This window comes from Streptomyces sp. NPDC107517 (assembly GCF_055582645.1).
Window position 1 is genome coordinate 115344 of the sequence record NZ_JBVJPM010000009.1, and the last position, 57671, is coordinate 173014.

Consider the following 57671-nt stretch of genomic DNA (forward strand, 5'->3'; position numbering starts at 1 on the left):
GGGTCTCACGCCCCTACGAACACACCCTCCCCGAGGCGCGGTACGTCACCACGTCCTCCGGCTACATCAGCCACCGCATGACCGGCGTCTTCCGGGACACCGCCGCCAACTACGCCGGCGACTCCTGGCCGTTGAACTCCGACACGTGGCAGTGGACGACCGACGACACGGCTCTCGCCAAGTCCGGCATCCCGCGCGAGATGCTCTTCGATCTGGTGATGCCGGGCGACGTCCTCGGCACGGTGACCGCCGCCGCGGCCCGCCACACCGGCATTCCCGAGGGCCTCCCGGTCGTGGCGACCGCCAACGACAAGGCAGTTGAGGCCCTGGGCTGCGGACTGCGCTCCAGCGACACACTCCTGGTCTCCCTCGGCACATACGTGGCCGGCATGACCGTGGGCGACAGGAACATGCCCGAAGCCTCCGACTTCTGGACCAACTACGCCTGCATGCCGCACTCCTACCTTTACGAGAGCTTCGGTGTGCGCCGCGGCATGTGGACGGTCAGCTGGCTGCGCGACCTGCTCGGCGAGGAGGCGGTCGCAGGCGCCCGGGCGGCAGGGCTGTCCGTCGAGGACTACCTCAACGCCGAGGCCGCGAAGGTCCCGCCCGGCTGCGACGGCCTGATGACGGTGCTCGACTGGCTCGCGCCCACCGACGCCCCCTACCGCAAGGGCACGATCCTCGGCTTCGACGGCCGCCAGGGCCGCTTCCACATGTACCGCTCGATCCTCGAAGCGCTCGCCCTGTCCATCCACGCCACCGGCACCCACATGGCCACCGAGGTCGGCACCACCTACCGGCACACGGTCATCTCCGGCGGCGGATCCGGCTCCGACCTGATGATGCAGATCTACGCCGACGTCTTCGGCGTCCCGGCCCACCGTGCCGAGGTCAACAACGCGGCGGGGCTCGGCTCCGCCATCTGCGCGGCGGTCGGACTCGGCGCGTACAAGTCGTTCGACGAGGCGATCGACACGATGGTCCGCCCGGGCGCGGAGTTCACACCCGACCGGGCCAACCACGACCTGTACCGGCGCCTCGGCGAGGTGTATCGCGACATTCGCGAGCACACCGACGGGATCTACCGGCGCTCGTACGACGTCTTCGGCTGACGGCCCGGCCCGGCAGGCCGGCTCAGCGGACGGCCAACCCCCGCGCGGCAGGCCCGGCTGCTGCGGGCAGCCGGGCCACGACCGCGCGGGACTCGTATCCACGGCGACCGAGCCGCCGCGCGTCGTGTCACACCGAGCCGAGGTCGGCCGACAGCCAGTGCTCGGGCCGGACGTGGAAGGTGACCTGCGCGCCATTCTCGGCGGTGGCGGTCTTCACGTATCCCTCGACCTTGTCGGCGGGCAGATAGCGGGCCGTGAGATCGGTCAACTCCTGCACTGTGGAGGTGACTTCGGATGTCACCGGGCCCTCCACGGTCACGTAGCGGACCGTGGGCCCGACACGTTCGACCATGAGCGAGATGTGACCGGCGGCCCTGATGGCCTTCGCCTTGGCGGAATCCCGGCCGGTCATGAACCAGAAGGCACCACCCGGCTCGTACCAGTACCAGATCGGGACGGTGAGTGGCGCACGGCCGGTTTCGGCGCGGGCGACGGCCAGGGCGCCGATGTGGGGTTCGGCCAGGAACGCCTCGCGCTCGTCGAGCGGAAGGGGCATAGCGTCTCCTCGTGCAGGTCGATCACGTGGGGCATGTCGAGATGCAGTCTGCAACGCCGGTCGGGGGAGCCGGCGGTGAACGCACCGGCGTGTCTTCCGGCGCGGAGGATGAGACGGGCCGACTGTCAGTGGCGGGTGTCACGATCGCGCGTATGGAGATCTTCGAGTGGGGGCCGCTGCTCAAGCGGTGGAGCGAGGAATGGCTGGAAGGGCTGGCCGCGGAGGCGCCGGAGGAGTTCGAGGAACTGGACGAGGAGATCGTCCAGGCACGCTGGCTGGGGTTCGGCCCGGCCGGCCCGGCGGCGATGGCCGCTCTGGAGGAGCGGGTCCGAGGGCTGGGGGCAGAGGTACCGCTGCCACCGTCCCTCCGGTCCTTCCTCCAGACGACGGACGGTTGGCGCCATGCCGGGGGCTTCGTCCATCTGCTGGCCGGGGCCGACCGCATTGCCCCGTACGGAGATCCGTACGGCCTGCAGGCGATGTACGAGGAGTACCTCGACCAGGAGCCGACCGAGGAAGAAGTGCTCAGGGCCGGAATGTGGGGCCGGGCGCTGCAGCTCTCGCTCGACTCGGACATGACGGATGTGCTCCTCGACCCGGGCGATGTGGGTGGCGACGGGGAGTGGGCGGTGTACGTGTACCGCGGGTGGAGTGGCGAACTGCCGGACCGGTACGACTCGTTCCGCGCGTTCATGGAGGGCATGTACAAGGAGTTCTACCGCCTGAGTGGCGGCCACGAAGGTTTCGAGAACGTGGTGACGCTGGAGCTCGACACCAAGGTGGAACAGGCCCGCCTCGCTTGCCTGAGAGGCGAGTTGCAGGAGGCGCTCACCGTCTTCGGCGAGGCGGGGGAACTCGGCAGGCCGCGGGCCGGCCTGCTGGCGTCACAGCTTCGGGCGCTGCTCGACGGACACAGTTGGGTGCCCGTCGACCCACGCATGGACGATCCGCTGTACGCGGGCGAGGTGCTGCCCCTGAAGGTGCGCGATCACCTGCGCCAGTACCGGAGGGACGACTCCTTCGTGCTCGGCCCGATGACCGAGGACTACGCGACAGACCGAGAGCGGGCCGGTGCCGTCCTGGAGCAGATCAGGCGACGCACGTACGAGTACACGTCGCCCGGACCGTTCGGGCACGCGGTTCAGGAGGCCAGAGAACTGGCGCGCTGGGGCGACACGGACGGCGCCTGGCGGGTACTCGCGGCGGCGGTCCCGCACTGGGAGCCGTACCGGGAGGACCACCTGGCGCCGTTCGGCCTCCTCGGGGACCCCCTGCTCGGGCCGCTGATCACACCGGAGCGCGGACGGCAGCTGCTGATGACACCCCGGGCGGGTCAGGCAGGGGAGATGCCCGTGCCGGCCGCCGTCGAGGGGGAGACGGTGCGCGACGGGCTCGCGTGGCTGACCCATCGGCAACCCACGGTCGAACTGCGCAGGGACGCATACCGGTTCGTACTGGTGGAGGGCATACGCCCCGAAGAGCTGGCGGAGCGGTTCGGTACGGGCCCGCTGGAGCCGATGGCGAGCGAGCGGGACTTCTGGGATCTCCCCTTCTCGCGGGAGCAGGCGCGCCGCGGCCCCGTCGCCCGGATCGGCACCCTCGACGGCTGGAGCTTCGCCTTCGAATCGGCCCTCCGGCCAGGCTTCGACCCTACCCGTCTGACCCACCCCGCCACCGACCTGTCGCGCGGCACCCGGGCCCTCACGGTCTGGTGGGAGCCTGGCCTGTTCCACTTCGCCTCCGCCGAGGACGGGGAAGAGCGGTACGCTTTCACGGTCCACGAGGCGGAGCGCCACCGGACGGGCGACATCCCCGACGAGCTCTCGCCCGACCACCTGTTCCCGGACCCGGCCGGCCCGGCCACCGACCTCTCGGACGAAAGCCGGGCCCTGGACGCGATAGCGACGACGTTCGGCGTCTCCCTGCCCCGATTCGCCCTCAACCACGGCAGACTGCCGACGCTCCCCACGCACCCGTGGCTCAGACCACAGGCACCAGGCGGGACGGAGGCCAGACTCACGTTCACACGCCACAGGTAGGCCCTGCCGGGCCGGTGTGGCGGGGACCCCGGCCCGACATCAGAATCGCGTTTGTGCAGGGGTGACGAGGTCTCGTACGGTCACGACCATGAACGTCATGGTGGGTGACCCGCGCAGGCTCGGAGTTCCCGCGCCGGAGGCGAGGCTGCGGTTCGAGGCGGAGCCACCGAAGACGGGGTCCGGACCAGGGCGCAGGGTGCTCGCGGTCGACGGAAAGCCCGCCTTCGAGCTCAGCTTCTGGTGCGGGTCGTGCCACTTCTTGTTCCGCCGACTCGAGGGCGCCAACGAAAAGCTGTCGATGGAGAGCGTGCAGGAGCGCTTGGCGGGGCAGCTCCCCGACCTGGACGATGGTGTGCTCGACGCGTTCGGCACCCTGCTGCCGGAAGGCGACTACCTCCCCCTGCTGCTCAGCGTCGAGCCACACCTGGTCGTCCCGGGCCAGGAGGGCGACTACTTCAGCCACGAGCAGGTGGCCACGTGGGGTCTCGACGCGTTCTGGGGGCTCCCGGAGTACCCGCACACGCCGTACTACCGCACGTTCGAGACCGCGGTCGATGACGAAGCCCATCTCTACGAGTTCGTGGTGCCCATGGTGCCCCCGACATGGAACGACCGGGAACGGGTCGAGGAGTACGCCGCGCAGATGGAGCGAGGGCTGGTCCCGACGGCCGTGGCGGTGTCGACCCTGGACGTGTGCCTGCCCGCGTTGGACCTGTCGACCGACTACTACACGCACTGGGGGCTGACGCACTTCCTGCTCGACGGCCACCACAAGCTGGAGGCAGCGGCTTCCGCAGGGCGTCCCGTACAACTCCTGTCGCTCCTCGCGCTGGGCGACTGCCTGGCCGAGGCAGGTGACAAAGACAGGTTGGCGGCCCTGCGCTCCCAGCTTTCCTTGACCCGTGGAACCCGACCCGCGTAGTGACTGTCGGGCCAGGCGCCGAGCCGGCACCCCTCACCCTTGGTCCGGTGCACAAGGGCGTTCAGGAGTGAACGAGTTCCAGCGCCTTGTTGAGGTTGTGTTCGGCGATGGATGCCATGAATGCCCGGCCGGGGAAGTCCCCGTCGAGCAGCCTCAGTGGTCCCGCTGTCAGAGAGAGCCGCTGGGCCAGCATGTAGAGCGCGAGCCTGTCTTCGTCCAGCCCGTCCACTTGCAGTGGCCGGTACGCGTCGTGCAGGCGGATCCGCAGAAACACGTGCTCCCACTCGACGTCGAAGTACATCAAGCCCTCGATGTCGATCGCCACGGGGTTCCCGCTCGCGTCCACGAGCACGTGATCGGGTCCCAGTTCGCCATGGACGACCGCGTACTCCGCGCGCGGTCGTACCGCCGCCGCGAGACCCAGCAGCCGTGCCTCCAGTCGGTCGCGGGCTCCCGCTATCCGCGGATCACGCGACGCGGCCTCGGTGAGGTCCCGCAGTGCACGGTCCAGGACGACCCCCTCGCACGAGACTCCGCGCGATGTACCTCCCCCGTCGACCACGGCCACCTTGCCGTACGCGGGAGCTCGATGGCGCCGCATCGACTCCAGTGCCTCCCCGAGCCGGGCCATGACCGGTTCGGCCGCGCGTCGGTCGCGTGCGAGCAGTTCCTCCAGGTTTTCGCCCTGGAGGTCCTCGACGATCGCGAGGTCGCCCGGGCAGTGAGTGCCGTCGCGGTCGAGGAGACGGATCGCCGGGACGCGGACGCCGAGCGTGTCCAACCGTGCGTGTGCGGCCTCGAACAGGTCGAGCCCGAGACCGGGGGAGAACGGGTCGGTGAGGTCGTCGTCGCCCTCGGATGCCGGCCAGTAGTTCTCGGCGTCGTCCCACAGGTAGGCGATCGCCGTGGTCGCGTCGTCCATCAGCAGGCGGTACACGCCCTTCTTGCTCCCACCCGCGACCCGCTCAACCGCTGCAAGCCGCCGCCCGCCACCCAGAGCGGCCTCCGCCGCACCCGCCAACTGCTCCCGCGTCACTGCTCGGGGTGCCACGTCCCCAACCGCCTCTCCGCCGCAGCCACAACAACCCGCGCAACCTACGGGATCAGCGACGCGGAGGCGATTGGTTTCTGGGTGTGGGGGGCTCAGAACGTCCAGCGCGTGTGGGAGTAGACCCCGTCGTCCCGGCCGAAGCCGTATGCCGTGGCCGGGGACACCGCGAACACCATCGCGTCGCCCTTCCGGAACGCGTCCCCGATCCCGTGGAAAGTGCCCTTGGGGGAGGTGATGTGAGCCCCGTACTTCGCCTCGTACGCCGCGATCACCTCCTCAAGGGCCGCCGGATCGGCGACCGGCTCCGCCGTGCCCTCGACCACGACGTCGAGCCCTTCGGTGAGCGAGTTCCGGCCGGTGGTCAGCGCGCAGTGCCCGTCATGAGCGAGGTTCCTCGCCTTCTGCTCGCCCGGGCCGGTGGAGAAGTACAGCACCCCGTCGTGCCAGGCGGCGATGACCGGAGTGACGTGCAGGCGACCGTCGGGGCGCACTGTGGACACCCAGAAGATCTCGGCGGCCTCCAGCTGCCGCTGGGCTTCGGCCCATTCGGTGGCGGTGACGTCGGCGTCACCCGGGCGGGGGTTCAGCGCGGAGCTGTAGCGGGCGTCGAGCTCGGTCGTGGGCTGCTTCGTAGGTCCCTGGGTCGGCATGGTGGATCTCCTTTCCTCTCCCCTGTAACGATCCGCCGCCCGCGCGGTCATCGCGGGAGTTCGGCCCCGTCGGTCACGCATGGCGGTCACGTCGCGGCGCGGGATGCGTAGGCGCGGACGTCCGCGTCGGGGTCGGCGGTCGCGTCGGCGAGGGCCGCGCGGGCGTCGGGGGCGGCGCGGTGGGCGAGGAGTGAGAGGACGGCGGCCTTGCGGACGTCCGCGTTGGGGTCGGTTGATGCCTTGGCGAGGGCGGGAACCGCCTTGGTGGGCCGGGCCGTTCGCAGGGCGGTCGCGGCGCCGGCGCGAACCTGCCAGGCGGGGTCGTCGAGCGCGGCCACGGCCCGTTCGGCGTATGCGGGCGGGCAGCCCGTATCGGCGAGTGCGTTGAGAGCGGCTGCCCTCACGAGCGGGTCGGAGTCGTCGAGGAGCGGAGCGAGCGGGATCGGCGACGGGTCGCGCACCGCCGAGAGGCCGCGGGCGACCGCGACCCTGACCTCGCGGGCCGGGTCTGCAGTGGCCGCCGAAAGCTGAGCGGCCGCGTCCACCGAGACCAGGGCCCGGACGGCTTGGATACGTACGTCGATGTCAGTGTCGGTGAGCACGGTGTCGTACACCGAGGCGTCGCCGAGCCGCAGTTCCCGCAGGACGTCGAGCGCGGCGCCCCGCACCGCAGGGTCCGCCACACCGAGGGCTGCCCGCAGCCTGGACCTCAACTCATTGTCCGCGGGCAGGACTTCGACCAGTTCGCGCAGCGCGCCGGCGGCGGCCTGCCGGACCTGGGGCGCGGCATCCTGCAGCCGTGTGGCGAGCGCGGGACCGGCCCCGGCGGGCACTGTCTCGGCGAGGACGGCGACAGCGGCCACCCGCACCGCCGGGTCGGAGCCTTCAAGATAGGCGGTGAGCGCGTCCAGGTCGGGGGAATCTTCGGCCAGGGAGAGGAGAGCGAGGAGGGTGGGGCTCGATGAGGGGGCCCGGGTCGCCGAGGCCGAGGGCGCCGGCGCGGTGGACGTGGCCGGGTGGGCGGCCGGAGCGACGTCCCGCTGCCCCGCCGTCGCCACCGGCACCAACGGGACTTCGCCCAGCACCCGCTCCGCCCCGGCTGCCCATGGCTCGAACTCCGGCACCGGAACGCCATAGGGTTCGACCGGCCTGGCCTTGAACTCCAAGTCACCTGCAGGGGACTTGTACAGGTCGAGATGGTGCAACCACCCGGCGCCGTCCCGCTCAGGATGGTCGAGCCGCTCGTGGTACAGACCCCAGCGCGACTCGGTCCTGGCCGGCGAGGCGCGCGCCGCCTTCTCCGCACAGTCCCGGATGAACGACACTTCCGCGCACCGCATCAGCTCATGCGCGGTCCGCGCCCCCATCCCGCCGATCTCACTCCTCATCCGCTCGAACGCCTCCACGGCCAGGGACAACTTCGCCCCGGCCTTGGGCGGAGCCACGTAGTCGTTCACGAACCGCCGCAGCTTGTACTCGACTTGAGGTTGCGGCGGCCCGTCGGGGTTGCGCAGTGGCCGGTAGACGAGTTCGTGCGCGGCAGCCAGCTGGTCGCCGGGCAGCTCACCCTCGTACGCGCGGAACTGGGCAGCGTCCGCACCCGCCAGGTCCCCGAAGACGAACGCGCCGATCATGTAGTTGTGCGGTACGCAGGCCAGGTCGCCGGCCGCGTACAGGCGGGGGACGGTGGTGCGGGCGTGGGAGTCGACCCGCACACCGGACGCCGAGTGGCCGCCGCACAGACCGATCTCCGAGATGTGCATCTCGATGTCGTGCGTGCGGTAGTCGTGGCCGCGGCCCTCGTGGAAGGTGGCACGCGTGGGCCGTTCCGTGGTGTGCAGGATCGACTCGACGGCGGTGATGGTCTCCTCCAGCAGATGGCTCAGCTTGAGATACACGGGAGCTCGGTCGGAGGCGAGTTCGGCCGCGAACTCGGCCATCATCTGCCCCGACCACTAGTCCGACTCCACGAACCGCTCGCCGTGCCGGTTCACCTGGTAGCCGCCGAACGAGTTCGCGACGTACGCGCAGGCCGGCGCCGCGGCCCTGTCTGCGTACCTGGCTGAGCTGTCGCCACCGACGCGGTCACCACCGCCACTCGCCCGCTCCTGAATGAGTAGCCGTACTCAGGCCACCCGGCTTCCGGGCCGCCACGATGAGGCAACCGAGTAGAAGGAGCGCCCCGATGTCTCTGATCGCAGCAGCCCGTCGCCGGGCGGCGAACACTCCGGCCCCCTCCCTGGCCCCGTCGCCGGTGCTGCCCCGTGTCTGCGTCGCCGTCGTGGTCGCGGGCGTCGCCCTCTCCGCCTGGGCACCGCACGACCGGACGACCTGGCTGCTGGAAGTGGTGTGGGTACTGATCGGACTGCCGTTGGCCGTGCTGACCTGGCGACGCTTTCAGCTGTCGGGGCTGCTGTGCTGTCTGCTCGCGGCGCACGCGCTGGTGCTCGCGCTGGGCGGGCATTACACGTACGCCGAGGTGCCGTTGGGCGAATGGGTGAAGGACGGACTGCAGCTGTCCCGGAATCCGTACGACCGGATCGGACACCTGATGCAGGGCTTCGTACCGGCCATCCTGGTAAGGGAGTTGCTGATCCGCACGTCTTCGCTGCGCGGCAGCCGATGGCTGGCACCGCTGACAGTCTGCGCGTGCCTGGCGTTCAGCGCCCTCTTCGAGATGTTCGAGTGGGTGGCGGCCGTCATCGGCGGGAAGGCGGCGGACGCCTTCCTGGCCACGCAGGGCGATGTCTGGGACACCCAATGGGACATGTTCTGCGCTCTGATCGGTGCCACGGTCTCGCTGCTGCTGCTCGGCAAGTGGCACGACCGCCAGCTGAACCGGATGGCCGTCTGACGTCGGAGCGACTCTTCAGCGCCGTCGAGCGCGCTCGGGATACGTCTGAGCCGGCCCGGATCGAAGGATCCAGGCCCGGCCCGGACGCACCTGCTGGTCAGTTCGCGATGGTGGCGAGGCTGCCGGGCTCGTAGGAGCCGCCCTGGTTGTTCAGGATCACGCCGAGCCGGTTGGTCGCGTTGATCATCGCGATCAGTGAGACCAGCGCGACGGCCTGGTCCTCGTCGTAGTGCTTGCGCACCTGGGCCCACGTCTCGTCGGACACACCACGGCCGTTGTCGGCGATGCGCGTGCCCTCCTCGGTGAGCGCCAGCGCGGCCCGCTCGGCCTCGGTGAACACGGTGGAGTGGCGCCAGGCCGCGACCAGGTTCAGACGGGCCGGTGTCTCGCCGCCGGCCGCGGCGTCCTTGCCGTGGATGTCGACGCAGAAACCGCAGCCGTTGATCTGGCTGGCGCGCAGCTGCACCAGCTCCTGGGTGGTCTTCGGCAGCGGCGAATCCTGGATCACCTGGCTGACGGCGTAGATCCGCTTGCCGATCTTGGTACCGGTCTCGTTGCCGAAGAGGTTCATACGGAGTTCCATGACGGTGTCTCCTCGATCGTGCATCGCATGCCGTGCGGATCGGGATCGTTCGCGCGGCAGCCTGACAGACACGAGATGCCGCCCGACCGGATCCTGTGACAGCGCGGCGATGTGACGTAGACCACCGGTCTCGGGTGTCACAAGACGGTGAGGGGCGGCGTCTTGTGCGTGACACGGTCGTGAGAGAACAGGCAGGAGCCGGCAATGAGCGAGCCCAGCGAGCGAAGCAACGACACGGCCGACGCCCACGCTCACGACAGCCGCACGGACACCGCCACCCAGGCGTTCGTCGCCCATCGCAATCTGCTGTTCACCGTCGCCTACGAGATGCTCGGCTCGGCGGCCGACGCGGAGGACGCCCTGCAGGAGACGTGGCTGCGCTGGGCGGACGTGGACCTCGGCACGGTGCGGGACCCCCGGGCCTACCTGGTCCGCATCACCACGCGCCAGGCTCTGAGCCGACTGCGCACGCTCCGCCGCCGTAAGGAGTCCTACGTCGGACCCTGGCTGCCCGAGCCGCTGCTCACCGCGCCGGACGTGGCGGAGGACGTCGAGCTGGCCGACAGCGTCTCGATGGCGATGCTGCTGGTACTGGAGACACTCGCGCCGACCGAACGCGCGGTGTTCGTGCTGCGCGAGGTGTTCGATGTGGGATACGACGAGATCGCGGAAGCCGTCGACAAGAGCCCGGCCGCGGTGCGCCAGATCGCGCACCGGGCACGGGCCCACGTGGCGGCACGCCGGCCGCGCGAGGTCATCTCCCCGGCCGAGACACGTGGTGCGCTCGCCGCCTTCCAGCAGGCGATCGAGACGGGCGACCTCAAGACCCTGCTCGACATGATCGCGCCGGATGTCGTGCTGCTGACCGACGGCGGCGGAGTCGTGCGGGCCGCGCTGGTGCCCGTCGTGGGCGCCGACGAGGTGGCCCGGGTACTGGGCAGGATCGACGCCGCGGTGTCCCTCAGGCCGGCACAGGTCAATGGATACCCGGCGCTCGTCCTGCGGCGCGGCAGCGACATCGACACCGTCATGGCGGTGCACATCGACGACGGTCTCATCACCGGGCTCTATGCCGTGCGCAACCCCGAGAAGCTGTCGCGCATCGACCGCGAAACCCCGGTGAGCCGCTGACCCCGTGGGGTGACTCCGGCCGCGTCGGACCGGTCGCCCGTAGGTCACGCGGGCTCGGACGCGGGCGGCCGGGCGGGGCCGGGGAGCTGGGCGGGGCGTGTGTGTTCGTACTGGTCGGCCTGGAGGCGGTACATCTGCGCGTAGCGGCTGGCGGGTTCGGCGGCGAACAGCTCGGCGTGACTGCCCTCCTCGATCAGCCGGCCCTCGTCCAGGACGAAGATGCGGTCGACGCGGCGCACCGCGGCCATGCGGTGGGTGACCAGGACGATGATGCGGTCCGGGCCCGCGAGTCCGAGGATCCGGTCGAAGGCGCGCTGCTCCGCGTCCGGGTCCAGGGCGGACGTCGGCTCGTCGACGATGACCACGCAGGCGTCGCGGAAGTGGGCGCGGGCCAGGCCGATCTTCTGCCACTGTCCGCCGCTCAGGTCACTGGCGCCGCGGAAGTTCTTGCCCAGCAGGGTGTTCATGCCGTGGGGGAGTCCGGCGATGTCGCGGTCGGCTCCGGCGTAGGCGGCGGAGGTGCGCAGGTCCTCGTCGGTGACGTCGTGGTCCGGCCGGCCGATGCGGATGTTCGCCGCTGCGGTGAAGGGCCAGCGCTCGAAGGTCTGGGTGAGCAGGCTGACGTGGCCGAAGAGCTGCCGGCGGTCGGCTTCGGCGATGTCCACGTCGTCCCAGTGGATATGGCCCTCTTCGGGTAAGTGCAGGCCGGACAGCAGGCGCACGAGGGTCGACTTGCCGGAGCCGTTGGGGCCCACGAGGGCGATGACGCTGCCGAGTTCGAGGGTGAAGGAGACGCTGTCGACGGCCGGTTCGGCGCGGCCGGGGTAGCGGAAGGAGACGTTGTCGAGGCGGATGGAGCGCGGGCGAGCGGGCAGGGCGAGGCCGCCCTCGGGGATCGCCAGGTCCTCGGCCTTCTTCAGGAAGTCGGTGAGGTCATGCACGTACAGGGACTGCTCGTGCAACTGGCTCATGGTGTTCACGAGTGAACCGATGCCGGCGGAGCCCGCGTTGATGGCCATGATCGCCGTGCCGAGGACGGCGACGCTCATGCGGCCGGTCAGGCACAGGCCGATCATCAGCGTGAAGGTGAGCGCGTATCCGAGACCGGACAGCGCGGAAGCGGCCAGTTCGGTACGCGCCTTGTCCTTGGCCAGGCGTTCCTGTTCGCTCTCGGCCGTGTGCGCCATGATCCGGTAGTGGCGCAGCAGGAACGCGCCCACGTGGTGCACGCGCACCTCCAGGGCCGCGGTGACCGAGGTGAGCAGATTGGACAACACCCGGCTGGCCCGCAGGTGTTCGATCCAGGTCATCGTCGAGAAGTAGCGCTGCTGGGCCACGCGCATCACGCCCCAGCCGCGCGGCGCGACGATCAGGAACAGCATGGGCAGCAGAGCCGGATTGAGCACGGACAAGACACCGCCCGCGGCGACCAGGGCCAGCACGCTGTTGATCGCCGCGACACTGGAGCCGATCATGTGGCGCGCTTCGTTGGCGCCGTACTGGGCGCGGTCGATCAGCTCTCGGAACGTGCCGTCCTCGATCGCCGACATCTCGACCCGCTGGCACGCCGCCAAGTACTGCTCGGACGCGGCGCGTTCGACCTTCGGCTCCAGACTCCCGGCAGCCGCGGTGGACCGGGAGGCGAGCAGCGCGTTGGCGGCCAGGACGACGGCGGTCATCACCACGGCGGGCAAGGCGTCGCGCAGACCTCGTACGTCGGTGCCGGTGGCGACGACGGCGTGCAAAGCGGCGTTCACGGCCAGCAACTTGAGTGCGGCCGCGATGCCTTGGCCCACTTCCGTCACCCCTACGGTGATCAGTGAGCGTCGATCCGTGTGCCAGGCCAGCCGGACGGTCTGCAGCACAAGATGCGGCAGGGACTTCAGCGCACTCCACAGAGTGAGGTCGAGGCGGGCGTACTCGTGCTTGCTCCAGCCCGAGTCGTAGCGCAAGGGCCCTCCGAACAACTCCCTCTCACTGGCCGAGACAACGGGAGCCCCCGGCTCCGGACGGCGCAACAGCCTCATCCACCGGCCCCCGTTCCGCTCGACACCCGATGCTGCTCCATGTGACCTCCTACGCCGGCGATCGGACAGATGCTCGGAGAACGGGGGCGATCTGTGGCTCGTAACGGTGTTGGGGGAGGCAATCTATCGCTCGAAAGTTCGAACGCACGGAACGCGGCAGGTGGCCTGCGGCGTTGGTGGCGTCATCTTCTTTTCGCATCACCCGTGCGGGGTTGGTTACCCATTTGAGGGATGGCGTGTCGCGCAGAGGGCCGTTCCGGCCGGATGTGAGTGCGTCGCCGGATCAGGCTCCCGAAGGCGCCGGCGGGGCGAGCACGATGTCCCGCTTGAGGATCTTGCCGGTCGCCCCCTTGGGCAGCGCGTCGACGAATCTCACGATCCGTGGGTACTTGTAGGCCGCCACCCGCTGCCGTACGTAGTCACGCAGTTCGTCCGTCGTGGTGCCCGCGCAGGGCCGGAGCACCACCACGGCGGCCACCTCCTCGCCGAGCGTCGGATCGGGCACACCGATCACCGCCGCCTCCGCGACGTCCGGGTGCCGGTACAGGACCTCCTCGATCTCGCGCGGATAGACGTTGTACCCGCCGCGAATGACGAGGTCCTTCTTGCGGTCGACGATGAAGTAGTAGCCGTCCTCGTCGACGCGGGCGAGATCGCCGCTGTGGAACCAGCCCTCCTGGAACGCCCCCGCGGTGGCGTCCGGCCGGTTCCAGTAGCCCTTCATCACGTTCTCGCCCCGGATCGCCAGCTCGCCGACCGCGCCGGGGCCGACCACACGGCCGTCATCCCCGACGAGCCGCAACTCGACCCCTCGCACGGGAAGCCCGATGGAACCCGGCTTACGGGGCCGGTCCGGCGGGTTGAAGCAGGCCACCGGTGATGTCTCCGACAGACCGTAGCCCTCCAGCACCGTGACCCCCAGGTCCCGCTCGGCGGCATGCAGCAGCTCGACGGGCAGTGAGGCGCCGCCCGAGACCGCGAGGCGCAGCCGCGGCAGGGCCGGCCCGATGCCGGTCCGGAGCAGCGCGGTGAACATCGTGGGCACGCCCAGGAAGACGGTCACCTCGTCGCCGCGCAGTGTCTCCAGTGCCGCCACCGCGTCGAAGCGAGGCAGGAGGGTCAGACAGGCGCCCGCCGCGACCGCGGTGTTCATGGCGCAGGTCTGCCCGAAGGCGTGGAACAGCGGGAGCCCGCCGAACAGGACGTCGTCCGGCTCCACGCACAGCAGCGTCCGCGCCGCCGTCAGCGCGTTGCTCACCAGATTGCGGTGCGTCAGCTCGGCACCCTTGGGCGTCCCCGTCGTGCCGGAGGTGTAGAGGATCACCGCGGTGTCGTCGTCGGCGTTCTCGGACGCTCCGGTCATCGGCACGGCCAGGCGCAGCTGCGCGTCGAGGGTGACCGGGTCCGCGACCAGGCACTCCGCGCCGGCCGTCGCCGCCGCCGGCACGGCCTCGCCGGAGGCGGCAGGTGCGGTCACCACGAACCGGGCGGCACAGTCCTGCAGCACGAACGCCATCTCGTCCGACCTCAGCAGCGGGTTCATCGGGACCACTACGGCGCCCGCGCGCAGGATGCCGTAGTACACGACGGGAAAGTGCACGACGTTGGGCAGGACGATCGCCACCCGGTCGCCCGCCCGCACGCCCCTGGTCCGCAGCAGGGCCGCGAACCGGGCGGTCAGGTCGTCGAGTTCTCCGTACGTGAGGACGTCGCTGCCCTGACGGAGTGCGGTCCGGTCAGCGTGGGACCGGGCCGAACGCGTCAGGAGTTCGCAGAGGTCGGACATGTGGTTGCTTACCTTTCGTCGGGAGGTGCGGGGTGTGCGGGGCGATCACATCGCGAGGTGTGACACCACAGCGTCCGCCGGAGCCGGAGTGCCCATCGCCCCAGAACTCCACTGGGAGAACACGTGATTGGTGAGGTGTCAGCCACAACTGCAGGAGATGTACCGGCCGTTGGCGCTGCGGTACGTCGTCGTGCGGTGCGAAGGTGTGCAGGACCGCGTGATTGTTGAGCAGCAGCAGGTCGCCGGGGGCGAGGTCGATGTCGAGGCGCAGCTCCGGCGATGAGGCCGCCTCGTCGATCAGGTCGAAAGGCTCCCGGTCGGCCGGCCTCAGGCGCGGCACCCCGGGAAACCGCTGCGCCGACTCCAGGCGGCCGCGGTCGTAACGCAGGCTGAGTCTCTCCCCGTCCCGGTGAGCGAGCGGCACGGCCTGCCAGGGGAGTTGGGCCGGGAGCTGTTCTCCGTGGCGGTCGAGGAAGTGTGTACGGCTCAGGCTGTCCAGGAGCTCGGGCCGGCGAGCCAGCACGGCATTGTGCACCGCCGCCGAGCCGGCGAGTGTCATACGCCCGCTGGAGCCGCCCGTTCGCAGGCACAGCAGCGCGAGCGCGTCGGCCGCTTCGGTGCGCGGTGACAGCGCGGCCCGTGTGTCGGGCCCGTCGCGCAGATGCCTGAGCATGTGACCGGTAGCGTCCTGGGACACCGGGATGCCGAGGTGCTGTCCCACACCCCACAGGAGGACACCGGCCGCCTCCTCGCTGCACCGCTCCACCGGGATGCCTCGTACCAGCACGAAGCCCCGGCCGTTCTCCAGCTCGTCGGCCGCACTCCGCAGCTCGCCCGCCAGGGTCGGCAGCGGGAAACCGCCGGCCGTCACCTTCAACAGAGGCGTGCCCCGGGCGCGCACCGTCCGCAGGGCCGCGTCCAGTTCGTCGAGATGGGCCGGTGACAGGTGCAGGGCCCAGGCGCGGGAGGCTGCGAGGTCCCGGCCCCGCCACACGGCCGGACCGGTACAGGGGCGGCGGGGAAGTTCCGGGGACTGCCCACGCACCACGTTCATCCTTTCTCCTCGGGGAATTCCGTGAGAGGCAGGTGTCGAGACCTGGATTCACCGGCTCTTTCGCGGCCTCTGTCGCCGCGATATCGACCACTTCTCAAGAGGCCGATACTTTGCCAAGGTGTCGTCCATCGGAATTCCCCGCGTCCTTCGCGGTGGTGCCACGCTAGGTCACGCGCCCGGGCATCGCTTGACGTCACGGGACGAATGACTTATCAATCTGGGACACAGCCCTGGAGCGCGCCGATGAAACCGCTGGTCCGCAACGCGGCACTGAGCCGCTACATCGAGGTCAGCCAGTCCCTCGGCATCGACCCCCGTGCCCTCATGAAGCGCGTGGGCCTCGACCCCGTCGGACTCACGATTCAGGACCGCTGGATCCCCGGCGCGGCCGTCGCCGAGCTGCTCGAACTGTCGGCGGCAGCGGCGCGACGCGAGGACTTCGGCCTGCTCCTGGCGGAGCGGCGCCGTTTCTCCAACCTCGGCCCGATCAGCCTCGTCCTGCGCGAGGAACCCGACGCGCGCAGCGCCCTCCGGCTCCTGGTGCGCCACGAGCGTATGTACAACGAGATGCTGCGCAGCAGGCTCACGGAGGCGAACGGGCTCGCCACGGTGAAGCTGAGCCTCGACGGCGAGGCACGTGAGGCCCGGCAGTCCGTCGAGCTGGCCGTCGGCGTCGTCCACGGATTTCTGCGGGTGTTCCTCGGTGCCCGCTGGCAGCCGTTGTCCGTGTGCTTCTCCCACGGCGCGCCCCTCGACCTCTCCGCACACCGGCGATTCTTCGGGCCCGTCGTGGAATTCGACCGGGAATTCAACGGCATCGTTTTCTACGCGACCGAACTCGACACCCCCAATGCGATGTCGGACCCCCTGCTGCGCGGCTACGCCCGCCAGTACTTCGACTCCATCGCGGTCTCCGAGGACACCACCGAGCTCGATCGGGTGCGCGAGCTGATCGAGGTCCTGCTGCCGACGGGGCGCTGCTCCATCGAACAGGTCGCCGGCAGCCTCGGCGTCGACCGCAGGACCGTCCACCGGCATCTCGCCGCGTCGGACGAGACCTTCTCCTCCCTCGTCAACGACACGCGCACGCATCTTGCCGAGCAGCTCGTGGCGAACCCGAGCCGTTCCCTCACCGAGATCGCCGGGCTCCTCGGCTTCTCCGCGCCCAGCGCCTTCTCCCGTTGGTTCCGTGACCGATTCGGCAGCAGCGCACGCGACTGGCGCGCTCAGCGGACCGCCACCGGCCCTGTCCAGGACTGACCACCGGCCCTGTCCTCCCGAGTTGACCACCGGCGGTGTCTCCGCCCAGCCATCAGCTGTGTCTCCGCCCGGCCACCGGCCGTGTCCCCAACTGACAAGTCTCCTGTCACCTGTGGTGAAGCGCCGCGCGTAACCCGCTCTTAACGTGGCCGTACCGCAAGGGCCACCGAGCTCGACAGTGCAACGCCCTTGCGCCAGCCATCAGTTGGGTCGGTGTGCCCACGAAGGCCTGCCGCCCGGCGCGTCCACGTACCAGGAGATGACCATGCACTTCCTCGACGACTCCCTGCTGCCCGAGAACCAGCAGAAGCTGGTGATCCAGGCGGCCCCCTACGGCCCCGAGTGGCTCCCCGGCGACGCCGATGACCTGCCCCTCACCATGGACGAGCACGTCCAGGCCGCAGTGGACTGCTACAACGCCGGTGCCACCGTCCTGCACATCCACGTGCGGGAACTGGACGGGCACGGCTCCAAGCGCATGTCGATGTTCAACGAGCTCATCGGCCGGCTGCGCGAGGCCGTCCCGGACATGGTCCTGCAGATCGGCGGTTCCATCTCGTTCGCACCCGAGGACGAGGGCTCCGAGGCGAAGTGGCTCAGCTACGACACCCGCCACCTGCTGGCCGAACTCGACCCGCGGCCCGACCAGGTGACGATCGCCATCAACACCAGCCAGATGAACATCGTCGAGATCATGACCGACGACGACCTCGCCGGGACCTCCATCGCCAAGCCCGACTACTACACGGCGTACCGGGACATGGTCGTCGAGGCGGGCCCCGACTTCTATCTCGAACACCTCAAGCGTCTGCACGCGAACGGCATCCAGCCGCACTTCCAGCTCGCCACCCTGGCCCAGCTGGAGACCGTCGAGCGTCTCATCCGCAGCGGCGTGTACACCGGGCCCCTGGTCCTCAACTACGTGGCCATCGGTGGCGGGTTCTCCGGGCGCCACCCGGCCGACCTCATCGAGTTCGTCCGCCGTGTTCCCGACGGCGCCGTCCTCACCATCGAGTCCTCGATGCGCGCCGTCGCCCCCATGAACGCCATCGCCATCGCCCTCGGCGTCCACGTCCGCGTGGGCAACGAGGACAACCTGTGGGCCCGCAAGGGCGAGCCCATGAGCTCCGTGCAGCAGGTCGAGCAGATGGTCAGCATCGCCGACACGCTCGGCCGCGACATCGCGAACGGCGCGGAGGCCAAGGAGATCTACCACATCGGCGAGTACTACACCGGCACCGACGAGACCCTGGCCGCGCTCGGCATGGTGCCCAACCGGCGTCCGGGCCAGCGCGGCTTCATGCTCGGCGGATCAGCCCGCTGACGGCAGCCGAACAAGCAGAACCAGCAGCACCAGCAGCACACGCCGAACAAGCAGCACACGGCCCAGACGCCGAACACGGCACACACGCCCGACACACCCAACCAGCCGAACGAAGAGAGCATCCCGTGGCCTACGCCATCCGCTTCCACGAGACCGGCGGCCCCGAGGTCCTGCGCCGCGAACGGGTCACCGTCGGCGCCCCCGGCCCCGGCGAGGTCCGGGTCCGGCACGAGGCCGTCGGCCTCAACTTCGCCGACACGTACTTCCGCACCGGCCTGTACCCGGCGCCCCTGCCCGCGGGAATCGGCGTCGAGGCCGCAGGTGTCGTCGAGGCCGTCGGCCAAGGCGTCACCCACGTCGCCGCGGGCGACCGTGTCACGTACACCGGCAGCCCGCTCGGCGCGTACAGCTCCGAGCGGGTCATGCCCGCCGATTGCCTGATCCGGCTCCCCGACGGCATCGACTTCGAGACGGCGGCCGCCATGACGATGCGCGGCCTCACCGCCTCGTACCTGCTGCGCCGCATCCACCCGCTGAAGCCCGGCGACACGATCCTGCTGCACGCCGCCGCGGGCGGCGTGGGGCTGATCGTCTGCCAGTGGGCGCAACTGCTCGGGCTCACCGTCATCGGCACCGTCTCCACGGAGGAGAAGGCCGAACTCGCCCGCGCACACGGCTGCGACCACACCATCCTGTACCGGCACGAGAACGTCGCGCAGCGCGTGCGGGAGCTGACCGACGGGGCCGGTGTCCCGCTCGTCCTCGACAGCGTCGGCAAGGACACCGTCGCCGGGTCCATGGCCTCACTGCGCCGCCGCGGCCTGCTGGTCTGTTTCGGCACGTCGTCCGGCGTGCCGCCGCTGGACGCGATGCAGCTCGTACGGCACGGCTCGCTGTTCGTGACCCGGCCGGCCCTTGCCGACTACATAGCCGACCCGGCCGAGAGGGACGACCTCGCCGGGGAGCTGTTCGGCCACGTCGCCGCCGGCCGCATCGGGATCCGCGTCGGCCGGCGCTTCGCCCTCGACGACGCCGTGACCGCGCACCGCACGCTGGAAGCCGGCCGCACCACGGGCTCGTCCGTCCTCGTCCCCTGAGTCACCCGTCCCCCCGTACCCCTGGAGAGCACCCATGCCCCGGACCGCTGCCCGCACCCGGATCCAGGTCGAACCGCTGACCTGCACCATCGGAGCCCAACTGCACGGCGTCCAGCTCGGCGACGCCGTCCATGACGACGCGCTCTTCGCCAAGATCAAGGAACTCCTGCTCCGCCACAAGGTGTTGTTCCTGCGCGACCAGGACATGAGCCGCGACGAGCACATCGCGTTCGCCTCCCGGCTCGGCCCGCTGGAGGACCACCCGGTCCTCGGCAGCGACCCCGACCACCCGGGCCTCGTCCGCATCTACAAGGACCTGGACAGCAAGCCCGAGCACTACGAGAACGCCCTGCACTGCGACGCGACCTGGCGCGACTGCCCGCCGATGGGCGCCCTGCTCCGCTGCATCGAGACGCCCGAGGTCGGCGGCGACACGATCTGGGTGAACATGGCCGAGGCGTACCGCAGGCTCCCTGCGCACATCCGCGCCCAGATCGACGGGCTGCGCGCCCGGCACAGCATCGAGGCCAGCTTCGGCGCGGTCATGCCGATGGAACAGCGCCACCAGCTCAAGGCCCGCTACCCGGACCCCGAGCACCCGGTCGTGCGCACCCACCCCGAGACCGGCGAGAAGATCCTCTTCGTCAACTCCTTCACCACCCACTTCGTCAACTACCACACACCCGAGAACGTGCGGTTCGGCCAGGACCACGCGCCCGGCGCGAGCCACCTGCTCAACTACCTCATGAGCCAGGCGGCCGTGCCCGAGTACCAGGTCCGCTGGCGCTGGACCCCGAACAGCGTCGCTCTCTGGGACAACCGCTCCACCCAGCACTACGCGGTCCAGGACTACTGGCCCGCCGTCCGCAAGATGGAGCGTGCCGGCATCGCCGGTGACAGGCCCTGCTGAGCCGATGACCCGTCGCTACGCGTGGCTGGTGTTCGCCCTCAGTTTCGGGCTGTTGCTGTCCGACTACATGTCGCGGCAGGTACTGAACGCGGTGTTTCCGCTCCTGAAGGCCGAATGGCTGCTGTCCGACACCCAGTTGGGGTCGCTGAGCGGCATCGTCGCCCTCATGGTCGGCCTGCTGACCTTTCCGCTGTCGCTGCTCGCGGACCGCTGGGGCCGGGTCAGGAGCCTGGTCCTCGCGGCTGTGGTGTGGAGCCTGGCCACCCTGGGCTGTGCCGTCTCCGCGAGCTACGGCCAGATGTTCCTCGGCCGTTTCATGGTGGGTGTCGGCGAGGCGGCGTACGGGAGCGTGGGCATCGCGGTGGTGCTGAGTGTGTTCCCGGTGGGTCTGCGGGCCACGCTGTCGGGCGCCTTCATCGCGGGCGGCGCCTTCGGCTCCGTACTCGGTGTGTCGATCGGCGGTGTGGTGGCCCAACGCCTGGGCTGGCGCTGGACGTTCGCCGTCATGGGGCTGTTCGGTCTGGTCCTGGCCGCGGTCTACGCCGTCGTCGTGACGGAGCGGAGACTGGCGCCGGCCGGCTTCGGCACCGGCCCCGCGCCGGGTACGGGAGGCCCGGTACGGACCTTGCTGCCCCGGCTGTTCTCGTCGGTGTCCGTGCTGTGCGCCTACGTCGGCAGCGGCCTGCAGATGTTCATCGCGATGGCACTGCTGGCCTGGATGCCCAGCTTCCTCGACCGCTACTACGGGCTGCCGCCCGCCAAGGCCGGACTCGCCGCCGGAGGCTTCGCGCTGATCACCGGGATCGGCATGATCGGCGGCGGCATCGTCAGCGACCGGCTCGCCCGCAGCAACCCGCACCTCAAGTGGACCGTCGCCATCGTGTGCAGCGCCGGCTCGCTGGTCCTGCTCGCCGGCGGGTTCCAACTCCCGTCCGGCGTACCGCAACTCCTCGTCATCGGTGCCGGGACGCTGCTGTGCAACGCAACAGCGGGACCCGCCGCCGCCATGGTGGCGAGCCTTACCCCGGCCGCCGTCGCGGCGACGGCCATGGCCACGCTCACCCTCGCCAACAGTCTGCTGGGCCTCGCGCCGGGCCCCGCGGTGACCGGCATGCTCGCCGACCGCCTGGGCCTGGACGGCGCACTCCGCCTCGTCCCGCTCATCGCCATCGTGGCGACCCTCGCCTTCGCCCTCGGCAGACGCCACTACGACAGGGGCCTCGTCTCGGCATCGGCCCCGGTCCTCGAAAAGTCGGAGATCTCCGCATGAACCCAGCTTCCGCGCCCACGGTCGTGCTCGTGCCCGGCCTGCGCGACCACGTCCCCGACCACTGGCAGACGGCCCTCGCCGCCCGACTCCCCGGTGCCGTGACCGTGCCGCCCCTGACGGACCTCAGGCTGAGCTGTGACGCGCAGGTCACCGCTCTGAACGACGTGGTGTCCGGCATCGAGGGACCGGTGGTGCTCGTCGCGCACAGCGCCGGTGTGCTCACCACCGTCCACTGGGCGGCCCGGCACACCCGCCCGGTGCAGGGCGCCCTCCTCGCGACGCCGCCCGACTTCGACGCACCGCTGCCGGAGGGCTACCCCGGACCGCAGGCCCTGCGTGCGAACGGCTGGCTGCCCACGCCGAGCGCCCCACTGCCGTTCCCCAGCGTCGTCGCGGCGAGCACGAACGACCCCCTGGCCCGCTTCGACCGGGTCGCCGCACTGGCCGACGCGTGGGGCAGTCGCCTGGCCGACCTCGGCCCCGTCGGCCACCTCAACCCCGCCTCCGGGTACGGCGAGTGGCCCGGCGCACTGGAGATCCTCCGGGCCTTCGGCTGCCGTACGTCAAGCGCATCCTCCAGGGCGCCCGCGTCAGCGAGGTCAGCGCGGAGGGAGCCGTGACCCGGCCCGACATGCTGGCCTGGTTCGCGGAATTCGCGGCCGGACTGGCACAGCCCTGAGGGCGTACGGCTCTGCGGCGACTGACGGGCACAACCCGGTCAGGCGCCTTGCCCCGTACGGAGAACTCCCCGCGGGCGTGACGTGCGATCGCGTGATGCCCGGCGCCACGTACTCAACGGAAAGGCGACCGCCGGACGGACAGGATCGCGACGTCGTCCTGCTGACCTCGCTCCCCGGCGAACGCGCTCGCGTCGTCGTAGAGGGCGCGCGGCAGGTCGGTGGGGGAGAGGGACACCCGCTCGGTGAGGCGTTCGGTGACGGGGTAGAACGTGCCGTCCGCGCCACGGGTCTCAGTGAGGCCGTCGGTGGTCAGCAGCAGAGTCGCCCCGGCCGGGAAGGTGAGCCAGTCGACGGTCAGCGGTTCGGCGGCGAGTTCGGCGAGACCGAGGGGAACACCGGAGTCGAGGGCCGGCGTGCTGATGGTGGCGTTGTGCAGCACGTGGGGCGCGATGTGTCCGCAGTTGACGACTTGGACCTCGTCGTGCGCGTCGACGTTGAGGATGAGTGCGGTGACGAAGCGTTCGTCCTCGCCGGTCTGCGCGGCGTAGGAGTTGTGCCGTACGACAGAGGCATCGAGGGCGTCGACGAGCGCGGTCAGGGTCGGCTCCCGGTGGGCCGCCTCCCGGAACGCGCCGATGACCGCGAACGCGGCGCCGACCGCCGGCAGGCCCTTGCCCTGGACATCGCCGATCAGAACCCGGGTTCCCCAGGGAGACTCGACGACGTCGTAGATGTCGCCGCCGACCAGCCGGTCCTCCTGGACGGGCTCGTACGCGCCGTCGACCAGGACGTCGTCGGTGAGCAGGGGCAGCGGGCGCAGGATGTGACGCTGCATCGCCGCAGCGGTGGAGCGCAGCCGCAGCATCTCGTCCTCGCGGCGGATACGACGGTGGCAGGCGTAGACGCAGGCCGCGCCCAGGGCGAGGGTGAGCAGCATCATGAGGCTCCTGTCGAGCCACGACCGCCCGTCGCCGTGCCGGAGCAGCACGACGACGACGACCACGAGCGCGATCCACGCAGCCACGAACGTCGTCTGGCGCACGGTGCACAGAGCGGACGCCGTCGCCGGCAGGAATACGAGGAGCCCGAGAAGCCACACCGGGGACTCGGACAGGGCGCCGAGGATCAGCACCAAGAGGGTCATGAACGCAACGCCGATCGCCACCTCGACGTTGCGCGGTGGTTCGATGCTCTCGACGGGGCGCGCGAAACGCTTCGGATGGTTTTGCGGCGGCACGGAACCTCCCGGGCAGGTGGTGTATCCCCCGTACGTTAGGCAGGCCCGGACGTGGGTGAGCCGCGCCCCGCCGGACGATGCCCCCCGTGCGGTGAACGGCGTGACCAGCGATCCGGGACCCGGGATCGGGGTGTATAGCGGTGGTACGCGCCGCGAAGGGCGCCTGACAGGCAGATGCCTGTCAGGCGCCCTTCTTCGCGCACGGGAGAGGACAGATCTCAGTAGCCGCGCCAGACGTTGTCGAACGCCGCGTCCTCGATCGCCCTGCGCTGTCGTACGGCCTGCAGCTCCTGAACGGCGGTCCCGACGGCGGCCAGAACCGCCGCGACCGCGTCCCCAGCGAGCTCGGGCGCCTCGTCGGCCGGCTCGTCCCGGATTCCGGCGGCGGCCGCCAGGGCGACGAGTACGGGTTCGCCCGCTGCCCAGCGTTCCTCGGCCCGGCGCCGGTCCTGCGAGTCGACCGGCTCCGTCCGCCCGCCCCGCAGCGGATGGCGAAGGCCCCGCGGCCGGGTCGTCAGGCCCTCCCGCTCCAGCTCGTCGACGTACGCCGAGGACAGCCCGCGGCCCCGGCGCCACAGCCAGTCCTCGACCGACTCGTACGGCTCCTGTCGCACGAGAGCCGCGGCGGCCTCGTCCAGCAGGCGGTCCCCGGTGGGCGCCTGGGCGCTGGGCAGGATGTGGTCGCCGTCCACGATCAGGCCCTTGGCCTCGATGAGGTCGAACACCTCGGCCCCCGCGAGCGCCAGCGACAGCTCGCCCTGCTCCACGGGGTGGTCGGGTGCGTCGGTCAGGGCAACGATCGCGAGGTCCCGTGCGGTGGTCATGAGCGGCTCCACGTCAGTCGGCAGAGTGCGGGGCGGGAGCGCCGGCGGCTCCCTGGTCGATTGTCGCCGCGCTCCGGGCGATGGGTGCCCTCTTACGACCATGTCGTCCCGGAATCCGATCCGCAGCATGGAGGGGGCCAGAAGATCGTCATCTGTCCGGGGGAGAGCCCCGTTCCCCCGGACCGGTGGCGTTGCGGACCAGGTCGACGGCGAGCACGGCGACCCGGTGCCCGAGACGGGTGAGCATCGTGCCGAAGGCGTCGATGAACGTCGGCTTGCCGAGCGGGACACCCATGGCATCGGCACGCATGCGCGCTCTCGGTCGTCGCGGTCAACCGGCGCTGTTCGCACGCGAGTTGTTCCGCCGCCCAGTCGTCACCGACCGATGCTCTGTGCCATGCACGTTGACGCGGAGCACCGTTGCCGACCCGCCGGGGCGCGGAGGGTCGGCAACGGTGCTCCGCCGAGTGCCGTTCAGCCCCGCTGTTCGGCCGGGCTCTGTTCGACCGGGCTCTGTTCGACCGCCGGATGTGCGGCCGCCTGCCGCTCGGCGACCCGGCCGCGGACCGCGTACCAGCCGATGACCAGGCCGATGGCGATCAGCGGGACACAGGCCACCGACCAGGCGGCGTCGCCGCCGTCGACGCACATGAGCACCACGACGCCCGCGAGGAAGGCGAGCGTGAGCCAGGAGGTGAAGGGCGCGCCGGGCAGCCGGAAGGCGGGGCGCTCCAGCTCACCGCGCAGCGCCTTGCGACGCAGCACCATCTGGCAGACCATGATCATCACCCAGGTGCCGATCATGGTGATCGCGGAGAAGTTCAGGACGATGGAGAACGCCCGCTCGGGCACGACGTAGTTGAGGACGATGCCGAGGATGTAGCAGCACGCGGTCAGCAGGACGCCGCCGAAGGGCACACCGCGCTTGTTCATCTTCGTGGTGAAGGCGGGCGCCGAACCGGCCAGGCCCATCGAGCGCAGCACGCGGCCGGTCGAGTAGAGGCCGGAGTTGCAGCTGGAGAGGGCCGCCGTGAGGATGACGAAGTTCATGATGCCGCTGATACCGGGAACGCCCAGCTTGCCCATCAGCGTCACGAAGGGCGACTCGCCGGCCTTGTAGGCGCTCCACGGCAGCAGGAGGACGAGCAGCAGCACGCTGCCGACGTAGAAGAGCACGATGCGCCACGACACGGAGTTGATGGCGCGCGGGATCACCTTGCGCGGGTTCTCGGTCTCGCCGGCGGCGATGCCGACCATCTCGATCGCGGCGTACGCGAAGACCACGCCCTGGATGAGCACGACGGCGGCGAGCAGGCCGTTGGGCAGCATCCCGCCGTGGTCGGCGATCAGCTGCGGGCCCGTGCTGTGGCCGTCGACGGGGTGCCGGCTGGCCAGCAGCCAGCAGCCGATGGCGAGGAACGCCAGGATCGCGGCGACCTTGATGATCGAGAACCAGAACTCGAACTCGCCGAACCAGCGCACCGAGATGAGGTTCGCGGCGAGCACCACGAGCAGCGCGAACAGGGCCAGCGTCCACTGGGGGATGTCACGGAACGCCGCCCAGTAGTGCAGATACATCGCCACCGCGGTGATCTCCGCGATGCCGCTGCACACCCAGTGCAGGAAGTAGACCCAGCCCGCCGTGTACGCGGCCTTCTCGCCGAGGAACTCACGTGAGTACGAGACGAACGAACCGGACGTCGGCCGGTGCATCACCAGCTCGCCCATGGCGCGAGAGATGAAGAAGGCGAACAGGCCGGTGAGCGCGAAGATGACGACCAGCGACGGGCCGGCCGCGTGCAGCCGCTCGCCGGCGCCGAGGAAGAGGCCGGTGCCGATGGCGCCGCCGATCGCGATCATCTGGACCTGACGGTTGCGCAGGCCGGCCGTGTAACCGCCTTCGCGGATGGCGCCGGCGGCGCTCGCCCCGGCCGCGGCGGCGGGGGCCTGCGCCGGCCGGGCCTGCGGCTCGGCTTGTGCTGTGTGCTCCATGGTTCTCCGACGTGCATAGCGGTACACCGCACCCGCGCGCACGCGAAAGCGAACGCCGGAAAGCGGCGCGGCATACCTGTTGGACAGGGCCCGTCCCCCCGTACGGCGGGCCGGCATCGCGGGAAGACGGCGGACCTGGCGTGATGCTGTGCGGATCACGCGAGGGACGCAGTGTTCCCGGTGGAGCGCCGCGGGAGTACCACGCGGCGACACGCCACCTTAAACTGTTTCCTGGGGCAACTTTCCCCAGGTGGGGAGGTGCCCTACGAGGAGGGACGGTCGGTCAGCCCGAGAAGCGAGCCGGCCTGCGCCGCACCGGACTCCGCGACCACCTCGGCCACCGTCTGTGCGGGCCTGACCGGAGCGAACGTCACCATCCCCGCGTCGGACACTACATATCCGTACACGGCGGGACGCGGCAGGCTGTTGTAGTGGAAATGGGTCGAGAAGTAGTAGGCCCCGGTGTCGTACAGCGCGACCAGATCACCGGGCGCCAGCTCGGGCAGCTCCCGCTCCCGCGCGACCAGGTCCCCGGCGAAGCAGCACGGCCCGGCGACGTCCTGTACCAGCGGCTCGGTCGCCCTGGGCCGCCCGACGGGGTCGTACGCGCCCACGCGCAGCGGCCACGACTCGGGCACGAACACGGTGCGGGTGGCCACCTGCGCACCGGCGTGTGTCACGGCGATCCGCCGGCCGCCGGAGGTCTTGGTGTACTCGACGTGCGCCACGATCAGCCCCTGCTTGGCCAGCAGCGAACGGCCGAACTCGGTGACGAGCGTGTAGCGACCGTCGAACAGGCCGGGCACGGTCTCCCGCAGCAGCCGCGCGTACTGCGCGAACGTCGGGGTCATCTCGTCCGAGGCGAAGTTCACCGGCAGGCCGCCGCCGATGTCGAGGGTGTCGATCTGCTGCCCGCCGACATGCGCGTTGATCTTCTCCGCCAGCTCGTACGCGGCCCGCACCCCTTCGGCCATCAGTTCCAGGGCGACACCCTGGGAGCCGGTGTGGGTGTGCAGCCGGGTCATCCACGGGCGCAGCCGGTAGGCGTCGAGCACCCACTGTTCCGCGCCCTCGTCGCGCAGCGCGACACCGAACTTGGACGTGGCCGTCGCCGTGCTCATCGCCCCGATCGAACCGCTGCCGACCTGCGGGTTGACCCGCAGGCCCACGGGCGCGCAGCCGACCCCGAGATCGGCGACGACGGCGTCGACACGGTCCAGCTCCTGCGGGTTGTCGGCGTTGACCGCGATGCCGTGGGAGAGAGCGTCGCGCAGCTCGTCCATCGTCTTGGCCGGGGAGTCGAAGACGATCCGTTCGGCGGGGACACCGGCGGCGCGGGCCAGTTCCAGCTCACCGACGCTGGCCACCTCCGCGCCGATGCCCTCCTCGTTCAGCAGCGCGAGGACCGGCACCAGCGAGGCGGCCTTCACCGCGAACGTGTGCTGCACCGAGACCCCGTCGAAGGCGAAGGCCTCGCGCAGCTCCCGGGCGGCGCCACGGATCCCGTCCACATCGAGCAGGCCGAGGACCGGCGCCTGCGCGCCCACCAGGCCCTGCTCGGCGGCGGCACGCACGGCCGCCTCCCTGCGGACGACGGATTCCGGGGCCATGGTCATGGGGTGTTCCTGCCTTCTCACTGCACACTGCCGGCTACGTGCCCGGCGGATCGTCCGACTTGCGGGGCCGCCGACTGCGCCGGCCGCGGGCGGTGATCATGCCACCGGCTTGTCGCCCGTGCGCTCCGCCCGGGTTCACTGTGCAGCCCCGAGCCCCGCACTGTCTGCGTGCGCCGCCACGAAGTCCGCACCGCTCCCGTCGTGGCCGTGCACAAGGGCCGGGCACCGTCCCCCTCTCCATGGTGCGCCCGCACCACGGACAGGGGGGCGACGTGGTGCGCCCGCACCACACCGTGTCACGGCAGCGGGATCAGCCCGGCCCGCCGCAGCCCCAGCTCCACCAGCAGCCGCACATCGGGATCGGTGAGGTCGATGCCGCACAGCTCCCCGGCCCGGCGCAGCCGGTACCGCAACGTGTTGGTGTGGACCCCCACATAGCGGGCGGTGGCCGCCGCGTCGCCGAAGAACACCAGGTGGGCGGCGACGGTGCGCGGCAGATCCGTTCCGTGCAGCTCGTCGTGCTCGAGCAGCGCGGCGACCGCGTCCGCGGCCGACGGCACGTGCTCGGCGACCGCATCCGTCACCCGCAGCGCGTCCATGGCGAACCGGACATCCTCGGCGCAGGCCGTCTCGGGCCCGCCGCGCTCGCGCAGTACCCGCAACACCTGGGCGGCCCCCGCACGGGAGGCGGCGGCGTCGCCGAGCCCCCCTACGGTGGGCCCTGTCGCGACCAGCGGCCGCGCCCCGGCGCCGCGCAGCACGCCGGCCAGGTCGCGTGCCAGCCGGTCCACGCCGTCTCCCGCCCCGGTGCCGGCCACGAGGACGTCGAGCCGGTCGCCGTCGCGGTGCGCGAAGGCCGGGGTGTGATGCGCGGCGACGCGCAGGGAGGCCAGGTGGAAGGCCCGGTCCAGGACGTCCGGTGCGATCGGCACCGCGACGGCCGCCGTGAGGACGGTGCACGGCTGTCCGGCCTCGACCCCGAGTACGACCGCCGCCGCGGACACGTCCGGCGGGCGCTCCTCGAACAGGGCCCGCACCGCGTACCGGCGACGGCTGGCGGCGGACCGGGACCGCAGCCGGTGGTGCAGCAGATGCGGTACGGCGATGGCGGCCGCCTGCCGCAACGCTTCCCTGGCCCCGGGCGGCAGCGGTTCGCCGTCGGCGGCCGCCCACAGCGACCCGAGGATCTCGTCGCCGGCCCGCACGGCGACAGCGAGGCGTTCGGGAAACCGCGCGTCGGCGGGCCGGTGCACCACGTCGCCGCTCGCCCACAGCGTCGTGAGGAACCCGCTCTCGGCGAGTTCGGTCACCCGCCAGCTCGGCACCCGGCGCCCCAGGATGGTCAGCCTGCGCAGCGGGTCGGCGGTGTCGGCGGTCGGCGAGTACGCCAGCACGTTCGACTCGGGGTCCTCGACGGTGATCGCGCCGCCCACCAGCGCGGCCAGCGCCAGGGCGAGCCCCGACAGATCCCCGAGCGCCACATCGGCCGACGCCTCGGCGGGCGCCGCTGTTCCGGTGCGGGCGATGGCCGCCCGCAGCAGCCCGATCAGCTCGCCCCACTCGATCCACGGGGCTCGGGAGAGCAGGGCGGTCGACACCTCGTCGGCCGCCTCGGCGAGCGACGGCGCGATGCCCTGAGCGCCGCGTCGCAGCACCACGGCCGCGGCCCCGGCGCGGTCCGCCGCGCGCAGCACCGCCGCGGCGCCCGGCGCGGACGTGTCGACGCCGGGTGCGATGAGAATCCGCCCCCCTGCCTGCAGCGTCTCGCCCTCGTCGAACACTCCGGCCCCGCTCACCGGCACGTCCGTCCCGCAGGGGGCCCGCAGCACTTCCACCACGTCGGGCCCGACCACACCGACGGCCTGCCCCAGCGTGGGCGCACCACCGCCGTGCGGGGCGGCGGCGTCGGGCGAGGGGGGAGGTCCGGGCGGGGAGGGCTGCATGCCCCAAGTGTCACCGATGCCGGCCGGGCGACGGCTGCGGGGCAGGCGGGACGGGCGGCTGCGGATCTTGCCGCTGATCTTGTCGGCGAACGGGTCGTGACCGGCCGGTGACGCCCGCGCGGCCGAGCCGTAGGAGCCGCCCCGGCCGCGCGTGCGTCGTCCTGACCAGGGTGTGACCTGGTCAGACGACCGGTTCGCCGATGCCCAGCAGGTTTCCCTCGCTGTCACGGAACCAGGCAGCGCGTTCTCCGCGTGCGCCCTTGCTCGGGTAGTTTCCGTCGATCTCGGCGATCCCGTCCTTCGTCCGCAACCCGGGCAGGTCGACCTCCTCGAACATCACGCCGCGTTGCCTGAGTTCCGCCACGATCGTCTCGACGTCGTCGACCTGCCACCCCATCTGGGTGAAGGTGCCAGGCGCGGAACCCGTCGACTCGAACAGAGCGAACTCGGTGTCTCCGCACCGGTACAGCAGTCCACCGGGCCGTTCGTCGACGGGCTCGAGACCGAGCTGCTCGGCGTAGAAACGCCGTGCCCGGTCCAGGTCCTGGGCCGGCAGCCGGGTCGCCACGCGCCCCCGGGCCAGAATGTTCCTGCTGTCCGCGTTCATGCCTCCACTGTGCCCCGCCGCGGCATTCAGCTGCCGGGCGTCAGCCCCAGCGTGTCCAGCACCGCGTACACCCCGAGGAAGAGAATCGCCGCGCTGCTCATGACGAGGGCGGCGGTCAGCCAGGGGTTGGCGCGGAAGCGGGGCGGGACGCCGGTGTAGCGCAGGCGCCAGACCGCGACCACGACGGCGAGCAGGAAGACGCCGCCGCCGATACCGCCGATCTGCACCATCAGTACGGGGGACTGGACCCACAGGAAGAAGCACATCCACACCGGGGGCAGGCAGCAGGTGAGGATGCGGATCGTGCGGGTGCGGGAGCGCAGGTCGTGCCAGTTCACCACGCCGAGCAGGCCGAGGGTGTTGGTCCACAGGCGCGGCACGCTGGCCGACGAGGCGACGGTGACCGAGAAGAGGACGGCGATCGCGCCGGCCAGGAACAGGTACTCGGCCCACGGGCCCAGGGTGTCGGTGTAGATGTGCGACAGCGTGGTGATCATGCCGTTGCCTTCGGGTACCAGTCCCTGCGGGTGGAGCACCGAGGCGCCGATCACGTAGAAGGACAGCGTGCAGAGGGTGCACACGATCCAGGAGACGCCCACGTCGAGCCGCATGACCTTGAGCCAGCCCTCCGCCCGGCGGGCGCGCTGTTCGGTGCCGTCGTCGGGGCCGGTCCAGCGGGCGTAGCCCTTCTCCAGGCACCAGTACGTGTACGTCGTCATCTCGTCGGCGCCGACGCCGGTGATGCCGAACATGGCGAGCGCGATGCCGACCGTGCCCGCGGGGATCTGGAAGCTCAGTCCGTCGGCGAGCTGCTCGGTGCCGTAGCCGAAGGCGGTGAGGGGCAGGGCGAGTGCCAGGCCGACGGTGATGACCGTCTTGAGCGTGATGCCGATGACCTCGACCCGCTCCACGACGTGGTACTTGCCCGTCTGGAGGATGAGAACGGCGGCGGCGGTGACGACGATGGCCCAGATCGTCAGCGACGACGTGCTCAGGGACGCGCCGTGGATGGGCAGGAGGATGGAACAGGCCGCCGCGGTACCGCCGATGATGCCGCCGCGCTGGAACATCTTGGCGAAGTCCATGCCGATCCAGAGCCAGTTGATCCAGCTCAGCGGGCCGATCCGCGGGCCGACGTCACGGAAGCCGTCGAGCGCGGGGCGGCCGTTGAGGATGGTCCAGCGGGCCAGCTCCATCTGGACCCACACCTTGACCATGGTGGAGACGATCACCAGCCACAGCAGGGCGAAGCCGGCCTTTGCGCCGAGCGAGGTCGTGGTGATCAGTTCACCGGAGCCGACGACGGCGGCGGACAGCACGAGTCCGGGGCCGAGCCGGCGCAGTCGGCCGCGGAAGGTCTCGGGGGCCGGGCGGGCGTCTTCGGCGCGCAGTGCGTACGGGTCGGTCTGCGCGGAGGGCGGCGCCGCTGTGGCGCCATCTGTCGAGGTGGCCATGTCAGGTCCTTGGGGGATCCTCCGGCGTCGTCGCCGGAATCCGGAAGGGGACGGGGTAGTGCCGTGGCACCGAGGTGTCGCAGAGCGGGGGTGCAGGTACTGCAGAGGGTGCCTTGTGTCTCAACTCGCGTGGTGGTGCGGCTCCTTGCCCGCCAGTACGCGGACGACGTCCTCGGCCACTGTCGCGCCCATGGCCTGGTTGGCTTCGGGCGTGCAGGCGGCCATGTGCGAGGTGAGCAGCGTGCGCGGGGCCGCGCGCAGCGGGTGGTCGGCGGGCAGCGGCTCGGTGGTGAACGCGTCGAGGGCCGCAGCCCCGAGGTGTCCGGAGCCGAGCAGGTCGGCGAGCGCGCGCTCGTCGACGAGGCCACCACGCGCGGCGTTGACCAGGACCGCGCCCTCCTTCATCGCCGCCAGGCGTGCCCGGTCGAGCAGCGGGGTGCCGGACGGGTCGGGCGGCGTGTGGAGGCTGACGGCGTCGGCGCGCGCCAACAGGGCTTCGAGCGCGACCGGTTCGGCGCCGTCCGCGCGTACGTCGGCGTCCTGGACGTACGGGTCGTGGGCGAGCGGCTCCATTCCGAAAGCGCGGGCGTAACCGGCCAGAAGGCGGCCGATACGGCCGAAGCCGACGATGCCCAGCGTCTTGCCGTGCAGTTCGGGGCCGAACAGCTTCGGCCAGCCGCCGGCCGCCACCGCGGTGTGCGAGGCGGCGAGTGAGCGGGTCGCGGAGAGCAGCAGGCCGAAGGTGTACTCGGCCACCGCACGCGAGTTGCTGCCCGGCGCGCACACGACCGGGATACCTCGCGCGCGGGCGGCGGCCACGTCGATGGTGTCGACGCCGACGCCGTGCTTGGCGATCACCTTGAGTCGGGGCGCGGCGTCCATCACCTCGGCGGTGATCGCGTCCATGCCGACGATCAGCGCGTCCGCGCCGGCCGCGTACTCGAGGAGTTCGGCGGCCGGCAGCGCCGCGTCCTCGGACGGGCGCAGGGGACCGGCTCCGGCCTCCTCCAGGATCCGCCAGGGGCGCGCCGAGTGCCGGGCGAAGGTGGGCGTCGTGATGAGGGTGGTCGGCATCAGCGCGCCTCGCCGCGTGCCGCCTGGAGGTGGGACGTCGCGATCTGCTGAAGGTGTACGACGTCGGCGGCGACCGTCGCGAATGTGAAGCCCTCGGCGAGACGGCGGGCGGCGCTCGCGCCGTCGGCGTTGTGGATGCCGGCCGCGATGCCCGCCGTCTCTGCCGCCTTGCGGACACGGGTGAGGGCCTGCTCGAACTCGCCTTGCACGGACGGGTCGGTGGAAGAGGCGCCGCCGATGGCCAGGCGCAGGTCGGACGGACCGACGTAGATGCCGTCGAGGCCGGGGGTCGCGCAGATCTCCTCGACGTTGGCCAGGCCGTCGGCCGTCTCGATCATGGCGAGGACGGCGGTCTGCTCGTGCGTGTCGGCCGGGTTCGGGCCGATGCGCAGCTGTGCGCGCATCGGGCCGTACGAGCGGCGGCCCAGCGGCGGATAGCGGACGGCGGAGACGGCGTCGGCGGCGTCCTGCGCGGTGTCGATCAGCGGGACGATGACGGCGGTCGCGCCCGCGTCCAGGGCCTTGCCGATGTAGGTGAGGTCGTTGGCCTCGACGCGCACCATGCCGACGGCGGTGCTGCCCTTGGTGTCGGTGGCGAGGAGGTTGTTGAGCATGCCCTGGTAGCCGAAGAGACCGTGCTGGGCGTCGAAGGCCAGGTAGTCGTAGCCGACGCGGGCCAGGCGCTCGGCGGCGATCGGCGAGTCGAGCAACGACCAGTAGCCGATGAGCTGTTCGCGATTGCGCAGGGCGGCGGTGAACTCGGCAGAACTGCGGCCGGTGGCCATGTTGTTGTCTCCGTTACGAGGATGGGGGCGAGGTCAGCGGTTGTAGGCGGGCATCGGGCCGCGAAGGCGGGCACCGACCTCGTCGCAGGCGGCCAGGACATCTGCGGGCAGCGGGCCGGCGGACGCGGCGGCGATGTTGGCCTTCAGGTGCTCGACCTTGGAGCCGCCGAGCAGCAGCGCGTCGGTGGAGGGCCGTGCAAGGAGCCAGCGCAGGGCCAGCTCGGTGAGCGGCAGGCCCGCGTCGGCGGCGATGCGGGTGAGGTCGGTGACGGCGCGGAACAGATCCTCGTTCCAGTACCGCTCGCGGTACATCGCGGCCAGCTTCGAGTCCCCGAAGCGCCCGCCGCCCGGGGCCTGTCCGAAGGTGTGGCGGCCGGTGAGCAGGCCGCCGCCGAGCGGGTTGTAGACCATGGTGCGCAGGCCGGTGACGGCGGCGTACTCGACGTACTCCTCCTCGACGCGGCGCGCGAGAAGGTTGTGCAGCTGCTGGGCGACGACCGGGCGCGGGGCGCCGACCTCGTCGGCCACGCGGCTGAGCTCGGCGATCTGCCAGGCCGCGAAGTTGGAGACGCCGAGGGCGAGGACCTTGCCCGCCTGTACGAACTCGGTGACGGTGGCCAGGGTTTCGGCGAGGGGTGTCCTGCGGTCGGGCTGGTGCAGATAGAAGAGGTCGACGTGGTCGGTGCCCAGGCGCTTGAGGCTTCCGTCGAGCGCGGTGCGCAGGCCCTCGGCGGAGAGCGGCGCGTGGTCGCCCTGGTCGGGGTGCGGGATGCCGGCCTTGGTGGCGAGAACCATCCGGTCGCGTCGGCCGGGCAGCAGCCCGGCGAGGATGCGCTCGCTCTCCCCGCCCGCGTAGCCGTTCGCGGTGTCCACACCGGTGATGCCGGCGTCGAGCGCGGCGTCCAGCATCGCGGCGGCCGTCGCGCGGTCCGCGGTGTCGCCGAAGGTCATCGTGCCGAGGACGAGAGGGGACAACGGGACAGGGACGTGCGGGAGTTCAAGGCCGACGGTCACGGCGGGTTCCTTCCGGTGCGGGCAGCGCAAGTGGTGCGGGTCGTGCGGTCTCGTGTTCGTACGCGATCTCGTGCGTGATGTGCGCATCGGGGGTGTTGCTTGCGGCTGCGCGGCTTCGACCGGTCGCCGCGGTGGTTCCCGGCGGTGTGCCGCACTGCGGCCAAGTGCAGTGCGATGCGCTGCGTTCTGCCGCGATGTGCGGTGCAAGCCGGTGTGCACCGTGCTGTGTGAGCCGGTACGCAGGGCGTCCACGAGGGCGACGCGGTCCGCGGGTGAGGGCCGTCGGCGCCACCGGAACGCTCGCACGACTGCGTGAATCGCGCAAGAGGTCTCGCGCACTTCGCGCAATCTGTGTCATGATCCGGACCGGGCCGCCCAACGCCCGGCGTGCCCAAGGAGGTTCGACCCCGTGGCTTCCCTGCCCCCGCACCCACGCCCGTACGTTCCGCCGTCCGCGCCTGTGCCCGTACTGCGGTACGTCCTCGCGCTCGCGGACGACCTGTCCGGCGCGGCCGAGACCGCCTGTGCCCTCGGCGGTCCCGTCCGTCTGTCGCTCACCGCCGCCGACGTGGCCGAGAGCCCTGCCGCGCACGACCTCGTCGTGGACCTGGACACCCGGCACCTGCCGGCCGCCGAAGCGGCGTACGTCGTGCGGACGACCCTGTGCGCGGCGCAGGACGGCCCGCCCCGGCTGCTGTACAAGAAGGTCGACTCACAGCTGCGCGGCCACCTCGCCGCGGAGGCGGCCGCCTACGCCGAAGGGGCCGGGGCCGTCGTCATCGCCCCCGCGCTGCCCGCGGCCGGGCGCACCGTGACCGGCGGTGTGGTGCACGTGAACGGCGTTCCGCTGCACCGCACCGACGGCTGGCGCGCGGAGCGCGCGGCCGCGCCCCACTCACTCCCCGAGGCGCTGTCCGGCCTCCCGGTCCGTACGGTTCCCCTCGGCGTCGTCCGGTCCGAACCCGCCGTACTGGACGCGGAGTTCCGGCGGATCGCCGGCTCCGGCGCGCACCCCGCTCCGGACGCCGAGACAGACGCCGACCTGGATGCCGTGGCCACGGCGGCGCTGCGGCTCGGCCACGGATTCCGGCTCCTGGGCAGCGCTGGTCTGGCACTCGCGCTCGGGCGCGCGCTGGTGCGTCCCGCTGCCGTCACTCAGCCGCCCGCGCCCGCCCGGGACCGCGGCCCGCTGCTCTTCGTCGTCGGGACCGCCGAGCCCGCCGCGGTTGCGCAGATCGCGCACCTCACGGCACTCGGCGCTCACCATGTGCCGCTGGATCCGGCCGACCTGGCGGTCGGTGCGGTCCGCCTGCCGCGCATCGCCGCCACTGCTGCCCTGACCGTGCTGTCCATCGACGGTTCGGCAGGACTGCGCCCCGGCGCGGGACGGGCCCTCAGTGCCGCCCTGGGCGCAGTCGCCGCTGCGTACCCGGGCCGCCCCGACCTCGTCCTGACCGGCGGCGAGACCGCTCGCACCACTCTGGACGCGCTGGGAATACGGGAGTTGGAACCACTCGGCGAAATCCATCACGGCGCCGTCCAGTCCCGCACTCCTGACGGCCGCCACGTCGTCACCCGCCCCGGCAGCTACGGCGCCGAGGACTCGCTGCTGCGCATCGCTGCCGCGCTACGGCCCCGCCCGGCCGCCGCGGCAGCGACCTGAACCCTTCACCACCCGCCTCCCGCCTAGGAGTTGTCCGCATGAGCACCCGCACCCCCCTCCCTCTCATCGCCGTCACCATGGGCGACGCTGCCGGCGTCGGCCCCGAGGTCGTCGTCGCGGCCCTGCTCGACGATGCCGTCCTCACCCGCTGCCGTCCGGTCGTGATCGGCGACGCGCAGCGGCTGCGCGAGGCCGCCCGCATCCTCGGTCTGGACTGTGAGATCGCCGCCGTCGACCACCCGCGCGACGCCGAGTTCACGCCGGGCCGCGTCAATGTCGTCGACCTCGGCCTGCTCCCCGCCGACCTGCCCTGGGGCGAGCTGTCGCCGGTCGCGGGCGACGCCGCATACGCGTACATCGCGCGCGCCGCCGAACTCGCCGTGGCAGGAGACGTGCACGCCATCTGCACCGCCCCCCTCAACAAGGAGGCCCTGCACGCCGCGGGCCACATCTACCCCGGTCACACCGAACTCCTCGCCCACCTGACCGGGACCGAGGAGGTCTCGATGATGCTCTCCACCGAGAAGGTGAAGGTCATCCACGTCACCACGCACATCGGCCTGATCGACGCCGTCAACCGCATCGAACCGGGCCTCGTCGAGCGCACGGTGCGCCGCGGCCACGAGGCCATGGTGCGCGCCGGCACCCCGAACCCCGTCATCGGCGTCTGCGGCATCAACCCGCACGCGGGCGAGAACGGCCTGTTCGGCTACGGCGAGGAGGGCGAGAAGATCGTCCCGGCACTCGAGAAGCTGCGCGCCGAGGGTGTCGACGCCCGCGGCCCGCTCCCCGCCGACACCGCCTTCTTCCTCGCCGCGCGTGGCGACTACGACCTGATCGTGGCGATGTACCACGACCAGGGCCACGGACCGGTCAAGGTCCTGGGCATCGAGGCGGGTGTCAATCTCACCGTGGGACTGCCCGTCATCCGCACGTCCGTCGACCACGGCACCGCGTTCGACATCGCCGGAACGGGCGCGGCGGAGGCCGGTAGCATGGTCGAGGCGCTGCGCCAGGCGGCTGAGCTGGCGACGGCGCCGGTCGCTCCGGCGGCCTGAACCGCCGTCCCCTGCACCGCCGTTACCACCGCACCGTAGAGGACCCCGCAGATGCAGCCGACCACATCCCAGGCGCGACGCGACCGCATCGTCCACCTCGCCACCACCACCGGCCTCGCCAGCGTCGAGGAACTCTCGCAGCTCTTCGACGTCACCCCCTCGACCATCCGCCGGGACCTCGCCCGCCTCACCACGGAGGGCCGCCTCGCGCGCACCTACGGCGGCGCGATGGCGCTGTCCGCGCACCCCGAGGCGTCGCTTCGGCAGCGCACGGGGGAGGCGTACGAGGAGAAGCGGGCCATCGCGCAGTGGGCCGCCCGGCAGGTCGAGCCGGGCGAGACCCTGCTCCTCGACGCCGGTACGACGGTGGGCGCGCTGGCCCACGAGCTACGAGGCGCCAAGGAGTTGACGGTCGCGACCACGGGCCTGACGGCCCTGCACGCCCTCGCGGACGCGGAAGGCGTGGAAGTCGAGTGCCTGGGCGGCACGCTCCGCCCGCTCAGCCAGGGTTTCGTCGGCCCGCTCACGGAGGCCGCACTCGAGCACATGTCCTTCGACCGGCTCTTCCTCGGCGCCGACGGCGTCACCGTCGAGCGCGGCATCTGCGAGGCGGACCTGCGCCAGACCCGGCTCAAGGAGCTGATGGCCCGCCGCGCCGACCGGGTCTACGTACTCGCCCACGGCGCCAAGCTGGGGCGCGCGCCGTTCCACGCCTGGGCGAAGCTGCGGAACGAGTGGACCCTGGTCACGGACGCATCGGCGCCCGACGCACAGATCCGTGCCTTCGAGGCGAGCGGGGTACGGGTCGAGATCGCCCCGCCCGCGGGGGCGTGACGGAACGACGGTTGCCGATCCTGACGTGCCTGTCCGTTGCGCCTCTCGGGCCTGCCGGGATCTGTGGTGTCCGGGGCCTCGGACGTCCACCATGGCGTCCATGCCCCGGCGACGCCGCAACGCCGGTGGTCGGTCGCCTCGGCGCGGTCAGCCCAGGTCGATCACCACCTTGCCGATCGCCTCGCCTGTGCGCAGCCGCCCCACCGCCTCCTCGAGGCGGTCGATGCCGTAGCGCTCGTAAGGCAGCGTGAGCTTGCCGGAGGAGAGGTCCGGTAGAAGGCGTGCGACCTCCGCGGCGACCTCCTTGCCCCGGCTGATCATGTTGACGGGGAGCAGCGAGACGTCGGCGAGGAAGAAGTCCGCGAGGTCGAGGGTGAGCTCTCGGCCCGCGGTGTAGCCGACGAGCGCGGCCCGGCCGCGCGGGCGGACCAGACGAAGGGCCCCTTGCAGGATCTTGCCGCCGACCGTGTCGATGAGCACGTCGACCTTGCCGCCTACCGCCTCCTCGGAGAGATCGGACGCGAGTACCGCCTTGGCGGGTGCGGGCACATGGGGCCGCTTGGCCGGGCGGCCGACCACACCGACCACCTCGGCACCTGCCCGGGCGGCCAGCTGGACCGCCATCGCGCCGACCGCGCCCGACGCTCCGGTGACCATGACCCGCTCGCCAGGCCGTACCTGGGCGATCGGGTGCACGGAGGCCCAGGCGGTGCCGACGGGGGAGAAGTAGATGCAGGCCAAGGCGGGGTCGGTGCCCTCCGGCATGATCTCGACGGCGGCATCGGGCACGAGCACGTGCTCCGCCCAGGCACCTGCACGGCTGAGCCCGAGCCCTTCGCCGCGCACCCGGACGAGCGCGCCCTCGGGGTGGGTGCCGGAGGCGAGGACGGTGCCGCTGCCCTGCGTGCCGGGCACGGACGGCAGGTCGGGCAGGATGCCGAACTGTCCGTCGAGGACGTTGAGGTCCAGGTGGGCGACCGTCGCCGCCTTCATCCGTACGAGGGTGTGCCCGGGCCGCGGCTCGGGAACGGCCCGCTTCAGGAGACGCGGCAGGGTGCCGAACTCCTCCAGGACCAGGGCTCGGGAGGTGGGTGCGGCGGTGGCTGAGGTGCTGATCATGTGTTTTCGATATCCGATCTTCCCCGTTGTCCGCAAGGTCGCGTCGTTCATACCTCAGCTCCGTACGTGCATGGTGCAAGGATCGCGATCGCGCCGGGCCCGATGATGACGGCCGTGATGGCTGCACGCTCCCAGAGGACAGGGGGCGCAAGAAGCGAGGCGTCCCGTCTGGCGGACCGACCTGGTCGAGGTGGCACCGAGGGGTCCGTACGTTCCGTCGATTCCCGGGCCCTATGGGCAGGGAGTGCGTATCCGGAGGACTGAACAGCCCGCGGACCCGCCGTCAGCCGTCGCCGCTGGGGAACGCGCCGACAACACGTCATGAGGCGGAAAGTCCTGGGGCGATCGGCCATGATCGAACGGGAGAGCATCGAGCAGCGTCGGACCGAGTGCATGGAGAGATGGTCGTGGACACGGACGCAAAGCACAGCGCGGAGGGGCTGCACTGTCTGGTCACCGGAGCGTCCGGATACATCGGAGGGCGCCTGGTACCGGAACTGCTGGATGCCGGACACCGGGTTCGCTGTCTGGCCCGCTCGCCGGACAAGCTGCGGGACCACCCCTGGGCGGCCGCCGTCGAGACCGTACGCGGAGACGTCACTGACGCCGAGTCGGTCGAAGCGGCCATGCGCGGAGTCGATGTCGCGTACTACCTGGTGCACTCCCTCGGATCCGGGTCCGGGTTCGAGGACACCGATCGCCGCGCGGCCCGCATCTTCGCCGAGCGGGCGCACGCAGCCGGCGTGCGGCGCATCGTCTATCTCGGCGGTCTCACTCCGCGGGACGTACCCGAGAAGGCCCTCTCCCCGCATCTGCGCTCCAGGGCTGAGGTCGGTCGCATCTTCCTCGACGCCGCGGTGCCCGCCGCCGTGCTCAGGGCCGCTGTCGTCATCGGCTCGGGATCGGCGTCGTTCGAGATGCTGCGCTATCTGACCGAGCGGCTGCCGGTGATGGTCACCCCGAGCTGGGTGCACACCCGCACGCAGCCCATCGGGGTCCGCGACGTGCTGCGCTATCTCGTCGGCTCGGCCACCGTGCCGACCGAGGTCAACCGGGCTTTCGACATCGGCGGACCGGATGTCCTGACCTATCGGGAGATGATGCGCCGCTACTCCGAGGTCGCCGGACTCCCGCGGCGGATCATCGTGCCGGTGCCCATGCTCACCCCGCGGCTGTCCAGCCACTGGGTCGGCCTCGTGACCCCGGTGCCGGCATCCATCGCCCGGCCCCTCACGGAGTCGCTGCGCCACGAAGTCGTCTGCCACGAGCACGACATCGCCCGCTACGTGCCCGACCCTCCGGGCCGGCCCCTGCCGTTCGACGAGGCCCTGGCTCTCGCGCTGCGGAGGGTGCGGGAGGCACAGGTCGCCACCCGGTGGTCGTCCGCCGCCCTTGCCGGTGCCCCCAGCGACCCGCTGCCCACCGATCCCGACTGGGCCGGCGGCAGTCTCTACGAGGACGAGCGGCAACTGCCTGTCGACGCTTCCCGGGAGGCCCTTTGGAAGGTGATCGAGGGCATCGGCGGCGACAACGGCTGGTACTCCTTCCCGCTGGCCTGGGCGGTCCGCGGCTGGCTGGACCGGTTCGTCGGCGGAGTAGGCCTGCGCCGCGGACGACGCGACGCGGAGCGTCTGCGGGTCGGCGACTCGCTGGACTTCTGGCGCGTCGAGGAGATCGAGCCCGAACAACTGCTGCGGCTGCGCGCGGAGATGAGGCTGCCGGGTCTGGCGTGGCTGGAGATGTACGTCGAGACGGGCGCCGAGGGCCGTACCCGCTACCGCCAGCGCGCCCTGTTCCACCCCCGCGGCCTGCTGGGCCATGCCTACTGGTGGTCCGTGTCCCCCTTCCACGCCGTCGTCTTCGGCGGCATGGCCCGCAACATCACCCAGGCCGCGGCCAAGGGCATGAGCGCGCGGGGCGGCACGCCACCCGCCGGCCGCATCCGGCGCTGATGCCGCGGGCGAAGACTGCGGCATCAGCAGGTGCACCCCCGGCCGCAGGATCAGCTGACAGCCGGGCGGCGACCGGCCCAGGGGAGCGCGAGTTCGAGGGTGCGGGACACCTGGAGCAAGAGGTCCTCCCGCCATGGCGCGGCGACGATCTGGATGCCGACGGGCAGGCCGGTGGCCTCGTCGTGGTGGACGGGGAGGGAGATCGCCGGCTGGCCGGTCACGTTGAACACCGACGTGAACACCCCCATCGGGTAGCTGTTCCGCAGTGCCCTCAGGGGATCGTCCTCGGTGCCCGTCCGCCAGGCACCGACGAGCGGCGGAAGGCAGGCCATCGCCGGCGTCACGAGGAGATCGAAGCCGGCGAGGAAGCCTTCGACGATGCGCCGCGACAACTGCTGGGTCTTCCGCACCCCTTCCGCGTACGCCCACGAGTCGATCGCTCGTGCCGCCTCACGCAGGGCGCGATTGTGCGGCTCGACGCGGTCCGGTTCCGCGAGCGCGATCCCGGCACCGGCGACGTTCCACAGGGTCGTGAACGCGGTGACCAACTCGTCGGTCGGCGGCAGCGGAAGAGGCGTGTCGACGATGTGTTGGCCGGCCGATTCGAGCGTCCGAAGTGCGACGTCGACGGCTGCGACACACGCCGGGTGCACGCGTATCCCGTCGATCGGGGAGTCGGTGAGCACACCGATCCGCAGTCCGGTCGGCACGTCCGTCTTCATCGCGGCGGCGAAGGACGTGATCGGCGTCGGCGGCGACCACCACGCGCCCGGATCGTGACGCGCCAGCACGTCGAGGGCGGCCGCGGTGTCCGCCACCGAGCGGGTGAGCACGCCGCCGGTGCCGAGACCCTCCACCTCCACGACGGCGTTGGTGACCAGGCCGCGGGTGGGTTTGAGGCCGACGAGGCCGTTGCACGATGCGGGGATCCGTATCGACCCGCCGCCGTCCTCGGCGTGGGCGATGGGCGCCATTCCGGCGGCGACGGCGGCGCCCGCTCCGCTCGACGACCCCCCGGGCGTGCGGTCCGGGTCCCACGGGTTGCGCGAGATGCCCAGGGCGTCGCTCTCGGTGAAGGGCAGGCTGCCGAACTCGGAGGTGGTGGTCTTGCCGAGCAGGACGAAGCCCGCGTCCACGAACCGTCGAACGACCGGGTCCGATGCCCCGGCCGGTGTCCGCCCGGCGCCCGCGGACCCATGGGTGGTGGGCCAACCGGCAACGTCAGCAAGGTCCTTGACCGGCAGCGGGACGCCGTGGAACGGCGGGAGGTCCTCGACGGACGCGGCCCGCGCCACCGCATCGGCCGCGGAGGACGCGGCTTTGCGGACGTCGTCGTCGGCCCGGTGGCAGAAGGCGTTCAGCCGGGGGTCGAGCCGGTCCATCCGCTCGAGAAAGCAGTCGGCCAACTCGACCGGGCTCACCTCCTTCCGGCGGATTGCCGCGGCGAGTTCGACGGCGGGTGTGAACGGGTCGATCGGCGAGCGCATCACGGGTGGCCCTTTCCGGTACGGGGCGTGCGGGAGCCGTCAGTGTCGTCGCGCACCGGACGTCGCGTCTTGTACGAATGTCCCGTAGTTTTGGCGCCATGCGATCCGGCGAGCCGGCCCATGACGCCGCGTCGGTGTGGGACATCGCCACACCGACGCGGCGCGGGGGGCTGCCGGGAGTCAGCATGGCCGGATTCCGGGCCCGTACAAGCGACTTCGTTGACCTGGACGTGGTCCCGTACCCTGCTGTCACCGTGGCCGTCGACCTCGGTGACGAGCCCCTCGTCGTCGATGATTACAGCGGCCGGAGGCAGAGCGGCAGCGTTGTCGTGGGGCTCGCGTCCGGCGGCGTTCGAGGGCGCGGCCAGGACATCGAGTGCCTGCAGGTGCGGCTGTCGCCGCCGGTCGCGCACGCGGTGCTGGGCGCCTGCGCGGAGTCGGGCGCCACGGTGCTCTCCCTCGACGACCTCTGGGGCCGCGACGCCGCGCACACCCAGGAGCAACTGCGCGCTGCCGGGTCTTGGGGCGACCGGTTCGCGATAGCCGAGGCCGCGCTCGTTCGACGACACGAGGCAGGCCGGGCGGTGGAGCCTGAAGTCGCCTTCGTGTGGCAGCAGATGGTCACCCATCGGGGAGCGGTCCGGGTCGAGCGACTGGCAGCCGAGGTCGGCTGGAGCCGTAAGCGTCTGTCGTCCCGGTTCCGGGCCCAGATCGGTCTCAACCCCAAACGCGCCGCTCAGCTCGTCCGTTTCGACCACGCGGCGCACCGTCTCGCCGCGGGTCACAGCGCCGCACGGGTGGCGGCGGAGATCGGCTACGTCGACCAGTCCCACCTTCATCGAGATGTCGTGGCCTTCACCGGTGTGACGCCCACGGCCGTTGCGGTGGCGCCTTGGCTCGCGGTCGACGACGTCGCATGGGCCGCCCCCGCATACCTGTCCACCTCTTGACCCACGATCCGCACGAGGCAGGCACGATCCGCACGCGGCAGGCGCGGGCCACCCGGCGGGCACGAGGCCGGTCGTGCGGGTCAGGGGGACATTTCTACAAGACGCCCGGCAATCGAGCCGGTGACACTGCGAGCATGTCCAAGAACGGGAAAGACTCCCCACTGCCGGACGTCCGGTGGCCGCGGTACGGCGTCGACGCTCCCGCGTTCCCTGCGACACTCGGCGCCGCAGGCGTGGCCTGCTGCCTGGCCGCCGGCCGGTGGCGGCGAGGACGGAAAGCGCTGGCGACTGCGGGGACAGCGCTGATCGCCCAGACCGGTATCTACCTTCACACCACTTTGCACGGCAAACTGCGCGTCTGGAGGCGGGAGTTGGACCGTGCCGCCTTGAAGGGCGACGAGCAGCTCCTCGATCTGGGCTGCGGTCGCGGCGCGGTGCTGATCGAGGCGGCCAGGCGGCTGCCGACGGGACGCGCCGTGGGCGTGGACCTGTGGTCCGGAAAGGACCAGAGCGGGAACCGCCGCGAAGTCACGCTCGCCAACGCCGCCGCGGCAGGGGTCGCCGACCGGGTGGACGTACAGACTGCCGACATGACCGAACTGCCGTTCGCGGACGGCTCCTTCGACGTCGTGACGAGCGCGCTGGCGATCCACAACATCCCGTCACGCGAACGGCGTTGCCGCGCGGTGGACGAGGCCATGCGGGTGCTGCGCCCTGGCGGTCGCTTGATCGTCGCCGACTTCTGGCCCATGGCCAGGCAGTACGCCGACCACATCGGGCACGGCACAGTGCGCGGACTCGGCCCCGAGTACTGGTACGGCGGCCCCTGGCTCGGCATCACCCTGCTGCATGCCGTCAAGGAGGGCTGAGCAGGCTGCACGGCGAGAGAGGCACCTGACAGGCAAGTGCGCGGCGCAGGCGCCTCGTTGTGGGCATCCGGAGACCGCTGAGCCTGAGGCGACGGGTGTGGATCACGCTCGGCGCAGTGGTGTTGGGGGGCGGGGGTGTGGTGACCTACGCCATGGCCAGCCCTTCCGAGGATCCAGGAGCGGCGGGCCGGGACAAGCGGCCGGTGAAGGTCTACGACCTCGCGCTGAAGGGCGCCACGAGCGGCAAGCGTGAGCTGCCGCGCACGCAGACCGAGCAGTTCTCGATGCTCGGTGTCTCCTGGACCGGGGCGACCGAGCGACTGCACGGTGGTGCCCAGGTGCGCACCCGCAGCATCGAGACCGGAGAGTGGACCGCCTGGATGGACCTCGAGGCGAACGTCGACCCGTTGGAGGATCCCGAGTCGGGGTCCGGGATGCGCGGAGCGTCCGAGCCGCTGTGGGTCGGGCCCTCCGACGGCGTCCAGGTCCAAGTCGTCCACAAGAACGGCTCCACCAGCTCGGGCCTGCCCAAGGGCCTCCAGGTCAACCTGGTCGGCCATTTGGACCAAGTCGTGGTCCAGCAGCGCCAAGCACGCAGTGAAGGTCGTGGTGGTCGGCACGAGCGGCCGCCCGACGATCACGACGGACGGACTCGTCTACGTCAAGTAGCTCCCAGCCCCGCACCACGGCAGCGGCCTTCACGATCAGGTCAACCTGATCGGATCGTGAAGGCCACTGCCGTTTGCGCCCGGGGCTCGGCACGACGCAGATCGTGCCGACCAGGTTTGGGGGTGGCAGCTGGTCGGCCGGAGACCGGGCCGGCAACCGCGCTTCGCACAGTCGCAGTTACTCAGCGCGGCCGCCCCCGGGTGCCCAGGACGGGCGGGGGAGAGGATGCGACGCTGGAGTGAGGGGCCCGCGAGTGGAGGTCCGAGTGCGTCTCATCCGGTCCGGGACCCTCTCCTTCGGCCTGGTGACCACGTCCCGGTGCGGCTCGAGGGCTGCGGCGCAGAACGGTGCGGTCAGTCTGTGAGCCCGCCGGCCAGGGGCACCACTCACCGAGCGTCGCCAGGCGGCGTCACCGCGTGGATCCGGCCCGCCGGGACCAGGACCGCGCGACCAACCCGGAAGGCAGGTGCGTCCCATGCGCACGTCGACCCGTATCGCCGGTTCCCTCGCCGGCCTGACCCTCAGCCTCGGCGGTGTGGTCCTCGCCGCCCCCACGGTGCAGGCGGACATCCCCGCCTGCACGCAGATGGCCGGACAGGACGGCGCCACCGATTCCGGCGCCGTCACAGCGGCCTGCAGCCGTGGCGTGGTCGGAGACCTGCAGAGTTGCGTGACCGGACTGACGGGGGCCGGAGTGGCGGGCGGCGCCGCGACAGGTGCCTGCCGGGCGGCTGCCCACGAACCGCGTTAGAGGACCCTGCGCGGCAGCCGCCGCCGGTACCGCTCGGAGGCCGGGGTACGGCCGTCTCCACCGCCAGGGCACGGGCCGCCCGGCCTCGCCTCGCGGGCCTCATGCGGAGCGCCCATGCTGAAGAGGAGGGCGCCGTCGTCTTGAGACTTGTCCTTCCCGCAGGCCGAACGAAGGCGCCTGAGAGGAGGAGGAAGTCATGCGCATGCGAAGAATCCTGGGCCTCGCCCTGGCCGCGGCGACCTTTGTCGGCGTGAGCGCCGTCGGCGCTGTCAGCGCCGGGGCCGCCTCGTCTCCGAACATCAGCAGCGACGACTGCACGGCCGCCGGCGGACAGGTCACGGCACGCCCCTACGCCGGCTACGTCTGCACGATGCCTGACGGGACCTCGCAGCCGATCACTTGACCAGTCGGCGCACGGCTGGGCAAACGGTCCGACCGGTGCACCAGGCGCGGTGCGTACGGCGTGAGAGCACGGTCCACCGTTGGGTGGCTCGCCCACGCCCGACTCGACACCGCGGCACTCGCCATGGTGGACGCCGACCGCCTCGAAGCCGAGGCCGTCACCGCTTCGAGGCGGTTCGTGACGCCTTGAACACCGCGCGCAAGAACACCGCGGTCGCCGCCGTCCTGAACAGCCTCGGCCACGTCCCCCGACAGTGACCGGCGAGGTCGTCCGGGATTCGTAACAGCAGGACCAATGAGCCGACCGGCACGGTGCACCGCCGGTCGGCTCCTTCATGCGCTTGACGCCCCAGGGAGGACTCTGTCGTTTGACGCCCCGGAGGGGACTCCGTCGTTCGGCCCATCAAGGGCACCGGCCACGACGCCGAAAAGGATCAAGCGGAGTCGCCCCGCCCCACCGCGTTCCGGTACGCCTCCGCGCCCCAGGCCGCCCCGATGACGGCGGTCCCGTACCCCGGCCGACAGGCCCGGAGGAGATCCCGCATGCGCGTCTTCCTGCCCCTGACCGCTGTCACCACCGCCGCGCTCCTGCTCGTCACGGTCACCGGCGCGACTCCCGCCGCAGCAGAGCGGAACCCCGACGGCACACGACTGGTCAAGGTGTCCCACGGCGACCCGTACGCCGACTGCACCATCGGCGCGAGGTGTCCCCCGACAGCATCGTCTACCCGGCCACCGAGGTCGAGCCGTACCTGTCCGTGGATCAGCGCGACCCCAAGCGCGTCGTCACCGTGTTCCAGCAGGACCGCTGGAACGACGGCGGCGCCCGTGGCCTGGTGGCCGGCTGGACCACGGACGGCCACACCTTCCACCGGAGCACGCTGCCGTTCAGCCTGTGCGCCCCGGGCGGCGCGGACTTCGAACGGGCGACCGACCCCTGGGTGAGCACCGGACCGGACGGCACGGTCTACGCGAGCGGGGAGGGCGTCGACTTCACCAAGAGCACGCGCACCGGCCTCCTGGCCGCCACGTCCCGCGACGGCGGCCGCACTTGGCGCAACCTCACGACCACGCACGTCGACGAGCAGCCGTTCTTCAACGACAAGCCCTCACTCACCGCCGACCCGATCCGCAAGGGCACCGCCTACCAGGTCTGGAACCGCCTCGACAACCACCCGCCCGGCCTCAGCTCCCTCGACGGTCCCGGCTACATCTCCCTCACTCGCGACGGCGGCCGCACCTGGAGCAAGGCCCGGCCGTTCGTCGACACCAGCGCCGTGCCCAACACGCAGACCATCGGCCACCAGATCGTCGTCGACCGGCGTACCGGCGCCCTTTACGACTTCTTCGACCGGATCACCTACTCCGAAGACCTGAGCACCGTCGTCGAAGCCCGCTACGAGGTGGTCAACTCGACCGACGCCGGAAGGACCTGGAGCGACCCGGTCACCGTGGCCAGGGACACCTCCGTACCGGAGGTCGACCCGAACGACCCGACCAAGCTGCTGCGCGCCGGGTCCACCCTCCCCAGCCCGGCCATCGACCCGAAGACCGGCACGCTGTACATGGCCTACGAGGGCGCGGACTTCTCCGGTGGAAAGTTCGACTCCATCCAGCTCGTGCGGTCCACCGACCGCGGACGCACCTGGGGGACCCCGGAGCTGATCAGCCCCAAGGGCGTGCCGGCCTTCTCCCCGTCGATCGCGGTCGACAAGCGGGGCACGGTCGCGCTCACCTACTACGACCTGCGCTTCCTCAAGCCCGGCAACACCACCACCCTGCCCACCGCCTACCAACTGGCCACGTTGCCGCACGGAAACCCGAAGCTCCGGACCGAACGACGGATCTCGCGGATCTTCGACTGGCTCCAGGCGCCGTTCGCCGGGGGCTACTTCCTCGGCGACTACCAAGGCCTGGTGGCAACCGGCAAGGGGGTACGGGCGGTGCTCACCGAGACCCACACCGGCGCACCACAGAACCGTACGGACGTGTACACCGGCAGTTTCCGCACCCGCTGACCGACGCGGACGCCGTCGAACGACCCGACCGCCGAAAGCCGATGGGGCAGACAGGCCTCGGCCCACTCTGTCGAGCCAAAGGCGCCTGCCGGGCAAAGGCCCAGGGCAGGCGCCTTTCCTGGTGCCTCTAGAAGAAGCCCAGACGCTTCGGCGAGTACGAGACGAGGAGGTTCTTCGTCTGCTGGTAGTGCTCCAGCATCATCTTGTGGTTCTCGCGGCCGATGCCCGACTGCTTGTAGCCGCCGAAGGCGGCGTGGGCCGGGTACGCGTGGTAGCAGTTCGTCCATACTCGGCCCGCCTGGATCGAACGGCCCGCGCGGTAGGCCGTGTTGATGTCGCGGGTCCACACGCCCGCGCCGAGGCCGTACAGCGTGTCGTTGGCGATCTTGATGGCGTCGTCGTAGTCGGCGAACGAGGCGACCGAGACGACCGGGCCGAAGATCTCCTCCTGGAAGATCCGCATGCGGTTGTTGCCCTCGAAGATGGTGGGCTGGACGTAGTAGCCGCCCGCCAGCTCGCCGTCGTATTCGATGCGCTGACCGCCCGTCAGGACCTTCGCGCCCTCCTGCTGGCCGATGTCCAGGTAGGAGAGGATCTTCTGGAGCTGGTCGTTGGACGCCTGGGCGCCGATCATCGTGTCGGTGTCGAGCGGGTTGCCCGGCCTGATGGCCTCCGTGCGCGCGATCGCCGCGTCGAGGAACTCGCTGTAGTGGCCCTGCTGGATCAGCGCCCGCGAGGGACACGTGCAGACCTCGCCCTGGTTGAGGGCGAACATGGTGAAGCCCTCGAGGGCCTTGTCGCGGAAGTCGTCGTCCTTGGCCCACACGTCGTCGAAGAAGATGTTCGGCGACTTGCCGCCGAGTTCGAGGGTGACCGGCTTGATGTTCTCGGACGCGTACTGCATGATCAGCCGGCCCGTCGTCGTCTCGCCGGTGAACGCGACCTTCGCCACGCGCGCGCTGGACGCGAGCGGCTTGCCCGCCTCCACGCCGAAGCCGTTGACGACGTTCACGACGCCCGGCGGCAGGAGGTCCGCGACCAGGCTCAGCCAGTAGTGGATGGACGCCGGGGTCTGCTCCGCGGGCTTTAGGACTACCGCGTTGCCCGCCGCGAGGGCCGGGGCCAGCTTCCAAGTGGCCATCAGGATCGGGAAGTTCCACGGAATGATCTGCGCCACCACTCCGAGCGGCTCGTGGAAGTGGTACGCGATCGTGTCGTCGTCGATCTCGCTGAGCGAGCCCTCCTGGGCGCGCAGGGCGCCGGCGAAGTAGCGGAAGTGGTCGATGGCGAGCGGGATGTCGGCGGCGAGCGTCTCACGGACCGGCTTGCCGTTCTCCCAGCTCTCGGCGACCGCCAGCTTCTCGAGGTTCGCCTCCATCCGGTCGGCGATCTTGAGGAGGATGTCGGCGCGCGCGGTGGGCGACGTACGGCCCCAGGCGGGCGCGGCGGCGTGCGCCGCGTCGAGGGCGCGCTCGACGTCCGCCTCGGTGCCCCTGGCGATCTCCGTGAACGGCTTCCCGTTGACCGGGCTCGGGTTCTCGAAGTACTGGCCGAGGGCCGGCGGCACGTACTCGCCGCCGATGAAGTGGTCGTAGCGGGCCTGGTAGGAGACGACTGAGCCGTTGGTACCGGGCGCTGCGTAAAGGGTCATCTTGGCTGGCCTCCCGTGCGAGCCGCCCGCCGTTGGGCAGCTTTCGCACGGAGGCTAGGCGCGCGGACGTTGCAGATACGTTGCGTACGACGTCGGAGGGCCGGGCGCGGCCTGTTCCGCGTCGAGTTCCCTGAGCCGGGCCAGCACGGGCGGCGCGGGGCGCACCGTGGCCAGCGCCCGCCACACGTCGAGGTCCTCCTCGCCCCACGGCGCGTGCGCCCAGTCCGCCAGCAGGTCGGGGTCGCCCCGCGCGATGAGCGCGGCACGTATCTCGGCGGTGAGCCTGCGCCGTACACGAACGACGGCAGGGGCCTGCGAGCCGGGGAGCAGGGGTCCGCCGAACGCGGCGGCGGCCGCCGTCACCGCTCCCGTCCCCAGTCGCCGCTCGACCGTCCCGAAGTCGGACTCGACGGGCGCCGCCAGGCGGTAGGGGCGTGAGCCGAGGATGTCGGGGCCGAGTACCCGGCGCAGGCGCGCCAGTTCGGCCCGCAGTGTCACCGGTGTGACCGACTCGTCCTCGTACAGGGCGCACAGCAGTTCGTCGCCGGTCAGGCCCTCCGGGTGGCGGGCCAGCAGGACGAGGATCTCGCTGTGCCGGCGGCTGAGGCGGATCTTGCGTCCGCCGGTCGTGACGAGGAGCGCCTCGTCCCGGCCGAGCGCGGTGAGCCGGAGGGTGTCCGCGTCCGATGGCGGCGGCGCGAGCAGCGCCAGCTGGGACTCCGCCGCACGGGCCACCGCCTGCACGAACGCCAGGCTGTGCGGATGGGCGAGCCCGTCCCCGCCCGTGATGTCGACGGCGCCGAGCAGCCGCCCCGAACGCGGATCGTGCACGGGGGCCGCCGCGCACGTCCACGGCTGGACGCGCCGGATGAAGTGCTCGGCGGCGAAGACCTGGACGGGCCGGTCGACCGCCACGGCCGTGCCCGGCGCGTTCGTCCCCATCGCCGTCTCCGACCAGCGCGCGCCCGGCACGAAGTTCATCTTCCCGGCCCGCTGCCGCGTCGTCCGGTCGCCCTCGACCCACAGGAGTCTGCCGTGGGCGTCGCACACGGCGAGCAGATGCTCGCCGTCCTGGGCGAACGTGCCCATGAGTTCACGGAACAGCGGCATGACCCGGGCCAGTGGATGCTCGGCGCGGTACGCTCCGAGGTCGCCGTCGCTCAGCTCCACCGATGCCGAAGCGTCCGGGCTGACGTGCGCTCCGGCGGAGCGCCGCCAGGAATCGGCCACCACGGGGCGCACCGGGCGGGACACGGTCCCCACGGCGGTGAACGTCTCGTGCGCGCGGCGCAGGACCCGTACCCGCTCGGACGGATCGGTGCCCGGCTCAAGGGCCACCCATGGATCGGTCAAGTCGGCCTCCCCGGCGGGCGATGCGGCGGTGCATCGCTGTGGGGACATCGTCGCGCCGGGGACGCAAACGGACAAGCGTCCCGACACTGATCCGCACGGATGCGTCACCGTGCGTGTGCGCCCCGGGCCGGCCGACCCGCTCCGGACCTGCTCGCGCCTCAGGCGAAGTTGACCATGCGGATGTAGCGGGTCCAGTCCCAGTAGGGGCCCGGGTCGGTGTGGTCCGTGCCGGGGACCTCTGAGTGCCCGAGGATGTGCGCGCGGTCCATCGGAATGCCGTACTTGGCGCAGATCGCGGCCGTCAGGCTGGCGGACGACTGGTAGAGGGCGTCGGTGAAGTACTCTGGCTGGTCGACCCAGCCCTCGTGCTCGATGCCGATGCTTCGCGTGTTGTAGTCCCAGTTCCCCGCGTGCCAGGCGATGTTGCGCTCGCGGACGCACTGGGCGATGTGGCCGTCGGACGAGCGGACCACGTAGTGCGCGGAGACCTGTTTGGCCGGGTTCTGGAAGATGGCCAGGGCGTCGGAGTACGTCTCCTGGGTGACGTGGATGATCACGTAGTTGAGGGGATAGCTGGTGGGGCGGCTGGACACCGTGTAGTTGGAGGTGCTGGCAGGGACGGACTCGGCGCCCGGATAGTCGACGGCCTGCGCCCCGGCCATGGCGCGGGCGGCGGGGAGCAGTGCTGCGGGCACGGCGGCGAGCGCGCCGGCCTGGAGTAACCGGCGCCGGCTCGGAAGTGGCCTTCGGTCCATGACTGGTCTGCCTCTCTGGTGGGGACGGTGGGGCAGGGCTTCGTCTGCGAACAGCGAACAGCGAACGGTGGGTCGTCAGAAGGTGCGGTGGTCCGGGCGGGGGAGCGTCGCGGCGACGTCCCTCAAGTGCGCGTGCAGCCCGCGATGCGTCTCCCGCGCCGGCAGCCACTCCTTACGGAGTTTCGCCACGCACGTGTAGTTGGTGTCGCAGACGTTGGCGAGCGGCGACTCGACGGTCTGCGAGGCGAACTGGTAGGCGTCCAGCTCACTGAAGCCGTAGTCGCGCTCCAGCCAGCGCACCAGGTCGAGCTGGGATATCCGGAACGCGTCCTCGAGGGGCCGCGCCGACCCTGTCGAGATGATGTGGGTGTCGGACTCGATGCGCGGCCACGGTGTGGCGACGCCCTTGAGGAGCTCGACGATCACGACGGTCCGCATGGCGCATTCGACGGCGACGCCGCACGTCTCGCCCTCGCCCTGCCGCGCGTGCCCGTCGCCGAGGCTGAGCAGCGCGCCCTCGACGTTCACCCCGAGAAAGCAGGTGACGCCCGCCCGCATCTCCGGCGAGTCCATGTTGCCGCCGTGCGCGTCCGGGACGAGGGCCGAGCGGACCTCGAGGTTCGCCGGTGCCACGCCGACCGTTCCGTGCATCGGATCCATCGGCAGCTCGACCTGGAGGTCGCTGTCGCGCGCGGTGAACCGGGCGGTGCGGCGCTCCCGGTCGAGCTGCCACATCCATACGGCCTCGGGCAGCGGCGGCTGGAGCGTGGCCGTGGTGTGGGTGGACGTGAGCGCGCCGAAGAGCGGCACCGTCGTGGACGCCGCCCAGTCGCGGGCCGGTTCGACGGACACGAAGTGCACCGCGACCGTGTCACCGGGTTCGGCACCCTCGATGTGGAAGGGCCCGGTCTGCGGATTGAGGAACGGGAACTCGCACACCTGCGACACCAGGTCCTTCTCGGACCGCACCCGCCCGTCGAAACAGTCCTCCGTGTACAGGTCCAGGACCGTGCCCGGCGCGATCCGGGCGACGGGCGGCGCGCCGCCGAACGTGTAGGCGTACTCGCCCGGTTCGGGCCGCACGGTCAGGATCCTGGGGTCGTTCATCGGTGGGCTGCTCCGCTCTGTGAGGTGGGTGCGTCGGGGTCCGGTCCTGGGTCCGGTTCTCCGTCCGGCGCGTCGTCGTCGAGATGGACGCGTCCGGTCTCCGCGATACGTTCCGGATGACGCCGCAGGAGCACTGCGAGCACCACGACCCCCGCGAGCATCCACACGGCGACGACCGGGCCCGCGTAAGAGACCGGAGCCGTCAGCTCCGAGACGAAGTCGAAGACCGGCAGGCCCGCGGCCGTCAGCAGCGCGGGCACGAAGGCGACGATGCCGAGCAGCGGCAGGACGAGATGGCGCACCGGGCGCAGCGCGGAGCGACCGCGGCGCAGGAAGTACCCGGCACAGGCGAGGTTCGCCACGATGTACACACCGATGATGACCGTGACGATCACCGTCGCCAGGAGCAGGAACGCCGTCACCGGGTCGTAGGCGAAACCGAGCCCGAGCATCGCCGCGACCGCGACGACGAACTGGACGGCGACGCCGGTGACAGGGGAGCGGCGCACCGGGTGCAGGCGCGCGAAGCCGCTCGGGAAGACGCCGATCCGGCCGAGGGCGAACGCCGTGCGTGTCGAGACGTTGGCGCACGCGTTGGCGTTCGCGATCGTCGAGTTCACCACCGCCAGGAACACCAGGACCCAGAAGAGGCCGAACGAGGCGCGGGCCACGCCCTCCCACGACGCGGCGCCCTCCGCACCGAACGTCGCGAACCTGCCGGGCCCGAAGTACACCGACATGGCGTACGTCGTCAGTACGTAGAAGAGCCCGATCGCCAGGGCCGCTCCGAGGACGGCCCGGTGCATGGTGCGCCGTGGGTCGCGGGTCTCCTCGGCGAGGGGCGCCGCCGCCTCGAACCCGGCGAACGCCAGCACCGTGTACACCGAACCGGCGAAGACGCCGCTCCAGCCCTCGTACCCCTGTGCCGAGTGCGAAGTGCCGAACACCGAAAGGGTGTTGTCGCTGCCCGCCTTCGAGATCAGCAGGATCGCGAAGGCCAGGAAGACGATGACTTCGAAGGCGCCGAGCACCGTCCCGAAGCGGGCCGACGCGCGCACTCCGAAGTAACCTGCCACGGCGATGATCACAGCTCCGGCGAGCGACCACGGCCACCACAGGTCCGCCGGGTACGACGACCACTCGTTGTGCAGCGTCCCGGCCGTGGTGAAGCCCAGTTGCAGCAGAAGCAGAGGCGGCACCAGGGCCTCGACGAACACATAGCCCCAGCCGACGAGGAAACCCACGCTCGGATGGAGGCCGCGCGCGGCGTATGTCGAGACGGATCCCGCCGCGGGCAGTTCGCGTGCCAGCTCCGCCACGCACGACGCCGTGAACAGGCAGGCCACCAGTGCGATCAGTACCGACAGCGGCAGACTGCCGCCCGCGAACGCCGTACCCGCCGGGATCGACGCGGCGACCGCGGCCGCCGGCGCCATCGCCGTGATGCTCTGGAACAGGACCTCGCGCAGCCCGATCGCCCCGCGCCGCAGTCCCGTTCCGTTCTGAACGTCCGCCCCCGACACCTGAATCCCCCGATCCACGTGACCGCGCCACCACGCCGAGGCGGTGGCGTCCCGCGTGAATTACGTTAAGGGCCTTGGCGGTTGGGGCGGAAGAGGGCGCGGCGCGCCTGTGGATAACTCGCCGATTGTGAACAACCGCACGTCAGAGGTCCGAACCTCTGGCACTTCGCGCGCCACGGCGCAGGGGTCCACACGACCCGCGCGCCCGACCCGCGCGCCACGGACCAGGGGTCCGGACCCCCACCGGCGCGTCCTACACGCTCGCCGCCACCGGATCGTCGAGCACCGCCCGCACCACCGAGTGCGCCGCACCCAGCAAAGGGCCGTCGGACCCCAGGCGCGACACCGTCACACCGTCGGCCGGCGTCGCCGTCCGGCGCGTCAACTCCCGCTCCAGCGCGGGCAGCAGCCACGGAGCGAGCCGCGACAGCGCCCCGCCGAGCACGACCGCCCGAGGGTCGAGGAGGTTCACCGCCCCGGTCAGCGCGATGCCCATGGCGGCCCCGGCCCCGCGCAGTGCCCGCCGCGCAGCCGTGTCCCCCGCCGCGGCGCGCTCGGCGAGCAGGCCCACCCGGTCCTCGCCGGGACCGAGGCCCGCCGCGCGCAGCACGGCCTCCTCGCCCGCGTACTGCTCCAGACAGCCGCGCCCTCCGCACGGGCACGCCGGGCCCTCCGGGCGGACCGGAACGTGCCCCAACTCGCCCGCGAAGCCACGGGTTCCGCGCAGCAGCTTGCCGTCGACGACCAGCGCCGCGCCGATGCCGATCTCGGCCGAGACGTGCAGGAAGTCGGCGGGTGTCGCCTCGCCGAGCCAGAGCTCGGCGAGGGCCCCGAAATTCGCCTCGTTGTCGACGCTCAGCGGCAGAACGGACCGTGGCCCGGCCGGTGTCGGCAGCAGCGCGGAGACGTCCGTGTCGTGCCAGTCCAGGTTGGGTGCCCGGACCACCGTGTGCGTGCCGCGCGCGACCAGGCCCGGCACCGCGACCGCGAGGCCCGCCGGGCGCAGCCCTTCCCGTTCGGCACGGGCCGTCACCTCCCGGATCAGCACCGACAGTTCCTTGAGGACCGGGCCGGGCGCGCGCCCGCGGTTGGCGACGCGGCGCACGGCACGCGCGCGTACCTCGCCGCTCAGATCGACCGCGCACACCGCGAGATGGTCGACACCGACCTCGGCCCCGATCCCGGCGGGACCGCTGCGGCTGACGACGAGCGCCGAACCGGGACGCCCGACTCTGCCGGGCCGCTGTGGGCCGAGCTCCTCGATCAGACCCGACCGGATCAGTTCGTCGACGAGCGTCGAAACCGCGGCCCTGGTCAGCCCGATGTGCTGGGCGACCGTGGCCCGCGACAGCGGTCCGTCCGTGGCGACGGCGTGCATGACCCGTGAGAGGTTGCGCCGGCGCATGCCCTGCTGGGTGTCGGGGGTCCCGGGCCGGGGCTCGTGCAGTGGTGCGGTCATGCCTCCGGACGCTCCCATGGGGTCGGGCCGACGGCGCACGCGGCCGTCGGCCTTCCTGGATCCTCGGTCGACGGGGTGGTCAGCGCGGACCCCTGTCCAGGAGCGGGGCCGCGTCGGAGAGTACCCCGGAGATCCGTGCCAGCGCCGCCGCGTCCTGTTCCACGGGGTCGAGAACGGGCCCTTGCGCCGTGCCCCAGCGCCGCGCCACCGCCGCCGGATCCTCCCCGGTCAGCAGCCCGGCGGCCTGTGCCGCGGCGCCGAGCGCGACCAGCTCGCGGGCCTCGGGTACCTGCACGGCACGGCCCGAGAGCCGTCGCACGGTCTGCTGCCAGGCCGTTCCCCGGGCGCCGCCCCCGATGAGCAGCAGCGGCACCGACAGGTCGGCGTCAGCGTCGAGGACGAGGTCGAGCGCGCCCAGGAGCGCGTGGACGGCGCCGTCGTAGGCGGCCTGCAGGAGTTGGCCTCCCGTGGTGTCGTGCCGCAGCCCGTGCAACAGCCCTGAGGCGTTCGGCAGATCGGGGGTGCGCTCGCCGTCCAGGTACGGCAGCAGCGTGATGTCGCCGCCGGGTTCCACGGCCTCGCGGTCCAGGCCGAGCAGCGCGGCGACCCGGTCGACGGCCAGTGTGCAGTTCAGGGTGCACGCGAGTGGCAGCCAGTCGCCGCGCGCGTCGGCGAAGCCGGCCACGGTGCCGCTCGGGTCCGCGGGGCGGTGCCGCGACACCGCGTACACCGTGCCGGACGTGCCGAGGCTGAGGACGGGGGTGCCGGGCCGGAGTCCGAGTCCCAGAGCGGCTGCCGCGTTGTCCCCGGTTCCCGCGGCGACCAGCGTTCCCTTGGAGAAGGGAAGTTCACCCGTGCTGTGTACCGTGCCGGCCACCTCGCCGGGGCGCACGACCCGGGGGAGCAGCGCCGGATCGAGCCCCACGCGCGCGAGGATGTCGTCGTCGTACGACTCCGTGGCCGAGGCCCACCAGCCTGTGCCCGAGGCGTCGCCCCGGTCCGTCGTACCGTCGCCGGTCAGCCGCTGTGTGAGGTAGTCGTGCGGCAGCCGCACGGCGGCCGTGGCGCGTACGGCGTCCGGCTCGTGCTCGGCCAGCCATGCCCACTTGGTGACGGTGAACGAGGCTCCCGGCACGCTGCCCACCCGCTCGGCCCAGGCCTTGGGGCCTCCCATCTCGTCGATGAGGCGGCGGGCC

46 protein-coding genes and 2 pseudogenes (2 of these 48 cut by a window edge) are annotated in these 57671 nt (G+C 71.4%); 20 read left to right on the plus strand and 28 right to left on the minus strand.

The window, feature by feature from the left end; all coding sequences use genetic code 11:
- Window positions 1-1115, plus strand: the 3' portion of a protein-coding gene (locus tag ACZ67T_RS21710) for an FGGY-family carbohydrate kinase (RefSeq protein ID WP_469986098.1). The gene continues 316 nt to the left of window position 1, outside the view; only the last 1115 of its 1431 coding nucleotides appear in the window; its start codon lies off the left edge, out of view; the stop codon is at window positions 1113-1115.
- A 127-nt stretch (window positions 1116-1242) separates the two neighbouring features.
- Here ACZ67T_RS21710 and ACZ67T_RS21715 read toward each other — a convergent pair whose 3' ends face one another.
- Entirely contained in the window at window positions 1243-1671 is a 429-nt protein-coding gene (locus ACZ67T_RS21715; RefSeq protein WP_469986100.1) for a pyridoxamine 5'-phosphate oxidase family protein, read from the minus strand.
- A gap of 152 nt (window positions 1672-1823) precedes the next feature.
- On the opposite strand from ACZ67T_RS21715, the gene ACZ67T_RS21720 reads away from it, so the two are divergent.
- Both ACZ67T_RS21720 and ACZ67T_RS21725 read left to right on the plus strand, forming a co-directional pair.
- Window positions 1824-3710 (plus strand): SMI1/KNR4 family protein, encoded by a 1887-nt coding sequence (locus ACZ67T_RS21720; protein WP_469986101.1) that lies wholly within the window; start codon window positions 1824-1826, stop codon window positions 3708-3710.
- An 88-nt stretch (window positions 3711-3798) separates the two neighbouring features.
- Window positions 3799-4632 carry a hypothetical protein gene (locus ACZ67T_RS21725; protein ID WP_469986103.1) on the plus strand — a complete coding sequence of 278 codons (834 nt, stop codon included), beginning with the start codon at window positions 3799-3801 and terminating at the stop codon, window positions 4630-4632.
- A gap of 61 nt (window positions 4633-4693) precedes the next feature.
- On the opposite strand, the gene ACZ67T_RS21730 is transcribed toward ACZ67T_RS21725, so the two are convergent.
- The 3 genes and pseudogenes from ACZ67T_RS21730 to ACZ67T_RS21740 form a co-directional block, all read right to left on the minus strand.
- Complete coding sequence (locus ACZ67T_RS21730; protein WP_469986402.1) at window positions 4694-5668, minus strand: phosphotransferase family protein; 975 nt, start codon at window positions 5666-5668, stop codon at window positions 4694-4696.
- 107 nt (window positions 5669-5775) lie between these two features.
- On the minus strand, window positions 5776-6333 hold the full coding sequence (locus ACZ67T_RS21735) for a pyridoxamine 5'-phosphate oxidase family protein (RefSeq protein ID WP_469986104.1): 558 nt from the start codon (window positions 6331-6333) through the stop codon (window positions 5776-5778).
- Window positions 6334-6419: 86 nt separating this feature from the next.
- A pseudogene (locus tag ACZ67T_RS21740) lies at window positions 6420-8369 on the minus strand (HEAT repeat domain-containing protein); the annotation flags it as partial.
- 149 nt (window positions 8370-8518) lie between these two features.
- Here ACZ67T_RS21740 and ACZ67T_RS21745 point away from each other — a divergent pair.
- Complete coding sequence (locus tag ACZ67T_RS21745) at window positions 8519-9187, plus strand: DUF2238 domain-containing protein (protein ID WP_469986106.1); 669 nt, start codon at window positions 8519-8521, stop codon at window positions 9185-9187.
- A gap of 97 nt (window positions 9188-9284) precedes the next feature.
- Here the strand turns inward: ACZ67T_RS21745 and ACZ67T_RS21750 are convergent, their stop codons facing one another.
- A complete protein-coding gene (locus ACZ67T_RS21750) occupies window positions 9285-9770 on the minus strand; it encodes a carboxymuconolactone decarboxylase family protein (RefSeq protein WP_469986108.1) in 486 nt (161 codons plus the stop codon).
- 204 nt (window positions 9771-9974) lie between these two features.
- Here ACZ67T_RS21750 and ACZ67T_RS21755 point away from each other — a divergent pair, with 204 nt between their 5' ends.
- Window positions 9975-10901: an RNA polymerase sigma-70 factor gene (locus tag ACZ67T_RS21755; protein WP_469986110.1), complete on the plus strand. Its 927-nt coding sequence runs from the start codon at window positions 9975-9977 to the stop codon at window positions 10899-10901.
- Window positions 10902-10945: 44 nt separating this feature from the next.
- Here the strand turns inward: ACZ67T_RS21755 and ACZ67T_RS21760 are convergent, their stop codons facing one another.
- The 3 genes from ACZ67T_RS21760 to ACZ67T_RS21770 form a co-directional block, all read right to left on the minus strand.
- Window positions 10946-12853: an ABC transporter ATP-binding protein gene (locus ACZ67T_RS21760; protein ID WP_469986111.1), complete on the minus strand. Its 1908-nt coding sequence runs from the start codon at window positions 12851-12853 to the stop codon at window positions 10946-10948.
- A 358-nt stretch (window positions 12854-13211) separates the two neighbouring features.
- Window positions 13212-14714, minus strand: coding sequence for a long-chain-fatty-acid--CoA ligase (locus ACZ67T_RS21765; RefSeq protein WP_469986113.1), 1503 nt, complete (start codon window positions 14712-14714; stop codon window positions 13212-13214).
- Window positions 14665-15768: a TauD/TfdA family dioxygenase gene (locus ACZ67T_RS21770; protein ID WP_469986114.1), complete on the minus strand. Its 1104-nt coding sequence runs from the start codon at window positions 15766-15768 to the stop codon at window positions 14665-14667. The genes ACZ67T_RS21765 and ACZ67T_RS21770 overlap by 50 nt, the downstream gene beginning before the upstream one ends.
- A gap of 243 nt (window positions 15769-16011) precedes the next feature.
- On the opposite strand from ACZ67T_RS21770, the gene ACZ67T_RS21775 reads away from it, so the two are divergent.
- The 6 genes from ACZ67T_RS21775 (at window position 16012) to ACZ67T_RS21800 (ending at window position 22249) form a co-directional block, all read left to right on the plus strand.
- Window positions 16012-17028 (plus strand): AraC family transcriptional regulator, encoded by a 1017-nt coding sequence (locus ACZ67T_RS21775; protein WP_469986115.1) that lies wholly within the window; start codon window positions 16012-16014, stop codon window positions 17026-17028.
- A 265-nt stretch (window positions 17029-17293) separates the two neighbouring features.
- A complete protein-coding gene (locus tag ACZ67T_RS21780) occupies window positions 17294-18352 on the plus strand; it encodes a beta-keto acid cleavage family enzyme (RefSeq protein WP_469986116.1) in 1059 nt (352 codons plus the stop codon).
- A 125-nt stretch (window positions 18353-18477) separates the two neighbouring features.
- Window positions 18478-19449, plus strand: a complete 972-nt coding sequence (locus ACZ67T_RS21785) for a quinone oxidoreductase family protein (protein ID WP_469986117.1) — start codon at window positions 18478-18480, stop codon at window positions 19447-19449.
- Between the two features lie 34 nt (window positions 19450-19483).
- On the plus strand, window positions 19484-20359 hold the full coding sequence (locus ACZ67T_RS21790; RefSeq protein ID WP_469986118.1) for a TauD/TfdA dioxygenase family protein: 876 nt from the start codon (window positions 19484-19486) through the stop codon (window positions 20357-20359).
- Between the two features lie 4 nt (window positions 20360-20363).
- Window positions 20364-21629 (plus strand): MFS transporter, encoded by a 1266-nt coding sequence (locus tag ACZ67T_RS21795; RefSeq protein WP_469986119.1) that lies wholly within the window; start codon window positions 20364-20366, stop codon window positions 21627-21629.
- On the plus strand, window positions 21626-22249 hold the full coding sequence (locus ACZ67T_RS21800) for an RBBP9/YdeN family alpha/beta hydrolase (RefSeq protein ID WP_469986121.1): 624 nt from the start codon (window positions 21626-21628) through the stop codon (window positions 22247-22249). Before ACZ67T_RS21795 ends, ACZ67T_RS21800 begins: the two co-directional genes overlap by 4 nt.
- Window positions 22250-22421: 172 nt before the next feature.
- On the opposite strand, the gene ACZ67T_RS21805 is transcribed toward ACZ67T_RS21800, so the two are convergent.
- The 11 genes and pseudogenes from ACZ67T_RS21805 to ACZ67T_RS21855 form a co-directional block, all read right to left on the minus strand.
- The gene (locus ACZ67T_RS21805; protein WP_469986123.1) at window positions 22422-23546 is read right to left on the minus strand and encodes a PP2C family protein-serine/threonine phosphatase; all 1125 of its coding nucleotides are present in this window, start codon (window positions 23544-23546) and stop codon (window positions 22422-22424) included.
- 218 nt (window positions 23547-23764) lie between these two features.
- Window positions 23765-24370: a GPP34 family phosphoprotein gene (locus ACZ67T_RS21810; protein WP_469986125.1), complete on the minus strand. Its 606-nt coding sequence runs from the start codon at window positions 24368-24370 to the stop codon at window positions 23765-23767.
- A gap of 181 nt (window positions 24371-24551) precedes the next feature.
- A pseudogene (locus ACZ67T_RS21815) lies at window positions 24552-24701 on the minus strand (methylmalonyl Co-A mutase-associated GTPase MeaB); the annotation flags it as partial.
- Between the two features lie 143 nt (window positions 24702-24844).
- Window positions 24845-26362, minus strand: coding sequence for an amino acid permease (locus ACZ67T_RS21820; protein WP_469986127.1), 1518 nt, complete (start codon window positions 26360-26362; stop codon window positions 24845-24847).
- Window positions 26363-26625: 263 nt separating this feature from the next.
- A complete protein-coding gene (locus ACZ67T_RS21825; protein ID WP_469986404.1) occupies window positions 26626-27972 on the minus strand; it encodes a type III PLP-dependent enzyme domain-containing protein in 1347 nt (448 codons plus the stop codon).
- A gap of 302 nt (window positions 27973-28274) precedes the next feature.
- Window positions 28275-30149: a PucR family transcriptional regulator gene (locus ACZ67T_RS21830; protein ID WP_469986129.1), complete on the minus strand. Its 1875-nt coding sequence runs from the start codon at window positions 30147-30149 to the stop codon at window positions 28275-28277.
- Window positions 30103-30528, minus strand: a complete 426-nt coding sequence (locus tag ACZ67T_RS21835; protein WP_469986131.1) for a VOC family protein — start codon at window positions 30526-30528, stop codon at window positions 30103-30105. The genes ACZ67T_RS21830 and ACZ67T_RS21835 overlap by 47 nt, the downstream gene beginning before the upstream one ends.
- A gap of 26 nt (window positions 30529-30554) precedes the next feature.
- Window positions 30555-31982 (minus strand): Nramp family divalent metal transporter, encoded by a 1428-nt coding sequence (locus ACZ67T_RS21840; protein ID WP_469986133.1) that lies wholly within the window; start codon window positions 31980-31982, stop codon window positions 30555-30557.
- A 120-nt stretch (window positions 31983-32102) separates the two neighbouring features.
- Window positions 32103-33056 (minus strand): phosphoglycerate dehydrogenase, encoded by a 954-nt coding sequence (locus ACZ67T_RS21845; protein WP_469986135.1) that lies wholly within the window; start codon window positions 33054-33056, stop codon window positions 32103-32105.
- A complete protein-coding gene (locus tag ACZ67T_RS21850; protein ID WP_469986137.1) occupies window positions 33056-33841 on the minus strand; it encodes an HpcH/HpaI aldolase family protein in 786 nt (261 codons plus the stop codon). The genes ACZ67T_RS21845 and ACZ67T_RS21850 overlap by 1 nt, the downstream gene beginning before the upstream one ends.
- A 33-nt stretch (window positions 33842-33874) precedes the next feature.
- A complete protein-coding gene (locus ACZ67T_RS21855; protein ID WP_469986139.1) occupies window positions 33875-34855 on the minus strand; it encodes an aldo/keto reductase in 981 nt (326 codons plus the stop codon).
- A gap of 409 nt (window positions 34856-35264) precedes the next feature.
- Here ACZ67T_RS21855 and ACZ67T_RS21860 point away from each other — a divergent pair, with 409 nt between their 5' ends.
- Genes ACZ67T_RS21860 through ACZ67T_RS21870 form a run of 3 tightly spaced genes read left to right on the plus strand, consistent with a single transcriptional unit; the run spans window position 35265 to window position 38410 of the window.
- Window positions 35265-36518, plus strand: coding sequence for a four-carbon acid sugar kinase family protein (locus ACZ67T_RS21860; RefSeq protein ID WP_469986140.1), 1254 nt, complete (start codon window positions 35265-35267; stop codon window positions 36516-36518).
- Between the two features lie 38 nt (window positions 36519-36556).
- A complete protein-coding gene (gene pdxA, locus ACZ67T_RS21865; RefSeq protein WP_469986141.1) occupies window positions 36557-37576 on the plus strand; it encodes a 4-hydroxythreonine-4-phosphate dehydrogenase PdxA in 1020 nt (339 codons plus the stop codon).
- A 51-nt stretch (window positions 37577-37627) separates the two neighbouring features.
- Window positions 37628-38410 carry a DeoR/GlpR family DNA-binding transcription regulator gene (locus ACZ67T_RS21870; RefSeq protein ID WP_469986143.1) on the plus strand — a complete coding sequence of 261 codons (783 nt, stop codon included), beginning with the start codon at window positions 37628-37630 and terminating at the stop codon, window positions 38408-38410.
- A 147-nt stretch (window positions 38411-38557) separates the two neighbouring features.
- On the opposite strand, the gene ACZ67T_RS21875 is transcribed toward ACZ67T_RS21870, so the two are convergent.
- Window positions 38558-39529: a quinone oxidoreductase family protein gene (locus tag ACZ67T_RS21875; protein WP_469986144.1), complete on the minus strand. Its 972-nt coding sequence runs from the start codon at window positions 39527-39529 to the stop codon at window positions 38558-38560.
- 407 nt (window positions 39530-39936) lie between these two features.
- On the opposite strand from ACZ67T_RS21875, the gene ACZ67T_RS21880 reads away from it, so the two are divergent.
- Window positions 39937-41481, plus strand: coding sequence for an SDR family oxidoreductase (locus tag ACZ67T_RS21880; protein ID WP_469986145.1), 1545 nt, complete (start codon window positions 39937-39939; stop codon window positions 41479-41481).
- A gap of 50 nt (window positions 41482-41531) precedes the next feature.
- On the opposite strand, the gene ACZ67T_RS21885 is transcribed toward ACZ67T_RS21880, so the two are convergent.
- Window positions 41532-42968, minus strand: coding sequence for an amidase (locus tag ACZ67T_RS21885; protein ID WP_469986146.1), 1437 nt, complete (start codon window positions 42966-42968; stop codon window positions 41532-41534).
- Window positions 42969-43066: 98 nt separating this feature from the next.
- Here ACZ67T_RS21885 and ACZ67T_RS21890 point away from each other — a divergent pair, with 98 nt between their 5' ends.
- The 5 genes from ACZ67T_RS21890 to ACZ67T_RS21910 all read left to right on the plus strand — a co-directional run bounded on the left by ACZ67T_RS21890 (window position 43067) and on the right by ACZ67T_RS21910 (window position 48627).
- Window positions 43067-43918 (plus strand): helix-turn-helix domain-containing protein, encoded by an 852-nt coding sequence (locus ACZ67T_RS21890; protein WP_469986148.1) that lies wholly within the window; start codon window positions 43067-43069, stop codon window positions 43916-43918.
- A gap of 134 nt (window positions 43919-44052) precedes the next feature.
- Window positions 44053-44787, plus strand: a complete 735-nt coding sequence (locus ACZ67T_RS21895) for a class I SAM-dependent methyltransferase (protein WP_469986150.1) — start codon at window positions 44053-44055, stop codon at window positions 44785-44787.
- Between the two features lie 1144 nt (window positions 44788-45931).
- Window positions 45932-46207 carry a hypothetical protein gene (locus tag ACZ67T_RS21900; protein ID WP_469986152.1) on the plus strand — a complete coding sequence of 92 codons (276 nt, stop codon included), beginning with the start codon at window positions 45932-45934 and terminating at the stop codon, window positions 46205-46207.
- Between the two features lie 196 nt (window positions 46208-46403).
- Window positions 46404-46610 carry a hypothetical protein gene (locus ACZ67T_RS21905; protein ID WP_469986154.1) on the plus strand — a complete coding sequence of 69 codons (207 nt, stop codon included), beginning with the start codon at window positions 46404-46406 and terminating at the stop codon, window positions 46608-46610.
- 703 nt (window positions 46611-47313) lie between these two features.
- Window positions 47314-48627, plus strand: coding sequence for a sialidase family protein (locus tag ACZ67T_RS21910; RefSeq protein ID WP_469986156.1), 1314 nt, complete (start codon window positions 47314-47316; stop codon window positions 48625-48627).
- 127 nt (window positions 48628-48754) lie between these two features.
- Here ACZ67T_RS21910 and exaC read toward each other — a convergent pair whose 3' ends face one another.
- The 7 genes from exaC to xylB form a co-directional block, all read right to left on the minus strand.
- A complete protein-coding gene (gene exaC, locus ACZ67T_RS21915) occupies window positions 48755-50278 on the minus strand; it encodes an acetaldehyde dehydrogenase ExaC (RefSeq protein ID WP_469986157.1) in 1524 nt (507 codons plus the stop codon).
- 54 nt (window positions 50279-50332) lie between these two features.
- Complete coding sequence (locus ACZ67T_RS21920) at window positions 50333-51631, minus strand: GAF domain-containing protein (protein ID WP_469986159.1); 1299 nt, start codon at window positions 51629-51631, stop codon at window positions 50333-50335.
- 158 nt (window positions 51632-51789) lie between these two features.
- Window positions 51790-52386: an N-acetylmuramoyl-L-alanine amidase gene (locus ACZ67T_RS21925; RefSeq protein WP_469986160.1), complete on the minus strand. Its 597-nt coding sequence runs from the start codon at window positions 52384-52386 to the stop codon at window positions 51790-51792.
- 75 nt (window positions 52387-52461) lie between these two features.
- Entirely contained in the window at window positions 52462-53493 is a 1032-nt protein-coding gene (locus ACZ67T_RS21930) for an acetamidase/formamidase family protein (protein WP_469986162.1), read from the minus strand.
- Complete coding sequence (locus tag ACZ67T_RS21935; RefSeq protein WP_469986164.1) at window positions 53490-55034, minus strand: APC family permease; 1545 nt, start codon at window positions 55032-55034, stop codon at window positions 53490-53492. The genes ACZ67T_RS21930 and ACZ67T_RS21935 overlap by 4 nt, the downstream gene beginning before the upstream one ends.
- A gap of 235 nt (window positions 55035-55269) precedes the next feature.
- Complete coding sequence (locus tag ACZ67T_RS21940) at window positions 55270-56475, minus strand: ROK family protein (protein ID WP_469986165.1); 1206 nt, start codon at window positions 56473-56475, stop codon at window positions 55270-55272.
- Window positions 56476-56554: 79 nt separating this feature from the next.
- Window positions 56555-57671 carry the 3' portion of a xylulokinase gene (xylB, locus tag ACZ67T_RS21945; protein ID WP_469986166.1) on the minus strand. It continues 323 nt past the right edge of the window, so the window shows 1117 of its 1440 coding nt (coding positions 324-1440); its start codon lies off the right edge, out of view — the gene reads right to left on this strand; its stop codon occupies window positions 56555-56557.

Coding starts and splice junctions, on each gene's coding strand:
- ACZ67T_RS21790 (WP_469986118.1), top strand. CDS start 19,484: ATGCCCCGGACCGCTGCCCGCACCCGGATCCAGGTCGAACCGCTGACC.
- ACZ67T_RS21725 (WP_469986103.1), top strand. CDS start 3,799: ATGAACGTCATGGTGGGTGACCCGCGCAGGCTCGGAGTTCCCGCGCCG.
- ACZ67T_RS21845 (WP_469986135.1), bottom strand. CDS start 33,056: ATGCCGACCACCCTCATCACGACGCCCACCTTCGCCCGGCACTCGGCG.
- ACZ67T_RS21775 (WP_469986115.1), top strand. CDS start 16,012: ATGAAACCGCTGGTCCGCAACGCGGCACTGAGCCGCTACATCGAGGTC.
- ACZ67T_RS21755 (WP_469986110.1), top strand. CDS start 9,975: ATGAGCGAGCCCAGCGAGCGAAGCAACGACACGGCCGACGCCCACGCT.
- ACZ67T_RS21840 (WP_469986133.1), bottom strand. CDS start 31,982: ATGGCCACCTCGACAGATGGCGCCACAGCGGCGCCGCCCTCCGCGCAG.
- ACZ67T_RS21795 (WP_469986119.1), top strand. CDS start 20,364: ATGACCCGTCGCTACGCGTGGCTGGTGTTCGCCCTCAGTTTCGGGCTG.
- ACZ67T_RS21735 (WP_469986104.1), bottom strand. CDS start 6,333: ATGCCGACCCAGGGACCTACGAAGCAGCCCACGACCGAGCTCGACGCC.
- ACZ67T_RS21875 (WP_469986144.1), bottom strand. CDS start 39,529: ATGATCAGCACCTCAGCCACCGCCGCACCCACCTCCCGAGCCCTGGTC.
- ACZ67T_RS21825 (WP_469986404.1), bottom strand. CDS start 27,972: ATGGCCCCGGAATCCGTCGTCCGCAGGGAGGCGGCCGTGCGTGCCGCC.
- pdxA (WP_469986141.1), top strand. CDS start 36,557: ATGAGCACCCGCACCCCCCTCCCTCTCATCGCCGTCACCATGGGCGAC.
- ACZ67T_RS21770 (WP_469986114.1), bottom strand. CDS start 15,768: ATGAACGTGGTGCGTGGGCAGTCCCCGGAACTTCCCCGCCGCCCCTGT.
- ACZ67T_RS21890 (WP_469986148.1), top strand. CDS start 43,067: ATGCGATCCGGCGAGCCGGCCCATGACGCCGCGTCGGTGTGGGACATC.
- ACZ67T_RS21870 (WP_469986143.1), top strand. CDS start 37,628: ATGCAGCCGACCACATCCCAGGCGCGACGCGACCGCATCGTCCACCTC.
- ACZ67T_RS21850 (WP_469986137.1), bottom strand. CDS start 33,841: ATGGCCACCGGCCGCAGTTCTGCCGAGTTCACCGCCGCCCTGCGCAAT.
- ACZ67T_RS21820 (WP_469986127.1), bottom strand. CDS start 26,362: ATGGAGCACACAGCACAAGCCGAGCCGCAGGCCCGGCCGGCGCAGGCC.
- ACZ67T_RS21925 (WP_469986160.1), bottom strand. CDS start 52,386: ATGGACCGAAGGCCACTTCCGAGCCGGCGCCGGTTACTCCAGGCCGGC.
- ACZ67T_RS21715 (WP_469986100.1), bottom strand. CDS start 1,671: ATGCCCCTTCCGCTCGACGAGCGCGAGGCGTTCCTGGCCGAACCCCAC.
- ACZ67T_RS21765 (WP_469986113.1), bottom strand. CDS start 14,714: ATGTCCGACCTCTGCGAACTCCTGACGCGTTCGGCCCGGTCCCACGCT.
- ACZ67T_RS21810 (WP_469986125.1), bottom strand. CDS start 24,370: ATGACCACCGCACGGGACCTCGCGATCGTTGCCCTGACCGACGCACCC.
- ACZ67T_RS21905 (WP_469986154.1), top strand. CDS start 46,404: ATGCGCATGCGAAGAATCCTGGGCCTCGCCCTGGCCGCGGCGACCTTT.
- ACZ67T_RS21720 (WP_469986101.1), top strand. CDS start 1,824: ATGGAGATCTTCGAGTGGGGGCCGCTGCTCAAGCGGTGGAGCGAGGAA.
- ACZ67T_RS21745 (WP_469986106.1), top strand. CDS start 8,519: ATGTCTCTGATCGCAGCAGCCCGTCGCCGGGCGGCGAACACTCCGGCC.
- ACZ67T_RS21835 (WP_469986131.1), bottom strand. CDS start 30,528: ATGAACGCGGACAGCAGGAACATTCTGGCCCGGGGGCGCGTGGCGACC.
- ACZ67T_RS21780 (WP_469986116.1), top strand. CDS start 17,294: ATGCACTTCCTCGACGACTCCCTGCTGCCCGAGAACCAGCAGAAGCTG.
- ACZ67T_RS21800 (WP_469986121.1), top strand. CDS start 21,626: ATGAACCCAGCTTCCGCGCCCACGGTCGTGCTCGTGCCCGGCCTGCGC.
- exaC (WP_469986157.1), bottom strand. CDS start 50,278: ATGACCCTTTACGCAGCGCCCGGTACCAACGGCTCAGTCGTCTCCTAC.
- ACZ67T_RS21940 (WP_469986165.1), bottom strand. CDS start 56,475: ATGACCGCACCACTGCACGAGCCCCGGCCCGGGACCCCCGACACCCAG.
- ACZ67T_RS21930 (WP_469986162.1), bottom strand. CDS start 53,493: ATGAACGACCCCAGGATCCTGACCGTGCGGCCCGAACCGGGCGAGTAC.
- ACZ67T_RS21900 (WP_469986152.1), top strand. CDS start 45,932: ATGCGCACGTCGACCCGTATCGCCGGTTCCCTCGCCGGCCTGACCCTC.
- ACZ67T_RS21750 (WP_469986108.1), bottom strand. CDS start 9,770: ATGGAACTCCGTATGAACCTCTTCGGCAACGAGACCGGTACCAAGATC.
- ACZ67T_RS21895 (WP_469986150.1), top strand. CDS start 44,053: ATGTCCAAGAACGGGAAAGACTCCCCACTGCCGGACGTCCGGTGGCCG.
- ACZ67T_RS21885 (WP_469986146.1), bottom strand. CDS start 42,968: ATGCGCTCGCCGATCGACCCGTTCACACCCGCCGTCGAACTCGCCGCG.